Origin of the sequence: Micromonospora purpureochromogenes (genome assembly GCF_900091515.1) — a bacterium.
GTDB lineage: Bacteria > Actinomycetota > Actinomycetes > Mycobacteriales > Micromonosporaceae > Micromonospora > Micromonospora purpureochromogenes.
In genome coordinates this window covers 113,398-170,664 of the sequence record NZ_LT607410.1, presented here as the reverse complement: position 1 = coordinate 170,664, position 57,267 = coordinate 113,398, and the positions used below count along the sequence as shown (strand labels likewise).

Below are 57,267 nucleotides of genomic sequence, written 5' to 3'. Positions count from 1 at the left end.
AGCGGCGGACACTTCATGGACCAGTTCACCTACGCCGAGCGGGCCACCGACTGGCGGGGCAACAACAACATCGCCGAGTCGATCTACGCGCAGCTCTCGCTGGAGCGGCACCCGATCCCGGCCTGGGTCGTGGTGGGCGCCGGCACCGGCGGCACCAGCGCCACCATCGGCCGGTACGCCCGCTACCGGCGGCTGCCCACCAAGCTCTGCGTGGTCGACCCGGAGAACTCGGCGTTCTACCCGGCCTGGCAGGCCGCCGACTGGTCGGTGCGCACCGGTCGCGGCTCCCGGATCGAGGGGATCGGGCGGCCGACCGTCGAGGCGTCCTTCCTGCCCTCGGTGGTGGACCGGATGACCCAGGTCCCGGACGCCGCCTCGCTGGCCGCCATGCGCGCCGGCTCGGCCGTGCTCGGCCGCCGGGTCGGCGGCTCCACCGGCACCAACCTCTGGGGCGCCTTCGGGCTGATCGCCGAGATGCTCGCCGCCGGGCGGACCGGCTCGGTGGTCACCCTGATCTGCGATGCCGGCGACCGCTACGCCCACACCTACTACGACGACGACTGGGTGGCCGCGCAGGGGCTGGACCCGGCCCCGCACCTGGCCACGATCGAACGGTTCCTCGACAGCGGCGCCTGGCCGGCCTGAACCGGTCGGCTCAGCGGGCGGCGACCCGCTCGGCCAGCCCGGGATAGTGCAGCACCAGGCCGTCGGCGTCGAGGGTCAGCTCGGCGCGGAAGCCGTCGCTGGCGAACCGGACCCGTCCCGGCCCGAGCGGGGTGTAGACCTGCTCGGCGGGGACCACCTCCAGGCTGGGCGCCAGCACCCAGGCCACGGTGACCGTGTGCGGGAGGTCCGGCGTCGCCCCGGTCAGGCCCAGTCGCCGGACCGGCAGGGCGTTGAAGAACGGCGACCCGCTGAGGTCGACGTCGAGGGCGTCGTACAGCCGGTCGGGGTCGTCGGCGCCCGGCAGCCCGGCCGGTGGCTGCCCGGCGGCCCGCAGCGCCGCGTCGAGGTCGCCCTGCTCGGCGGTGGTCACCCGCCAGCCGTCCGCGCCGCGCTCCAGCCGCACCCGCCGCGACCAGCCCGCCCCCTCGGCCGTCACCTCCAGCGACCTGGTGGCCCCGTCCGCGCCGGCGCTCAGCTGGTAGCGGCACGTCCAGGGGATCGGGTCCACGGCGACCTGGGTGCCGTGGGCGACGAACCCGGGGCCGTCGTCCAGGACGGCGTGCTCGGCACCGGCGATGTCCGTCCGGCGCCAGAAGAGTGACCTCGGCATGATTCGGACGTTACGCCAGCCGGCCGACGCCGGCAGCGCATGCGGAAACGCCGCCGCGGAGCGCGAGCTCCGCGACGGCGTTCCGGGTGGTCGGACGGATCAGTGGGTACGCGCCGGCGGCCGGCCGCCGAAGCCACGCCGGTCGTCGCGCGGCCGGTCGTCGCCCCGTGCCTCGGGGCCGAACCCGCCCCGGCGCTCGGTGCCGCGCTGCTCGCCGCCGAAGCGACGCTCGCCCTGCGGCCGGTCGCCGTAGCGGTGCTCGCCGGCCGGACGGTCGGTGCGGTCGCCGAAGCCGCGCTGGCCCCGGTCGCCGAACGAGCGGTCGCCGGCCGGCCGGTCACCCCGGCCGTCGAAGCGCCGCTCGCCCCGGTCACCGAAGGAACGCTCGCCCGCCGGGCGGTCGCTCCGGCCGTCGAAGCGCCGCTCACCGAAGCGCTCGCCGCGCCCGTCCCGGTCGCCGTAGCGCCGCTCGCCCTGGGGGCGGTCGGCGTAACCCCGGTCGCCCCGGTCGCCGAAGGAACGCTCGCCGGCCGGGCGGTCGGTGCGATCGCCGAAGCCGCGCTGGCCCCGGTCGCCGAAGGAACGCTCGCCGGCGGGACGGTCGGTGCGATCGCCGAAGCCGCGCTGGCCCCGGTCGCCGAAGGAACGCTCGCCGGCCGGGCGGTCGGTGCGGTCGCCAAAGCCGCGCTGGGCCCGGTCGCCGAAGGAACGCTCGCCCGCCGGGCGGTCGAAGCGGCGCTCGCCGAAGCGCTCGCCGCGCCCGTCCCGGTCACCGAACCGGCGCTCGCCGGTCGGCCGGTCGCCGTAACGCCGCTCGCCCCGGTCCGGGCGGTCGCCGTAGCGGCGCTGCCCGGCGGCGCGGCGCGGCTCCGGCTCCTCGCGGACCGGGACGCCGCTCGGCTCGCGGGCACCGGTCAGCTCGGCCAGGGTCGGGTCGCCGACGCGGACCCGGGTCTCGGCCGGCGCGACGCCGGCCTTCTCCATCATCGCCAGCGTGGTGCGGCGCTGCTTGGGCAGCACCAGGGTCGCCACCGCGCCGGACTCGCCGGCCCGGGCGGTACGGCCCGCGCGGTGCAGGTAGTCCTTCGGGTCCTTCGGCGGGTCGATGTGCAGCACCAGGGAGACCCCGTCGACGTGGATGCCCCGGGCGGCCACGTCCGTGGCGACCAGGACGTTCATCCGGCCCTCGCGGAACTCGGCCAGCGTCTTGGTACGCATCCGCTGGGTCTTGCCACCGTGCAGGCCACCGGCCCGTACGCCCACCGCGGCGAGCTGCTCGACCAGCCGGTCCACCCCGAGCTGGGTACGCGCGAAGAGCATGGTCCGGCCGTCGCGGGCCGCGATGGACGCCGCCACCGCGAACTTGTCGTGCGGCGGGATCAGCAGCATGTGGTGGTCCATGGTGGACACCGAGGCGGTCGACGGTGCGGTCGAGTGGGTCACCGGGTCGGTCATGAACCGCTTGACCAGCGAGTCCACGTCACCGTCCAGGGTGGCCGAGAAGAGCAGCCGCTGGCCGCCCGCCGGCGTCTTCGCCAGCAGCTGGGTCACCTCGGGCAGGAAGCCCATGTCGGCCATCTGGTCGGCCTCATCGAGGACGGTCACCTCGACGTCGTCCAGGCGGCACACGCCCCGGTTGATCAGGTCACCGAGCCGGCCCGGGGTGGCCACGACGATCTCCACGCCACGGCGCAGCGCGTCGATCTGCCGGTCGTAGGGCACCCCGCCGACGGCGGTCTTGAGGAAGATGCCGACGGCCTTGCCGAGCGGCATCAGGGCGTCGTTGACCTGCATGGCGAGTTCCCGGGTGGGGACCAGCACCAGGGCCCGGGGGTGCAGCGGCCGGGCCCGGTTGCGGTCGGCGAGCCGGGCGATCAGCGGCAGCCCGAAGGCGAGGGTCTTGCCGGAGCCGGTCTGGCCCCGGCCGAGCACGTCCCGGCCGGCGAGCGCGTCGGGCATGGTGGCCCGCTGGATCTCGAACGGGGTGGTGATGCCCTGCCGGGCGAGCGCCTCGACCAGCGGCCGGGGCAGGCCGAGGTCGGCGAAGTCGACGTCGGCGGCGGGAGTGTCCCCGACGGTCGGGTCGAGGACGGACGGAGTGGTGCCGGGGTCAGCGAAGGTGGTCAAGAAATGCCTTTCGAGCGGGGCGCATCTTCGCGATGGCCCGCTGCGGCTGCACGCCGCCGAATCGCCCGCAAGATCGCCCATGGGCGCGCACCAGGCGCGCCGGGTCAGTGATCTCCACAAGTGTACGGCGGTCCGGCGACGCCGCCAGTCGATCGCGAGGGGGTAGTGGGCGGGCTCACCCTCGCCCCGCCTACGCGCGCAACCGGGACGGGGTGGCCCGAACCGCCCCCGTTCACTTGTTCAGGACGTTGCCCACCAGGCCGTCCATGGCGTCGTTGGCGAGCAGGACGACCAGCACGCTGATCGCCACCAGCAGCCCCAGCGAGGCCGCCAGGACGACCACCACCCGGGTGGTGCGGGACCGTTCGGCGGGCGTGTCGGCCCAGCCCTGGGCCAGGATGTGCCCGGTCAGCGAGCCGGAGTTCTCCAGCGGGTTGCCGGCCGGGAAGGACACCGTGGCGAAGCCGGGCCCCTCGGTGCCGCCGTAGACGGTGCTGGCCAGGTCCGGGCCGCCCCGGTAGGGCGTACCGGGCTGGCCGGGGCCGCCGGCGGACGGCGTACCCCAGGCGGGGCGCTCGACGGCCGGCGGGACCGACGCCGGCCGGACCGGCGCGGCCGGCGGGGCCGAGGCGGGCGCGGCGGCCCGGGCGGGTGGCGCGGAGACCTGGGCGGCGGCCCGGAACGGCGGCGCGGAGACCTGGGCGGCGGCCCGGAACGGCGGCGCGGCGGCGGGCGGGGCGGAGACCGGCGTGCCCGCACCCGGCATGGCCGGCGGCGGCGGGAACGGCGGGGCCGGCATCGGGCCCGGCGGGGGCGGCGGCGGGGGCACCGCCGGCCCGGGCGGGGGTACCGGCGGGCCGGGCACGGGCGGGACCGGCCCGGGCGGGGTCGGCCGCGGACCGGGCGGGGTCGGGCGCGGCAGCGGGGGCGCCGGCGGGGGGAACGGCCCGGGCGCCGGCGGTTCCGGGAGCGGCGTCGGGGCGGGCGGGGCGGGCGTGGGCGGGGGCGCCGGCCGGGGCGGCTTTGGGGCCGGTGCGGGCTCCGGCTCGGGCGTCGGCGGGGTGGGCGGCTGGGCCGGCTCCGGGGGCTGGGCGGGCTCGGGCGGTTCCGGGTTGACCGGCGTCGACCGGTAGACCGTGGCGGCTCCGCCACCGGCCCGGGCGACCGCGTCGGCCGCACCGGCGGTGGCCTCCTCGGCCGAGATCCGGCTCAGCCCCGGGACGGAGGCGCTGGCCCGGGTGCCCGGCGTCGAGCCACCGCCGCGCTGCCCGGGTACCGACGCGGCGCCCACGACGGGGGCGGAGCCGGTCGGGACGCGTGCCCAGCCGGCACCCTCGGCCCGATCGGCGCCGCTCGCCCCGCCGGCCCGGTCGCTCTCCGGCGCGCCGGCCCGGTAGGTGGTGCCGGCGGCGGGCGGCCCCGGCAGGCTGCCGTCCTGCGGTGGCGCGGTCACGGTGGCGACGCTGGCCCGGGCGCGGGCGGGCGCGGCGGACGGCGACGGCGGGGACCCGGCCGGCGGCGCGTCCGCGCTCGCGCTGCCTCCCGAGCGGTCCGCCGCCGGCCCGCCGTCGGACGCGGCCGGCGAGGCATCGGGTGCGGCCGGGGCGGTGCAGGGTGCGGCCGGGGCGGTGCCGGGCGCGCTCGACGGGATGTCCGCCCGCGGCCCGTCGACCCCGGAGCGTCCGGTCGGGGCGGGACCGGTCGTGGCGGCCGGTTCGGGCACGGATCCGCGGTCGACGGTCTCCGCCGGAATCTGTCGCTCGCCCATGCTCGCCCTCCGCGCCGCGCTCGCACCCGCAACCCGTGACACCGGGCCGGGTGTGCCTGGATGTCACGGTGCCACATTCCACCCCGCCGGCACAGCCGGAGCGCGTACCGGGCGGGTGTCGGCGGGGTCGCGCCGGGTCAGGCGCCGGTGCTCGCCGCGGCCGACGCCGAGGTCGACGCGGGGGCGCTGCTCTCCGGAGCCAGGCTGCTCGGTGCGGTGCTCGGCTCCGCGCTGCTGGTCGTCGGGCTCGGCGCGCCGGAGTCCGACGGGCTCGGCGACGGCGACGGGCTCTGCGACGGCGACGGGGAGGCCGGCGGCGTGGTGGGCGTGGTCGGCGGCCGGGTGGGCACCGTCGTGGAGGTGGGCGAGGGCTTCGGCGCCGGCGTGGTCGGCTTCGGCGACGTCGACCCCGTCGGCCGGGGGGCCGGCGTGGTGGGCGTGACGGGCGGCGGCGTGGTCGCCGGCGCGGGTACCGCCCCGACGACCCGGGTGGCGGCGTACAGGCCGGACCACCGGACCGTGGAGATCTTGACGACGTCGCCGGTGGACGGTGCCTGCACCATCTTGCCGCCGCCGATGTACATGCCGACGTGGTGGATGGTCGTCCAGCTGCTGCCCGAGGCGAAGAAGAGCAGGTCGCCGGGGAGCAGGGCGCTGCGGTCCACCGAGCGGGCCCGGGTGGCGTAGTACTGGTCCCGGGAGACGCGGGGCAGGTCGTAGTAGCCGGCCGAGCGGTACGCCGCCCACATCAGACCGGAGCAGTCGAACCGGTCCGGCCCCTCGGCCGACCAGAGGTACGGGTCGCCGAGCTGCGCCAGCGCGTACCGGACGGCGGCGAGGGCCTGCGGGCTGGCGATCAGGCCGGTGGTGCTCTGCCCCTCGACGTACGCGGCACCGAGCTTCTGCTCGGCGGCCTCCTGCTGCCGTTCCAGCTCGATCAGCTGGGCCTGGTTGTCCGCGCGGAGCTTGACCAGCTTCCGCTCGTTCTCCCGCAGCGCCTTCTCCACCGCGGTGAACTGCTCCTCCGCCCGGCGGACCCGGTCCTGCGCGGAGGCGACCGCCTGGGTGGCGACCTGCTCGGCGCTGCGGGTGCGGGACAGCTCGCCGGCGGCGGCGGTGGTGGTGTCCTCGGACTGCTCGCCGCGGGAGATCCGCGACAGGCGGCTCAGCCCCTCGAGGTCCTCGGCGATCTCGCCGGGCGGCAGGGCGGCGGCGGCCTTGAAGGCGTCGGCGGCCACGGAGTCGGCGCGCTGCTGGGCGGCGGCCAGGGCGTCGCGGGCCCGGGCCAGCTCACCCTCGGCGGCGGTGAGCTGCGTGCGGGCGTCGTCGCGTTGCTGGCGGATCCCGAGCAGCTGGTCGCCGAGCTGGCCGTTCTGCGTCTCGAGGGCGGTGATCTGGGCCAGCAGCGGGCTGGCGACGACCCCGCCGACCGGCAGGGTCGGCCCGCCGGTGGGCAGGCCGGTCACGCCGCCGGGCAGGCCCGGGGCGGCACCGGGCAGGCGCAGGCCGCCGGTGGCCACCGGGCGGGAGCCGGTGTCGGGAACGGCGTTGGGCAGCGCCGGTTCGGCGTACGCGGGGGTGGCCAGGGCCATCGCGGCGACGGCGCCGAGCAGGGCCGACCAGAGCGCGGGACGCAGCACCGGCGAGATCACCGGGCTCCTGCGTCGTCGCTGCCGTCGCCCGTGCCCGCTGTCGACCATTCCGCTCCCCGTCCGGCGCGCTCGTGCCGCGCACGGTGGGCGCGGCGACCGGGACGCTACCAGTGTGTGTCGCGCCCCACCCTGTCTTACCGCACCGAGGCAGGTATGTCGATGCGTCACCCGGTCACGGGTACCTGAGAGTCCGGTGAAGTATGTCGCTGGCGGTGCCCGTGCTGCCGGCTCGTCGGGGGACCGACGTAGGCTCGACGCGAACCGCAGGTGGAAGGGACGTGGCTTTCGATGGACGCCGGACTCAAGCGCGAGCTCGAAGCGAAGGTGTACGCCGGTGAGCGGCTGACCCGGGAGGACGGGATCGCGCTCTACGACAGCGACGACCTGGCCTGGCTGGGGCGGCTGGCCCACCACCGCCGTACCGAGCTCAACGGCGATCGGGTGATGTTCAACGTCAACCGGCACCTCAACCTGACCAACGTCTGCTCCGCCTCCTGCGCGTACTGCTCGTTCCAGCGCAAGCCGGGCGAGAAGGACGCGTACACGATGCGCATCGACGAGGCCGTCCGCAAGGCCAAGGAGATGGAGGACGAGCAGCTCACCGAGCTGCACATCGTCAACGGCCTGCACCCGACCCTGCCGTGGCGCTACTACCCCAAGGTGCTGCGCGAGCTGAAGGCGGCGCTGCCGAACGTCAAGCTCAAGTGCTTCACCGCCACCGAGGTGCAGTGGTTCGAGAAGATCAGCGGGCTGAGCGCCGACGAGATCCTCGACGAGCTGATGGACGCCGGCCTGGAGTCGCTGACCGGCGGTGGCGCCGAGATCTTCGACTGGGAGGTCCGGCAGCACATCGTGGACCACGAGTGCCACTGGGAGGACTGGTCGCGGATCCACCGACTGGCCCACTCGAAGGGCATGAAGACGCCGTCCACGATGCTCTACGGCCACATCGAGGAGCCCCGGCACCGGGTCGACCACGTGCTGCGGCTGCGTGAGCTGCAGGACGAGACGGGCGGCTTCGCGGTCTTCATCCCGCTGCGCTATCAGCACGACTTCGTCGACTCGGCGGACGGCAAGATCCGTAACCGGATCCAGGCCCGCACCACGATGGCGTCGCCGGCCGAGTCGCTGAAGACCTTCGCCGTCTCCCGGCTGCTCTTCGACAACATCCCGCACCTCAAGAACTTCTGGGTGATGCACGGTCTGTCGGTCGCGCAGCTCTCGCTGAACTTCGGCGTGGACGACCTGGACGGCTCGGTCGTGGAATACAAGATCACCCACGACGCCGACTCGTACGGCACCCCGAACACGATGCACCGGGACGACCTGCTGCACCTGATCTGGGACGCCGGCTTCCAGCCCGTCGAGCGGGACACCCGCTACAACGTGGTCCGGGAGTACGACAAGGCCCCGTCGCTGGCCGAGCGGCGTTCCGAGCCCCAGCAGGTCTGGGCCTGATCCGGCCGTATCCTCGTAGCACCATGACGGAACAGCGGAGCGGATTCCCCCGGCGGGACGCCGAGGGGCGCGTCCTCACCCTGGGCGACCTGCTCGGGGTCAGCCTCGCCGGGTGGATCATCGGGCTGCTGGCGCTGGTGCTGTTCGACTGGGCCTTCGCCTCGATCGGCGCGGGGGAGTTCGGCCGCACCAACGGCTGGCTGGCGGTGATCCTGCCGGCGTGGCTGTACTGGGACGACTTCCGGGCCTGGGAGTTCGGTGCGGCCCGGGTGGTGGCGGCGCTGGTCGCCGCCGTGGTCGCGGTGGTCGGCGGGCTGCTGGTCGCCGGGGTGGCGGCCGGCCTGGCGCCGCTGCTCACCGGCGGCCTGGCCGCCCTCGCGTTCACCCTGGTGTACGCGGTGCTCTGGTTCCATGGCGTGCACTGGCTGGCCCGACGCACGGGCTGAACCCGCCCCGGGTCACCCCGGCGGCGGAGAACGGAGTGGAAACGTGAGCGCGGCGGTCAAGTACACGCTGGGCCGGATCGGGCTGTTCGTGCTGATCGTGCTGGCCCTCTGGCCGGTGGACATGAACATCTTCCTCAAGCTGATGCTGGCGCTGGCGTTCTCCGCCGCCGCCTCGTTCTTCCTGCTGCGCGGCTGGCGGGACGAGATGGCCGAGGAGATGGCCGTCGCGGCCGAGCGGCGCCGCGCCGAGAAGGAGCGGCTCCGGTCGGCGCTGGCCGGCGACGACCAGCCGGACCAGCCCGACCAGGCCGACCCGCACCGCGAGGGTTAGGTCGCACCGGGGCAGCGGAATCGGAAGCGCCCCGCTAGGGTCTGCCGCCATGGAAAAGATCAACGGGTGGCGGACGAAGGTGTTCGTCTGGATCGGACTGCCGGTCATCGCCGCCATCGGACTCATGCTGGGCGCCACCGACCTCGCCCCGACCTGGGAGGCGAAGAACGGTGGCGGCACGCCGGGCACGTTCACCGCGGTGGCCGAGGAGTGCTCCCGGCGCAACTGCGAGTGGCACGGTGACTTCGTGGCCACCGAGGGCGGCGCCCGGCGCGCCGACGTCATCCTCTACGACGCGCCGGACGGGCTGACCCGGGGCGGCACGGCCGAGGCACGCGACACGGGCGCCCGCAAGGGCGTCTTCTCCACCACCGGCGGGTCGACCTGGCTGCTGGTCACCGGCCTCACCGTGGCCGGTCTGGCCGCGGCGGTGGCCTGGGTGGTCATCATGGTCCGCACGGTCCGTCGGCGGCGGACCGCCGACGAGACGTCCGCTCCGCCCACCACGTTCGCCCCGTCCCGCTGAGCCAGGGCCAGGAATCCTGACGGCCCGCCCTGACCGGCGAGCCCCTAGCGAAAGCCCCAACGACGAGCCCGGCACGGAACTCGTGCCGGGCTCGTCGCGTCGGTGCCGGCTGTCACCAGTTGGTGGACCCCGCGACAACGGGCCAGGGCACGTCGGTCGGCTTGATCAGGTAGGCGATGCCGCCGGAGCCGCTGCCGGTGCCGCCGCTGGCGGTGGTCCGCTTCGTCCGCAGCCAGATCTGCTCGAACTGCTCCCGCTGGTAGACGTTCCGGACCGCCTCGTTGCTGGACGAGGCGGGGTCGTTGGCGATGACGTCACCGTCGGCGGTGAAGCCGACCACCACCATCAGGTGGCCGGAGGTGCCGTAACCCGCGCCGTCCAGCTCGCTGGCGAGGAACGACTGGCTGGTCACCACGGGGATGCCGGCCGCGATGAAGCGTTCCAGCTCGTCCAGCGAGTGCAGCCGGGTCACCCGACCCTCCAGCCCCGCGAAGGTGGCCGCGTACGCGGTGTTGAACGGCCAGTTGCCGGCGCCGTCGTACTGGTAGTCGTAGGTCATCCGGGCAGCGTGGTTGACCGTCGGGTCCGGGTAGGTGGGGTCCACCCAGGACGTGTCGGCCGCCGAGGGCCTACGGCCCCAGTACTCGACGACCATCTCGGTCGAGGTGGGCGAGCACCAGGCCTCGCCGCCCCCGTCGTACTCCGGGTAGTGGCCGGAGTGGATGTTCTGCGAGTAGCGCGGCACGGCCAGCTCGGTGCCCCAGGCGATGCCGCCGGCGCTCGGCGTGACGGTGAACCGGTCGGGCACGTGCGAACTCATCGCGCCGACCGTGCGGACCACCGGCGACGCGGTGCCCGCCGGGTCCCGGTAGAGGGTCAGTCGCAGCTGGTACGCCCGCAGCAGCACCCCGGCCGCGGCGTCGTCGATGGCGAAGGTGTCGGTCCAGATGCTCGAGGTCTTGTCGCCCTGCTTGTCGACGGTGGTCCGCTTGATGTCGGCGTCACCGGAGGCCCAGCGCCCCATCACGTACCAGGGGGTCTGGGTGCCGGTGGTGTAGGTGCCCTGAAGCTCGACCTGGATCCAGGTGCCGGCCGGGGTGTCGGCGTTCCAGGAGGTGACAAGCTCGGTGGCGTCGAAGCCGACCTCGGTCACCGGTGACGTCCAGGTGCCGTACGCCCAGCTCCGCTTGCTCTTGCTGTGCGGGTCCTTGTAGACGGTGGTGCCGACCGGAGTGCCGAGGCTGAGCCCGGCGGCGGTGACCACCGTGCCGGCGGCGTCGCCGGTCGCCCAGTCGGTGTCGCTGGTCCAGTCCTGCCAGGTGATCTGCTCGTCGTGGACGAGGGTGGTGACCGGATCGGCCTGGGTCGGGACGGCGGTGCCGAGGAGGGTGAGCGCGGCGACGCCGGCGAGGGCGAGGGCGCGCAGGGATTTGCTGGCCATGGCAACTCCGCGAGGTGAGGAACCTTTGCCGTTCACTGTCCCGCTCGGAGGGAAGTTCCGCCAGATGTCTAGAGATAGAAAATTATTGCCGGCAGGAGGACCTGGCTGAGATGGACCGTGACAATGATGAATGTTGATATGACCATGTGACTCCTGGTGAAGTGTGCGGACAACGGGATCTCCCGTACCCCGAGGAGGTTGTCCATGGCCCTCCGCACGTCCCCACTCCGCCGCCGGCTGGCGCTGGCCGTCGCCGTCGGGCTCGGCCTCGTCACCGTCACCGCCGGGCCGGTCTCCGCCCGCCCGGCCCCCGATCCGGAACCGGCCGCCGCCGGCTACCGGGTGCTCGGACCACGCACCCTGGCCGACCGGAACGCCGTCGCCGGCACCGGCGCGGCGATCGACTACTCCGAGCACGGCGTCCTGCACGTCTCGGCCACCCGGGCCGAGGCGGCGGCGATCACCCGGCTCGGCTTCCGGCTGGAGTCCCAACCCGCGCCGGCCCCCGCCGGCGAGACCGGCACCCTCGCCTTCCCGCCGGCCGACTCCAACTACCACGACTACGCCGAGCTGACCGCCGTCGTGAACCAGGCGGTCGCGGACCACCCGGCCATCGCCCGCAAGATCAGCATCGGTACGTCGTACGAGGGTCGCGACCTGATGGCGGTGAAGATCTCCGACAACGTCGGCACCGACGAGAACGAACCGGAGATCCTCTTCAACGCCCAGCAGCACGCCCGGGAGCACCTGACCGTCGAGATGGCGATCTACCTGCTCAACCTCTTCACCGACAGCTACGGCAGCGACTCCCGGATCACCAACATCGTCAACTCCCGGGAGATCTGGATCGTCCCGACGGTCAACCCCGACGGCAGCGAGTACGACATCGCCACCGGTTCGTACCGCTCCTGGCGGAAGAACCGGCAGCCCAACAGCGGATCGACCTATGTCGGCACCGACCTGAACCGGAACTGGTCGTACCAGTGGGGCTGCTGCGGCGGCTCGTCCGGCACCACCTCGTCGGAGACGTACCGCGGCCCGTCCGCCTTCTCCGCCCCGGAGACCCAGGCGCTGCGCAACTTCGTCAACAGTCGGGTGGTCGGCGGGACGCAGCAGATCAAGGCGAACATCGACTTCCACACCTACTCGCAGCTGGTGCTCTGGCCGTTCGGCTACACCACCGCGAACACCCCCACCGGGATGAGCGCCGACCAGTACAGCACCTTCGCCACCATCGGCCAGCAGATGGCGAACACCAACGGCTACACCCCGGAGCAGTCCAGCGACCTCTACATCGCCGACGGCACCAGCATCGACTGGATGTGGGCCGCCCACGGCATCTGGGCGTACACCTTCGAGATGTACCCGGGCTCGGCCACCGGCGGCGGTTTCTACCCGCCGGACGAGGTGATCCCCGCGCAGACCTCCCGCAACCGGGAGGCGGTGCTGCTGCTCTCCGAGTACGCCGACTGCCCGTACCGGGCGATCGGCAAGCAGTCCCAGTACTGCGGCGGCGGTGGCGGCACCACGGTCTGGTCGGACACCTTCGAGACGGCCACCGGCTGGACCACCAACCCGGCCGGCACGGACACCGCCACCACCGGGCTCTGGGAGCGGGGCGCCGCCCAGGCGACCAACTCCTCCGGGGCCAAGCAGCTCGTCCCGTACGCCGGCGCCAACGACCTGGTCACCGGCCGGCTCGCCGGCACCGCGGCGGGTGACCACGACGTCGACGGCGGGGTGACCAGCGCCCGGTCCCCGGCGGTGACCCTCCCGGCCACCGGCACGCTCACCCTCTCGCTCGCCTGGTACCTGGCGCACGGGTCGAACGCCTCGTCGGCGGACTACCTGCGGGTCAGCGTGATCCACAACGGCGGCACCAGCACCCTGCTCAACCAGGCGGGCGCGGCCACCGACCGGGACGCCGCCTGGGCGGTGGCGAACCTCAACCTGACCCCGTACGCCGGGCAGTCGGTGCGGATCGTGGTGGAGGCGGCGGACGCCTCCGGCGCGAGCCTGGTCGAGGCGGCTGTGGACAACGTCACCATCACCAGCTCCTGATAGCCGGGTGGGGTCCCGTTCCGCCCCCGGCGGGACCCCACCCACCCCTCCCGTCCGGACGATCTCCGCTGGTCGTGCGCTACCGTGGCTCCGACCAACCCCGCAGCGAAGCCGGTGCGAAACCGGCGCTGTCCCGCAACTGTGATGCCCCGCCCCGCGGGGACGAGCCAGGTCGCCTGCGTAGGTGGTCGCGACACGCGCTCTCGAGGAAGGGCGCCTCGCGGACGGGTGCGCAGGTTCCTGTCGGCGAAGCACCACGCTCCTCGACCGACAGGAGGACAGATGTCCGGACGTACCCCCCGGCTGCTCGCCGCGACCCTCGCGGTGGCCGCACTGACCCTCGGCGCCTGCGCCGAGAAGACCTCGAACGACACCCCCGCCGCCGGCAGCAGCAGCGCGGCGGCCACCTTCCCCGTCACGGTCGGCAAGCTGACGCTGGAGAAGCGCCCCGAGAAGATCGTCTCGCTGTCGCCGAGCGCGACCGAGATGCTCTTCGCCATCGGCGCCGGCAAGCAGGTCACCGCCGTCGACGACAATTCGAACTACCCGCCGGAGGCGCCGAAGAGCGACCTGTCCGGCTTCCAGCCCAACGCCGAGGCGATCGCGGCCAAGACGCCCGACCTGGTGGTGCTCTCCAACGACACCAACAAGATCGTCGACCAGCTCACCACACTGAAGATCCCGGTGCTGCTCACCCCGGCGGCGGCCACCCTGGACGACTCCTACCGGCAGATCACCGACCTGGGCGCGCTGACCGGTCACCCGGCCGAGGCCGCCGACGTCACCAAGCGGATGAAGGACGACATCGCCAAGCTGGTCAAGGACCTGCCGCAGCGGTCGGAGAAGCTGACCTACTACCACGAGCTGGGCCCGGAGCTCTACACCGCGACCAGCAAGACCTTCATCGGCTCGCTCTACGCCCTCGCCGGCCTGGAGAACATCGCCGACGCCTCGGACGCCGACGGCAAGAACGGCGGCTACCCGCAGCTCTCCCAGGAAGTGATCGTCAAGGCCGACCCGGACTTCGTCTTCCTGGCCGACACCAAGTGCTGCCAGCAGACCCCGGAGACGGTCAAGGCGCGCAGCGGCTGGGCCGGCCTCACCGCCGTCAAGAACAACCAGGTGGTCGTCCTCGACGACGACATCGCCTCGCGCTGGGGTCCGCGGGTGGTCGACCAGCTCCGCACGGTCGTCGACGCGGTCGCCAAGGTGCCGGCGTGACCGTTCGTCGCCGGTGACCGTGCGACCCACGCAACCCCGATCGGCCGGGACGCCCGACGCGTCCCGGCCGATCGGCGTGCCCGCCGCCCGCGACCCCGCCGGGTCCGCTTCGGCTCCGGACCAGCCGGCTCCGGGCGGCCCGCCGGCGGTGCGGTCGGGGTCCGGCGGTACGGCCCGGCCGGCCGGGCTGCGCCGGCGCTGGCTGGCCGCCGGGCTGGGCGCGGTGCTGGTCGCCGTGGTCGCCGGGGTGTCGCTCGGCCCGGTCAGCCTGCCGCCCGGCAGCGTCGCCGCCGAACTGCTCAACCTGCTGCCCGGGGTGCACCTGGACAGCGGCCTGACCGCCGGTGAGACCGCCATCGTCACCGAGCTGCGGCTGCCCCGGGTGGTGCTCGGCCTGCTGGTCGGCGCGCTGCTCGCGCTGGCCGGCGGCGCGTACCAGGGGGTGTTCCGCAACCCGCTGGCCGATCCGTACCTGCTGGGCGTGGCGGCCGGCGCCGGGCTGGCGGTCACCGCGGTGATCTCCCTCGGCGCGGCTGGTGCGGCGCTGACCGGGCTGTCGCTGACCGTGCCGCTGGCCGCGTTCGTCGGTTCGCTCGGCGCGGTGGCGATGACGTACGTGCTCGGGGTGGCCGGCGCGCGCGGCCGCTCCCCGGCGACGCTGATCCTGGCCGGGGTGGCGGTCTCGGCGTTCCTCTCGGCCGGGCAGACGTACCTGTTGCAACGGCACTCGGACAGCATCCAGCTGGTCTACTCCTGGCTGCTCGGCCGGCTCGCCACCGCCGGCTGGCACGACGTGCTGCTGGTCCTGCCGTACTTCGCGCTCACCGCGGTCGTGGTGCTGCTGCACCGCCGCGAGCTGGACGTGCTGTCGCTCGGCGACGACGAGGCGGCCAGCCTCGGGCTGCACCCGCAGCGCTCCCGCTACCTGCTGATCGCCGCCGCCTCGCTCGGCACCGCGGCGGCGGTCTCCGCCTCCGGGCTGATCGGCTTCGTCGGGATCATCGTCCCGCACACCGTGCGGCTGCTCGCCGGCTCCAGCTACCGGGTCATCCTGCCGCTGTCGATGCTCTTCGGCGGCGCGTTCCTGGCGCTGACCGACGTGGTGGCCCGCACCGTCGCCGCTCCGGCCGAGATCCCGATCGGCGTGGTCACCGCGCTGCTCGGCGGCCCGTTCTTCGTCCTGGTGCTGCGCACCTCCCGGCGGGTGCTGTCGTGACGCCCGCCGTCGAGGTCCGCGACCTGCACGTGCGGCTGGGCGGTGCGCCCATCCTCGCCGGGGTCGACCTGACCGTCGCGGCCGGTGAGTGGGTCACCGTGATCGGCCCGAACGGCGCCGGCAAGTCGACCCTGCTGCGCGCCGTCGGCGGCCTGCTGCGCGCGCCGCACGCCGTCTCCCTCTTCGGTACGCCGCTGCGCGCGCTGCGCCCCCGGGAGCGGGCCCGGGTGGTGGCCACCGTCGCCCAGTCCCCGGTGGTGCCGGCCGGGATGTCGGTGCTCGACTACGTCCTGCTCGGCCGCACCCCGTACATCCCGCCGCTGGGGCGGGAGTCCGCCGCCGACCTGGCCGCCGTGCGGGAGGTGCTGGACCGGCTGGACCTGGCCGCCTTCCACGGCCGGGAGCTGGCCACCCTCTCCGGCGGCGAACGGCAGCGGGTCTTCCTGGCCCGGGCGCTCGCCCAGGGCGCCACCCTGCTGCTGCTGGACGAGCCGACCAGCGCACTGGACATCGGCCACCAGCAGGAGGTGCTGGAGCTGGTCGACCAGTTGCGGCGGGCGCACGGGCTGACCGTGTTCGCCACCATGCACGACCTCTCCGTCGCCGGCGAGTACGCCGACCGGCTGGTGCTGCTCGCCGACGGCCGGGTGGTCGCCGCCGGCCCGCCCCGCGAGGTCCTCACCCAGGAACTCCTCGCCACGTACTACCGTGCCCACGTGCGCGTCATCGACGGCGACCACGGCCCGCTGGTGGTGCCGATCCGCCCCCACTGACCCCCGCGCCGGTTTCGGACCGTCGACCAGGCGTGCCGGATCACCGACAGTGGGGTCAGGGAAGGGCGATGACGGAGAAGAGGGCGCCCTGCGGGTCGCGGAGGGCGGCCAGGCGGCCCTGGGGGATGTCCCGGGGCGGGACGAGGATGGTGCCGCCGATCGCGGCGGCCCGGGCGGCGGTCGCGTCGGTGTCCGCCACCGCGAAGTAGACCGACCAGTAGGCCGGCAGGTCGGCGGGGAAGTCGTCGCCGAGCGGCGGCATCATGCCGGCCACGATCCGCGCCCCGCACCGCCAGCCGGTGTAGGGGACCGGATCCATCGGCTCGTCCTCCGGGTGCCAGCCGAAGACCAGCTCGTAGAAGGCCTTCGCGCCCTCCGGGTCCGGGGTGACCAGCTCGTTCCAGCACATCGCGCCGGGGACGTTGAACAGCTCCGCACCCCTCATCGCCATCGGCTGCCAGACGCTGAACACCGCGCCGGCCGGGTCCGCGAAGACTCCCATCCGGCCCTGGTCGAAGACGTCGAACGGGGCGACCAGCACCTGCCCGCCCGCCGACTCGACCCGGGTGGCGGCCAGGTCGGCGTCGTCGGTGGCCACGTACGTGGACCAGATCGGCACCTGGTCCGGGGTGGCCGGCGGTCCGGCGCCCGCCACCGCCTGGCCGTCCTTGAGGAAAACCGTGTAGCCGCCCGCCTCCGGCTGCGGCGAGACCCGGCCGGTCCAGCCGAACAGCTCCGGGTAGAAGCGCTTCGCGTCCTCCAGGTCGGGAGTGGCCAGGTCGGCCCAGCAGGGCGTGCCGGGCTCGACGCCGCTCACGATGGCCCCTCTCCGCCGGTGGCGGCCGTCGACGGCACGCCCTGCCGGCATCCTGGCACCGTCGCGCCGTCGGGTGTGGCGGAAACGGACGAAAGGTCAGCCGTACCGGCGACCCTCGTCCCGCCGGTACGCCCAGCCGGCCCCGCCGCCCCGTGCGCCCGCGCCGAGCCCTCAGCCGGCCGGGTCGGCGAGCGGGGCGGGCAGCGGCGCGGTGTGCAGCACGGCCAGCCGGGACACCGCCCGGGTCAGCACCACGTAGAGGCGGTGCAGGCCACGCGGTTCGGCGGCGACGATCGCGGCCGGCTCGACGACCACGACGTGGTCGTACTCCAGGCCCTTGACCAGCGTCGCGGGGACCACGGTGACCCGCGCCGCGGTCTCGACGTCGTCGGCGGTGGCGGTCGGGACACCGGCGGCGGCCAGCGCCGCGCGGAGCCGGTCCACCGCGTCGTCGGCGGCGATCACGCCGACGGAACCGTCGTGCGCGAGCGCCGCCCGCACCTCGGCCACGGTCGCCGCGTCCAGGTCGGTCACGGTACGCACGTCCAGCCCGCCGTCGCGGCGCAGCGACCGCGCCGGGGGTACGTCGACGGCGAGCGCGGGCAGCAGTCGGTTGGCGAACGCGACCACCGCCGCCGGCACCCGGAAGCCGACGCTCAGCGGCACCACCACCGCGTCCGGCTTGCCCAGGTGGGTTAGGGACTCCCGCCAGTCGGTGGCCGCCCACGGGGCGGTGCCCTGGGCCAGGTCGCCGAGGAGGGTGATCGAGCCGTGCTCGCTGCGCCGGGCGATGGCCCGGCACTGCATGGGGGAGAGGTCCTGCGCCTCGTCGACCACCACGTGCCCGAAGCCGGCGGGCCGTTCGATCAGGCCGGCGGCCTCGTCGATCAGCACCGCGTCGGCGGCGGTCCACTTCGTCGTCCTCGGGGTGCGGCCGAGCTTCGTCCCGGTCCGCGCGGTGGTGTCGCTGCCGCCGCCCAGCAGCGCCTGCTCCTGGGCCGTGAGCAGCCCGTCGGCAGCGGCCGCGAGCGCCTGCGGATCGCCGAGCAGCGTGTGCACCAGCCCCTCCGGGGTGAGCGCCGGCCAGACCGCGTCCAGGAAGGCGGTGACCGGTCGGGTCTTGGCCATCCGGCGCAGCCAGGCGTCGCTGGGCGACTCGGCCCGGCGCGCCTCGGCCTGTCGTTGCAGCAGCCCCACCACCCGGGCCCGGACGCGATCGCGGCCGGTGGCGTACGGCAGGGCCTCCCGGCGGATCTCCTCGACCACCCGGTGCAGCGGGTCGAGACTGATCCGCCAGCGGAACGAGCCGTCGGAGACCATGATTGGCTCGGTCGGCGCGCCGATGTAAGCGTCGACGGCCCGGCGCAGCACCGCGGCCATCCGGGCGTCGTGTTTCAGCGTGGCCACGGCGGGGTGGTCGACCGCGCCCACCGGCACCCGGGTGACCAGGTCCTCGACCGTGGCCTGCTCGACCTCGACCTCGCCGAGCGCCGGCAGCACCGCCGCGATGTACGACAGGAACGCCCGGTTCGGCCCGACGATCAGCACTCCCGAGCGGCGCAGCCGCTCCCGGTGCAGGTAGAGCAGGTACGCGGCCCGGTGCAGCCCGACCGCCGTCTTGCCGGTGCCCGGCGCGCCCTGCACGCAGATCGAGTCGGCCAGGTCGGCCCGGACCAGTTCGTCCTGCTCGGGCTGGATGGTGGCGACGATGTCGCGCATCGGGCCGACGCGCGGGCGCTCGATCTCGGCGGTGAGGATCCTACTGGCCGTGCCCAGTTCCTCGCCCCGGTCGAGGCGTTCGTCCTCGAAACTGGTCAGCGCGCCGCCGCTGAATCCGAACCGCCGCCGGACGGCGACACCCTGCGGTTCCCGGGCGCTGGCCCGGTAGAACGACCGGGAGACCGGGGCGCGCCAGTCCAGCACCAGCGGCTCGCCCCGCTCGTCGGTGACGTGCCGCCGGCCGACGTGGTACTCGCGTCCGGCATGGTCGGGATCCGTGTGGCCGAAGTCGAGCCGGCCGAAGAAGAGCGGGGTGGTCGGGTCGTCGGCCAGCTCCTTGACCCGCCGGGCCATGTGCCGGCCGAGCTGCTCGGCGGTGTAGGCGTCCCCGGCGACCTTGTCGCCGGTGGAGAAGAGGGCTTCGGCGCGTTCCCGCATCCGGCGCAGCGCGGCGCGGGAGGTGTCCAGGTGGGCTCGTTCGGCGGCGAGCTGGGCGTCCAGGGTGTCGGCCGGGTCGGTCTCGGCGGCTGTCGAGGGCCGGTCTGGGTCGGTGGTGGGCGTGGCGGCACGGGTCATCCGAGGCGACCTTCCGGTGGCGTTCGTGTGATCGGTTGACCTGGGCCGCCCGGCGCTCCGTCAGACGCGGTACCGGCTGTGCCCGGTGAGGAGAGACGCGCGGTCCGCGCGCGGCGCTCCACGTTACGCCTCGCCGTCGGCGGCGGCCACGCATTTACGCCGGCCCTCGGTCGCACATGCCGCGCCCGCCGGTCCGGCGCCTGCGCCCGAGCTACTGGCCGGCGTCCGAAGCCGGGCGGCAGCCGGCCGTCGGGAGGTTGCGGTGCTTTACACGTCGCTTTGGAGCTGATGTCGCAAACGATTCGGCGCCGGCTCGGCACGACCTTGGCATCGCACAGCGCGGGCGACGGTCGTGACGGCTTCCGGTCCGGTGAGTCGTTTACGTCATCAGGTCCACAGGGTGCTGCCAGGACCCAGCCGGTGGGTGCGGGCAGTCGGCGGGGGCGTTGAGCGGCCTGCCGTGTCGGGCGGGACGGACCGGTGCTGGTCCCGCCGGGGCGCGGGGCGGGATCATGGGGGGATGACGGAGGCGCGGCCCGAGCAGCGCCGGATGACGATCAGCGACCCGCAGGTGATGCGGGCGCTGGCCCATCCGGCCCGAATCGCGATCATGGAGCACCTGAGCACCCGGGAGGGTGGCGCGACCGCCACCGAGTGCGCCGAGGTCGTCGGCATGTCGCCGAGCGCGACCAGCTACCACCTGCGGGCGCTGGCGAAGTTCGGCCTGGTGGAGCAGGCGCCCAGCCGGGGCGACGCGCGGGAGCGGGTCTGGCGCACGTTCAGCCACCACTGGTTCGTCGACGCGGGCCGGGACGCGGGCCCCGAGGCCCGCGCCGCCGAGCAGGCGCTGGTGGAGGCGCACGCCGCCCGGGACATGGAGCGGACCCGGGACTGGTTGCGGCGCGCCGGGGACGAGCCTCCCGAGTGGTACGACGTGGCCCTGTTCAACGACAGCATGCTCCTGCTCACCGCCGCCGAGTTGGCCGAGCTGAACGAGGCGGTGCTGGCCCTGTTGCGGCCGTACCGGCAACGGAACCGGCAGACCGACCGGCCCGCCGGGGCGCGGTCGGTGGCGGTGCAGTACAAGGCGGTGCCGCTGGCGTAAGGGGGTTGATTGGATCAGGTGTGAAGGATTATTTTCGAAGCATGTCCTTCACACCTGGCGGTTCCCGCTGGCCCGACGTCTGGCTGGCCGCCACCGCGCGCGGCACCACCATCTGCGGCGACTTCCTCGCCGCCACCGCGCTCGCGCTCGCGCTCCAGGCCGCCGGCGCCAGCGGGCTCGCCGTCTCCGGGCTGCTGCTGGCCGCGACCCTGCCGCTGGTGGTGCTCGCCCCACTCGCCGGGCGGCTCGCCGACCGGGTGGACAGCCGCCGGCTGCTGGTCAGCGTCGGGCTGGTGCAGGCCGCGCTCTGCGCCCTGCTCGCCTTCGCCGAGCAGCCGGTCCTGGTCATCGGGCTGGTCGCGCTGCTCGCCTGCGGGCTCGCGGTCACCCAGCCCTGCCTGGCCGCGCTGCTGCCCGCGATGGTGCGCCCCGACGACCTGCCCCGGGCCAGCGCGGTCAACCAGACCGCCGTTTCCCTCGGCGCGCTCGCCGGCCCGGTGCTCGCCGGGCTGCTGGTCGGGCAGTTCGGCACCCGCGTGCCGCTGCTGCTGGACGCCGTCAGCTACCTCGCGCTGGTGGTCGCCGGCCTGCTGCTGCGTACCCGCCGGGGTGGCCGGCGGACCGCGACCGCCACGGCCGCGACCAGCACCGGACCGGCGCCGGCCTGGCGGCTGCGCCGCGACCCGCTGCTGCTGGCCATGGTCGTCACCACGGCCGCCGTGATCGCCGCGATCGGCGGCATCAACGTGATCGAGGTGTTCTTCATCCGCGACACGCTGGACAGCTCGGCCACCGTCTACGGGCTGGTCGGCGCGGCCTGGATGGCCGGCATGCTGCCGGGCAGCTGGCTCGCCGCGCGGCTGGCCCGCCGGCTCACCGACGACGGCGCCCTGGTCTACGGGGTGCTGGTCACCCTCGGCGGCTGCTGCCTGGTGGTGGTCCTCGCCTCCGCCGTGCCGGCGGCCGGACTGCTGGTCCCGCTCTGGCTGGTGGGCGGCGCGGCGAACGGCGGGGAGAACGTCTTCGCCAACGTGCTGACCGCCCGGCGGGCCCCCGAGGCGCTGCGGGCCCGGGCCTACGCCACCTACGGCGCGGCCGTCCAGGGCGGTTCGATGGCCGGGTACCTGGCCGGCGGCGCGCTGCTGGCGGTGCTGCCGCCGCGCCCGTTGATCGCGGTGGCCGGGGTCGCCGGCCTGCTGGTCGTGCTCGCGTTCGTGCCCGTGGTCGTCCGCGCCGTCCGGCGCGCGGGATCGGCCGTCGGCCCGGTCGCGCCGGCAGCGGCGGTCGAGCCCGGTGGGCGGGTGGTGAATGCGGAGTTGGCCACTCCGGTGCCGGGCCGCTGAGCAGGCCGACGAGCACGGGGATACGGTCGGGTCATGGTTGAACGCGTGGCGCGCCCCCGGGTCGGGCACATCCAGTTTCTGAACTGTCTGCCCATCTACTGGGGGCTGATGCGCTCCGGCGCGCTGCTCGACGTCGACCTGCACAAGGACTCGCCGGACCGGCTGAGCGCCGCGCTGGTCGCCGGTGACCTGGACATCGGGCCGATCTCGCAGGTGGAGTACCTGCGAAACGCCGACGAGCTGCTGCTCCTGCCCGACCTGGCGGTCGGCAGCGACGGGCCGGTGCTCTCGGTCAACGTGGTCTCCACGAAGCCGCTCACCGAGCTGGACGGCGGCCGGGTCGCGCTCGGCTCCACCTCGCGTACCGGGGTGCTCCTCGCCCAGCTCCTGCTCGGCGAGCGGTACGGCGTCCGCCCCGACTACTTCCGCTGCCCGCCGGACCTGACCCAGATGCTGCTGGAGGCCGACGCGGGCGTGCTCATCGGCGACGTGGCGCTGCGCGCGCTCTACGAGGCCCCGCGCCGGGGGCTGGAGGTCACCGACCTCGGGCAGGCCTGGCGGGAGTGGACCGGACTGCCGATGGTCTTCGCCGTCTGGGCGGTACGCCGCGACTTCGCCGCCGCCCACCCGGGCATGGTCAAGGAGGTGCACGAGGCGTTCCTGCGCTCCCGTGACCTCTGCCTGGCCGAGCTGGACCAGGTGGCCGAGTCGGCCGCCCGCTGGGAGCCGTTCGACGCGGCGACCCTCGCCACGTACTTCCGTACCCTCGACTTCTCCCTCGGCGAGCGGCAGGTGGCCGGGCTGCGCGAGTTCGCCCGGCGGGCAGCGGCGATCGGCGAGGCCCCGGCGCTGCCGGACGGCGGTCCCGAGTTCTTCGCCGGCTGACCGCGCCGACGGGCTGATCGACACCAGAACGCCGATGTGGCGGTGCCCCGGCTGAGGGGACACCGCCACATCGGCGACACGGCGGGCAACCGGCTCAGGTGTCCGACCGGAGCACCGCCTCGGTGATCTTCTGGCAGTTCTTCATGCCGTACTCGTAGCCCATGCCGATCGGGTAGCGGACCATCACGCCCATCGTCCAGTTGTCGCCGATGGCCAGGCAGTTGATGTGCATCTCCTGCTCCCTGGTCCGGTCGACCCAGCCGTTCTTGATGGCGATGGTCTTCTGCTCCGCGGCCGGGAACGCCTTGCGGATCCCGAAGTCACCCTCGCCGCGCACCTGCCGCATCTCGTTCAGCAGCCAGTTCGTCCACTTCGGGCCGGCGGCGCGACCGTCCTTGATGCACGCACCGAGCCGGGCGGTGTCCCGGGGGGAGAGGTTCGTCCGACTCCAGCCGCCGTCGGCGGCCGGGCTGCTGTCGGTGGTCTTGCAGATGGAGACCATCCGCTTGATCGAGGGGGACCGCCCGACGCTGTTGTAGAACTTCTCGGCGAGGGTGTTGTCACTGTCCCGGATGATCCGGGTGGCCTCGGCGAGCTTGGCCCCGCTCGGCTGCTGGCCGGCGTCATCGGCCCGGCGCAGGTAGTCGGCGACGATCCAGGACTTGATCAGCGACGCGGTGGTGCTGGTCTCGTCCATGTTCTCCGAGCCGATGATCTTCCCGGTCCGGGTGTCCAGCACGCTCCAGGCGTACCAGCCCTTGAGGTCGAGGTCGATCTGTTCGTCGGAGAACGGCAGCGGCTCCAGCGACGGGGTCGGGGACGGGGCCGGCTTCGCGCGGTTGCTGCGATCGGTGGGCTCGCCGGTGGAGCGGTCCGGGGTCGGCTCGCCCCAGTGCGAGGCGGCGGTTGACTGCAGCGGTGAGCCGGGCAGCAGTCGCAGCGACACCAGCACCAGGCCGATCAGGATGGCGGCGACGGCGGCCAGTTTCAGCGGCGTGTTCCGCCGGTCACCGCGGCGGCTGCCGGCCATCAGAGCTTCCCGACCGGCTGCTGCGGCACCTTCAGCGCCGCACCGGGCTGCGGCGTGACCAGCTGGGTCGCGACGCTGGCGCAGACCTTCGCGCCGTACTCCGGATTCTTCGGGTTGCTGCCCTGCGGGTAGCGCAGCATCACCGCGAGGCTCCACTTGTCGGTCACCGCGAGGCAGCTGACGTGCCAGTTGCCGTCGGAGTTGATGGGGGTCCAGCCGTTCTTGATGCTCACCGGGCCCTGGGCCTTGATCTCGGCGGGCAGGCCGTCGACGATGCCCCACTTCCCGCCGCCGGAGCGCTCCTGCTGCTGCCTCACGCTGCCGCGGACGTTGGCCATCTCGTTCAGCACCCACTTGGTCCACTTGCGGCCGGCGGCCTTGCCGTCGGCGATGCAGTCGCCGAGCCTGACCGCGTCCCGGGGGGACATCCGGGTGAAGCTCCACCAGCCCTGGTAGCCGGGGGCGGTGCCGCGCGTGGTGTCGGTGAGGCCGCAGATACTGATCGCCCGCTTGACCACCGGGCCCGGCTGCCCACCCGCCGGCACCTTGTACGAGCCGCCGGCGGCCTTGTAGACCCGGTTCGCCGCGTCGTCGTTGCTGTCCCGGATCGCGAGGCTCGCGTCCCTCTTCAGCGAGGCCGTCGGCTCCTTGTCGCCGAGCTGGCGCAGGTAGTCGGAGACGATCCAGGCCTTGAGCATCGACTCGGTCGAGCTGGTCGAGGCCATGTTCTTCGAGCCGGAGATCTTTCCGGTCTGCCGGTCCATCAGGGCCCAGCCGAAGAACTCGCCCCTGAAGTTCACCGAGACCGGGCCGGCGGCCAGGGTCGGCGGCGGGGGTGGGGTGGGCGTCGGGGCGGGGACCTGCTCCGCCGAGCCGCCACCGATGCCGCCGAGGGCGCTGCCGTCGCCGGCCAGCTTCGCGTACGCGGTGGGCACCAGCAGGCCGGCGCCGAGCAGGACCGCCAGGACGGCGAGCACCATGGTCACGCGAGATCGCATGAGTGGGTGAACTCCAGATGTCAGGGCCGGGGGGGACCGGCTGTTTCCGCATGGGTCGGCTCGACCGCTGAGGCCGGGGGATGGCCGTCGTCGTGGGGCGATCGTCAGCAGCCGATCGGTGATGACCGGGGGAAGTCTACGTCCGGACGGGCGACTCGCCAGAACTCGACGCACGGCAACTTGCCGTGAACCCGGGACAAACAGCAGGTATGCCGGCCTTAGGGGGATTCATCTCCGGCAAGTGATGCATGTCACACCCTGGAGCTGGTGCAGGTGTCCACCCGGGGCGGCTGTCCGGTGACGCAGAGGCTTCTCCCAATCCTGTTACACCCTCTGGTGTCATCCGGGATGAGCTGTAACACTTGGGCCATGTATGGCAACGACTTCGCCGCCGAGGGGGACGCTCCCGGTGGTGACCTGCTCGGTCAGGTCGAGGCGGCCGAGGCGGCGCTGCGCGAGGCGGCGGCGCGCGGTCGGCGCGGTGCCCCGGAGCCCGGTGCGGACCTGGCGGCCTACTTCGCCGACGTCATCGACGCGGACCAGAAGATCGAGCCGCGCGACTGGATGCCCGAGGCGTACCGCCGGACGCTGATCCGGCAGATCGCCCAGCACGCGCACTCCGAGATCATCGGCATGCAGCCCGAGGGAAACTGGATCAGCCGGGCCCCCTCGCTCAAGCGCAAGGCGATCCTGCTGGCCAAGGTGCAGGACGAGGCCGGCCACGGGCTCTACCTCTACGCGGCGGCCGAGACCCTCGGCATCAGTCGGGACGAACTGGTCGAGATGCTGCTCAACGGGCGGCAGAAGTACAGCTCGATCTTCAACTACCCGACGCTGACCTGGGCCGACGTCGGCGCCATCGGCTGGCTGGTGGACGGTGCCGCGATTGTCAACCAGGTGCCCCTGTGCCGCTGCTCGTACGGCCCGTACGCGCGGGCGATGATCCGGGTCTGCAAGGAGGAGTCGTTCCACCAGCGGCAGGGCTACGAGATCCTGCACACGCTGGCGCACGGCACCCCCGCGCAGAAGGCGATGGCCCAGGACGCCGTCGACCGCTGGTGGTACCCGTCACTGGCGATGTTCGGCCCACCGGACGGCGACTCGACCCACTCCGCGCAGTCGATGGCCTGGAAGATCAAGCGCTTCTCCAACGACGAGCTGCGCCAGCGCTTCGTGGACATGTGCGTGCAGCAGGCCGAGATCCTCGGCCTCACCCTGCCCGACCCCGACCTGCGCTGGAACGACGAGCGCCAGGCCTACGACTACACCCAGCCGGACTACGACGAGCTGCTGCGGGTGATCAAGGGCGAGGGCCCGTGCAACCGGCAGCGGATGGAACACCGCCGCCGCGCCCACACCGAGGGCGCCTGGGTACGTGAGGCCGCCGCGGCGTACGCCGCCAAGCGGACGCAGCAGAGGCAGAAGGTGGCCGCATGAGCAAGGAGTCCTCGCCGCTGTGGGAGGTGTTCGTCCGGGCCCGGCGCGGGCTGTCGCACACCCACGTCGGCAGTCTGCACGCCCCCGACGCCGAGCTGGCCCTGCGGAACGCCCGCGACCTCTACACCCGCCGCCAGGAGGGGGTGTCGATCTGGGTGGTGCCGGCGAGCGCCATCACCGCGTCCAGCCCGGACGAGAAGGACGCCTTCTTCGACCCGGCCGCCGACAAGGTCTACCGCCACCCCACCTTCTACGAGGTGCCGGACGGGGTGGCGCACCTGTGAACGGCCCCTTCGGCTTCACCCTCGCGCTCGCCGACGACGCGCTGGTCGCCGCGCAGCGGCTCGGCGAGTGGGCCACCCGCGCGCCGGAGATGGAGGAGGACATCGCGCTGGCCAACATCGCCCTCGACCAGCTCGGCGCGGCCCGCCTGCTGCTGTCGTACGCGGGTGAGCTGGAGGGCGCCGGCCGGGACGAGGACGCGCTGGCGTACCTGCGTGACGACCGGGAGTTCCGCAACTGCCTGCTGGTGGAGCTGCCCAACGGCGACTTCGCGGTGAGCATGGTGAAGCTGCTGCTGCTCTCGGCGTACCAGCTGCCGCTCTACACCGCGCTGGCCGGGTGCGCCGACGAGCGGCTGGCCGCGATCGGCGCCAAGGCGCGCAAGGAGTCCGCCTACCACCTGGACCACGGCTCGCTGTGGGTGAAGCGGCTCGGCGACGGCACCGAGGAGTCGCACCGCCGGGCCCAGGCCGCGCTGGACCTTCTCTGGCCGTACCACCACGAGCTGTTCACGGCGGACCCGGCGGCGCCGGTCGACCCGGCCACCCTGCGGGCCGACTTCGACGCCGTCGTGTCCGCCGTGCTCGACGAGGCGACGCTGACCCGCCCGGAGACCGGCTGGGCGCCGGCCGGCGGGCGCGCCGGCGTGCACACCGAGCACCTGTCGTACCTGCTCGCCGAGATGCAGGTGCTGCACCGCGCGCATCCCGGGGCGAAATGGTGAGCGCGAGGAGTGCAGCGGAGCGGAGCCCCGCAGCCGCGAACGGAAGGCGGCACTGGTGACCGACCCCAGGGCGGCCGTGGCGGCGGTGGTGGATCCGGAGATCCGGGTCATCACCATCGACGAGCTCGGCATCCTGCGGGCGGTCGACGAGGACCCGGCCACCGGCCGGGTCGTCGTGACCATCACCCCCACCTACACCGGCTGCCCGGCGATGGACGTGATCCGCGCGGACATCCGCCGGGCGCTGGCCGCCTCCGGTCACCCGGACGCCGAGGTGCGCACGGTCTACAGCCCGGCCTGGAGCACCGACTGGATCTCCGACAGCGGGCGGGCCAAGCTGGCCGCCGCCGGCATCGCCCCGCCCGCTCCGGCCCGGACCGCGACCGTGGTGCCGCTGACCCTGGCCGTCCGCTGCCCGCGCTGCGGCTCCCCGGAGACCGAGCAGGTCAGCCGCTTCGGCTCCACCGCGTGCAAGGCCCTCTGGCGCTGCCGCTCCTGCTCCGAACCCTTCGACCACCTGAAGGCGCTGTGACTGTCACCATCACCCGACCGGTCCGCCGCCGGCCGGCCTTCCACCCGCTGGCCGTCGCCGCCGTCGACCGGCTCACCGACGACGCCGTGGCGATCACCTTCGCCGTGCCCGAGGAGCTGCGGGAGACCTTCGCGTTCTCCCCCGGCCAGCACCTCACCGTGCGCCGCGAGGGCGCGGACGGCGCGGACGTGCGGCGGTCGTACTCGATCTGCTCGACCCCGGACGAGCTGGCGCGGCACGGCCGGCTGCGGATCGGCGTGCGGGAGATCCCCGGCGGCGCGTTCTCCGCGTTCGCCTGCGGGGCGCTGCGCGGCGGCGACACCGTCGAGGTGCTGCCCCCGCTGGGGCACTTCACCACGGCGTTCGCGCCGGAGCGGGTCCGGCACTATGGCGCGGTCGTCGCCGGTTCCGGCATCACCCCGGTGCTCTCGCTGGTCGCGACCGCCCTGGCCGTCGAGCCGGCCAGCACCTTCACCCTGGTGTACGGCAACCGCACGGCCAACACGGTGATGTTCGCCGAGGAGTTGGCCGACCTGAAGGACCGCTACCCGACCCGGCTGCACCTGGTGCACGTGCTCTCCCGCGAGCAGGGCGAGTCGCCGCTGCTGTCGGGGCGGATCGACGCCGAGCGGCTGGGCCGGCTGCTGGAGACCATCGTGCCGGGCGACGTCATCGAGGAGTGGTTCCTCTGCGGCCCGTTCGGCATGGTGGTGGCCGCCCGGGAGCTGCTGACCGGGCGCGGCCTGCCCGAGTCGGCGGTGCACACCGAGCTGTTCCACGTCGACGCCCCGCCGGAGCCGGTGCGCCGCCCGAGCGACGAACCCGGCGCCGGGGCGGAGGTGACGATCCTGCTCGACGGCCGGTCGTCGAGCTTCACCATGGGGCGTGACGAGCGGGTGCTGGACGCGGCGCTCAAGGTCCGCGGCGAGCTGCCGTACGCCTGCAAGGGCGGCGTCTGTTCCACCTGCAAGGCGAAGGTCGTGGACGGGGCGGTGACGATGGCCCGCAACTACGCCCTGGAGTCCGACGAGGTGGCCGCCGGGTACGTCCTGACCTGCCAGTCCAGCCCGACCACCGATCGGCTCACGGTCGACTACGACGCCTGACCGCTGCCGGTTTCCGCCGGGTAAACAATCGATGACGGTAACTGGGTCGGGTCTGCCTCGCGTGCCATGATGGCCCATGGCCCGTCCGCCCGGATCGACCGTCGTCGCGGTGGCCCTGGTCGTGGTCGCCACCGTGCTGGCCGTGCTGGTCGTGGTCAACCTGCCGACCGGTGCCGGGTCGCCCGAGGCCCGTCCGACGGGTACCGGGCCGGTCGCGGACACCGGCTGGGTGGCGGTGCGCGGCGGTGAGCGGCTGACCCTCGCCGACGGGCAGAGCTTCGACCTGGCCCGCGGGGTCGCGGGCGGCGAGCTGGCACCCGGCGCCGACCTCCTGCTCACCCAGCGGGCCGACCGGCTGGGCGTCCGCGAGCCCGGCGGGCTGGCCGTCGTCAGCCCCGGCGCCGACCACGAGGTGCGGCGGTGCCTGGAGGCCGGCAGCTGGGACGGGACGCTCGACGGCGTGCACGAGCTGGCGGCCGGGACGGACGTCTGCGTACGGACCGCGGACGGCCGCTGCGCGCTGCTCACCGTCGAGAGCCCGCCGGACGTCGTGACGCGCGTCCTCATCTTCCGTTACACGCTGTGGGAACGCCGGTGAGCCCAGCGTGCCGGCCCGGTCCCCGCTCGTGGGGCGCGGGTCACCGGTGGCGGTGCCCGGTGCGGTGCCGCCGGGGGCCGACGTAGGCTCGGAGGCGTGACGGTGAGCCGGGAGATCGACGACATCCTGCAGCGCGGCGCGGACGGCGGGCGGATCACGCCCGAGGAGGCCCTGCTGCTCTACACCGAGGCGCCCTTCCACGCGCTGGGCGAGGCGGCGGACGCGGTACGCCGCCGGCGCTACCCGGACAACATCGTCACGTACCTGATCGACCGCAACATCAACTACACCAACGTCTGCGTGACGGCGTGCAAGTTCTGCGCGTTCTACCGGGCCCCCAAGCACAAGGAGGGCTGGACCCACCCGACCGAGGAGATCCTGCGCCGGTGCGGCGAGGCGGTCGAGCTGGGCGCCACCCAGGTGATGCTCCAGGGCGGCCACCACCCGGACTACGGCGTCGAGTACTACGAGGAGCTCTTCTCCTCGGTCAAGCAGGCGTACCCGCAGCTCGCCATCCACTCGATCGGGCCGAGCGAGATCCTGCACATGGCCAAGGTCTCCGGCGTGAGCCTGGACGAGGCGATCGCCCGGATCAAGGCGGCCGGGCTGGACTCGATCGCCGGCGCGGGCGCCGAGATGCTGCCCGACCGGCCGCGCAAGGCCATCGCCCCGCTCAAGGAGTCCGGCGCGCGCTGGCTGGAGGTCATGGAGCTGGCCCACCGCCAGGGCATCGAGTCGACCGCGACGATGATGATGGGCACCGGCGAGACCAACGCCGAGCGGATCGAGCACCTCCGGATGATCCGCGACGTGCAGGACCGCACCCAGGGCTTCCGGGCGTTCATCCCGTGGACGTACCAGCCGGAGAACAACCACCTCAAGGGCCGCACCCAGGCGACCACGCTGGAGTACCTGCGGCTGGTCGCGGTGGCCCGGCTCTTCTTCGAGACCGTGCCGCACCTGCAGGCGTCCTGGCTGACCACCGGCAAGGACGTCGGCCAGCTCTCGCTGCACATGGGCGTGGACGACCTGGGCTCGATCATGCTGGAGGAGAACGTCATCTCCTCGGCCGGCGCGCGGCACCGCTCCAACCTGCACGAGCTGATCGCCATGATCCGCTCGGCCGGCCGGATCCCGGCCCAGCGCGACACCCTCTACCGCCGCCTCGCGGTGCACCACACCCCGGCCGACGACCCGACCGACGAGCGGGTGGTCTCGCACTTCTCCTCGATCGCCATGCCCGGCGGCGGCGCCGGGAAGTCGCTGCCGCTGGTGGACGCCCGCTGACCGGCGGCGGTCGCCGGGTGGCGCGTTCCCGGTGACCGTTCGGGCGAGAGGCCGGCCGCGGCGGTCCCCACAAGCTGTGGCAATCCGGGCGCTCCGGTGGATGGTGCCCGGCCGGACGGCCCGGCACGGGGTGGCGGGACCGGTCGACGGCCGCTAGCGTGCGGCGGCGTACCCTGCCGATCTTCCCACGGGGGGGAAACTTCATGATCTTCCGCCATCGACCGCTGGCGCGGCTCAGCGCCGCCGCGCTGCTCGCCGCCGGTGCGTTCACCGCCCTCGGCACCCCGGCCCACGCCGAGGGGGCCGGCACCGACCTGTCGCTCGACGTCGTCGGCACCCGGGTCGCCGCGAACGTCGAGGGCAAGGCCGCCTTCATCAAGATCAGCAACAACGGTACGAACGAGGCGTCCAGCGCCAAGGTGAACGTGGACGTCACCGAGTTGGACTCGAGCAAGGCCGAGGCGATCCCGTTGGGCGACGAGTGCGAGGAGATCACCCTCGACGGCCGCCGCATCTGGCAGTGCACGCTCTACGACTACAGCCTGCCGACGCCGGGTCGCACCGCCGAGGTGCCGCTGCTGGTGTTCAAGGACAATGTGGAGGGCGCCTACTCGGCGCCGGTCACCTTCACCCTCGTCTCGCCGGACGACACCACGCCGGACAACAACACCAAGACCCTGCAGGTGGAGTTCACCGAGGAGAGCGGCGTCGACCTGGGAGCGCGCGTCCCCGACGTGACCAAGCACATCGGGCCGGACGAGTACGACCCCGACACCGAGGGCCTCCCGCCGCTGCGTCCCGGCGACACCACCGTGCTCGTCGGTGACATCTTCAACCAGGGTGACCTCGCCACCGACGGCCTCCGGGTGACCCTGGAGCTGCCGACCGGTGTCACCTTCGCCAGCACCTTCACCGACTGCGAGCACTCCGCCGGCAACCGGAAGGCGACCTGCGAGATCGAGGGCCTCGCGCTCACCGGCGACGGCGACGACCTGCACATCTTCGTGCCGATCACCGTCTCCGCCGACGTGGAGGCGCCGGTCGCCCTCAAGCCCGGCACGGTGACCGCGGCCGCCCTGGGCCAGGCGCCGGCGGACCAGCCGTCGCTCAAGGCCGGCACTCCGAAGCTGCCGTCCATCATGAAGCTGGTCCCGGCGCACGAGGTCGACCCGAGCGACAACAGCGACGACTTCGCGGTGATCGTGGCGGCGAAGACCGGCGGCGGTGGCGGCGGCGCCGGTGGCGACGGCGGCCTGCCGGTGACCGGTCCGCAGGCCGGCCTGATCGGTGGCGTCGGTGCGGCGGTGCTGGCCGCCGGTGGCGCGATGTTCGTGCTGGCACGGCGTCGGCGGGTGGTCCTGGTGACCCCGGGCGACGAGAAGCCGACCGCCTGACCGGCGGGAGTGGATCGACCGGCCGGACGCCGGTGGACGCGGGGTGGGACGGGTTGCCGTCCCACCCCGCGCCGCGTCCCAGGTCCGTCCCGCCGCGATCGGCCGGAAGTCGTGCCCGCGGGGGTCGGACGGGCATTCATGGCGGCCGTTCGGACGACGGTTGGCGGTTGGGATCCGGTGCAAGGCCGGTGATCCGGACAATCGCCTGGCGGCGGCTGGGGCACAGCTCGGAAACGATCGACGCGCAGGGATGGCGGGGCCCCGCCGGCGACGGCTAACGTGCGGCCGGCGTACCTGCTTTTTCCCGGGATTCGCCGGCGGCGGGAAGCGGGCAGCCCGGGGGCACGTCCTCCATCGGCCCATGAGGGCCGTTCACATATAACGCACGGCAGTGGGGGCGGGATGGGTGACCATCCCGCCCCCACTGTTTTCTCCGTACGGGGCACCGATGGGCGCGAATCGCGCGGCGGCGCTGGCGTACGCGCGTCGATGTCCGATACCGTCCGCTCGGTCCGCAACCCATTCCACTGTCCCTAACCCCGGGGGATCGATGACACTGTTCCACCGCTCGGCCCTGGCGCGCGCCGGTGCCGTCGCCCTGCTCGCCGCCGGTGGTCTCGCCACCGTGGCCGCCCCGGCGCACGCCGCCGACCAGGCGGACCTCGAGCTGATCCCGATCAGCAAGGAGTTGGCCAAGGGCGTCAAGGAGGCCAAGGCCAAGCCGTTCAAGTTCCAGGTCGACAACACGCGCGGCACCGTCGACGCCAAGGACGTCGCGGTCACCGTCGAGACCAAGGGCCTCAAGGCCGGCAAGGTCGGCGTGGTCGTCCCGGACGGCTGCGAGGTCGAGGACAACCGCTTCACCTGCCTGCTCGGCGACCTGACCGCCGGCACCACTGAGAACTTCGGCATCCCGCTCTTCTCCACCGGCGGCCGCGGCGACGCCGGCACGCTGACGGTCACCATCAGCGCGGCCACCGCCGACCCCGACCTGGAGAACAACACCGTCGAGCACGACATCACCGTCGCCCGACCCGGCTACGACCTCACCACCTGGGTGCAGGACGTGTACGCCGACGTGACGGTCGACGGCGACGAGGCCGGCGAGTCCGGCCGCAAGCCGGTCAAGCCCGGCGACACCGCCCCGCTGGACTGGGCGATCTACAACGACGGTAGCCGGAAGGCGACCGGCGTCGCGTACGGCATCACGCTGCCGGCCGGCGTCACCTTCGCCGAGGTGCCCGAGGGCTGCGTCGAGCAGGAGCTGGGCGGGCTCGCCCAGGCGTACTGCGAGGACGCCGGCGCGGTGCTGCGGCCGGGCCAGTTCTACACCTCGGACGTACGGGTGAAGGTCGGCGCGGACGTCACCGAGAAGGTGCTCCGGCCGGGCTTCGTCTTCGCCGCCGGTCTCGACGCCGCCCAGGGGCAGCCCGAGGAGGAGCCGCAGGTCGCCAGCCTCGGCCAGCGCCGGGCGTTCACCGAGACCGACGACCTGGACAACACCGCCCAGTTCGACGTTTTCGTCGACCTGAGCACCGGGCCGTCGCCGAGCCCGAGCCCGACCGGCCAGCCCACCGCCACGCCGAGCGGCCAACCGACCGCGACCCCGACCTCGGGCGGCGGCAACGGTGGCGGTGACGGCGGTCTGCCGGTGACCGGCGTGCAGGTCGGCCTGATCGGTGGCATCGGCGGCGCCGTGCTGCTCGCGGGCGGGGCGCTGCTGGTGCTCTCCCGCCGGCGCAAGGTGGTGCTGGTGACCCCGGGCGACGAGAAGTCCGAGGACTGATCCGACTGGACGACGCGAGGGCGGGGTGGGGGACCATCCCGCCCTTTCGCGTACCCGCCGGCCGGCCGACCCAGCGACCGCCGGGCGCACCCGGGCTGGCAGAGTGGAGGGGTGAGCCGTACCCCGCAGGGCCAGCGCGCCAGCCTGGACAAGCAGCCGCACGAGGTCGCCGCGATGTTCGACGGCGTGGCGGCCCGCTACGACCTGACCAACACCGTCCTCTCCTTCGGGCAGGACCGGTCCTGGCGGCGGGCCACCCGGGCCGCGCTCGACCTGGGGCCGGGGGAGCGGGTGCTGGACGTGGGCGCGGGCACGGGCGTCTCGACCGAGGAGCTGGCCCAGTCCGGGGCGTACGCGATCGGCGCCGACCTGTCGCTGGGGATGCTGCACGCCGGCAAACGGACCCGGCCGCAGGTGCCGCTGCTGGCCGGCGACGCGCTGAAGCTGCCCTTCGCCGACGCCAGCTTCGACGCGGTGACCATCTCCTTCGCGCTGCGCAACGTCAACGACACCGACGCGGCGCTGGGCGAGCTGGCCCGGGTGACGAAGCCGGGTGGCCGCCTGGTGATCTGCGAGTTCAGCACCCCGGTCAACCCCGCCTTCCGGACGGTCTACCTGTCGTACCTGATGCGGTCGCTGCCGGCGGTGGCGCGCGCGGTGTCCAGCAATCCCGACGCGTACGTCTACCTGGCGGAGTCGATCCGGGCCTGGCCGGACCAGGCGGCGCTCGCCGCCCGGGTCGGCGCGGCCGGCTGGGGACGGGTGGCCTGGCGCAACCTGACCGGCGGCGTGGTGGCGCTGCACCGGGCGATCCGCGACTGACGACGCCGGGGCGGCAGCGATCCGGTCAGACCGCCTTCTTTCGTGAATATCCGGTTTTGGTCCACTTTGCCCCGTAGGCTCGCCCCCATGACGGGACCAGAGCAGGTGGGTGGGGCCACCGACGACGACGCCGCCGAACTCATCGCCCAGCTCAAGGAGCTGGCCGGCGCGGATCCCGCGGACGTCCGTCAGGTCGTCGCCGAGGTGCTCGCCGCGCTGGACCGCGCCGCCGGCGGGGCGCTGCGCGAGCACCTGCCCGAGACGATCCGGGTCGACGCCGGCCTGGACACCGCCGCGCCGGCCCGCCCCTGACCTCGGCTTCGGCGCCGAACGGCGGATTTCCGGCGAGTTAGGTACCCCTCATCCGGCAGTGGTGTAACGCCGGTCATAGACTCCAACCCGATCGGCTTGTGAAGCATTTCACGAGCATGCGGGAGGAGGCGCAGATGACCGCGGTGGAGAACGACGCCGACGTGATCGTCGTGGGCGCCGGTCCCGGAGGATCGGCTACCGCGTACCACCTGGCGCGGCACGGCGTGCGTGTGCTGCTGCTGGAGAAGACCGAGTTCCCTCGGGAGAAGGTCTGCGGCGACGGGCTCACCCCGCGCGCCGTACGGCAGCTCGTCCGGATGGGTGTGGACACCTCACCCGAGGCGGGTTGGCTGCACAACAAGGGCCTGCGGGTGATCGGCGGCGGGGTGCGCCTCGAACTGGACTGGCCCGACCTGGCCAGCTTCCCCAACTACGGCCTGGTCCGCACCCGGCTGGACTTCGACGACCTGCTCGCCCAGCGCGCGGTCGCCGCCGGTGCCAAGCTGCGCACCAGCGTGAACGTGGTCGGTCCGGTGCTCGGCGCCGACGACCGGGTGATCGGCGTGCAGGCCGAGGTCGGCCCGGAGAAGGAGCCGGCCACCTTCCACGCGCCGCTGGTGGTCGCCGCCGACGGCGTCTCCGGCCGCTTCCCGCTCGCCCTCGGGCTGGCCAAGCGCGAGGACCGGCCGATCGGCGTGGCCGTCCGGCGCTACTACCGCTCGCCGGCCAAGCACGACGACAACTACCTGGAGTCCTGGCTGGAGCTGCGCAGCAAGGACAGCGGCGACAACCTGCTGCCCGGCTACGGCTGGATCTTCGGCCTCGGTGACGGCCGGGTCAACGTCGGCCTGGGCGTGCTCAACTCCTCCTCGGCCTTCGGCAAGACCAACTACCGCCGGCTGCTCACCGACTGGCTGGCCAACACCCCCGAGGACTGGGGGATGACCGACGAGGCGAACGCCGAGGGTCCGGTCCTCGGCGCGGCGCTGCCGATGGGCTTCAACCGGGTTCCGCACTACACCCGGGGCGTGCTGCTGGTCGGCGACTCCGGCGGCATGGTCAACCCGTTCAACGGCGAGGGCATCGCGTACGCGATGGAGTCCGGTGAGCTGGCCGCCGAGGTGATGGTGCAGGCGCTGGCCCGGCCCGCCGGCCCGGAGCGGGAGCGCGCGCTGGCGGCGTACCCGACGGAGCTGAAGGCGCGGTTCGGCGGCTACTACCGGCTCGGCGGGATCTTCGTGAAGCTGATCGGCCGTCCGGAGGTCATGCGCATGGCCACCAAGCACGGCATGCCGCACCCGACGCTGATGCGCTTCGTGCTCAAGCTGCTGGCCAACCTGACCGACCCCCGTGGCGGGGACGCGATGGACCGGGTCATCAACGCGATGACGAAGGCGGCGCCAGCCGTCTGAACGACCACGTCCGGGCCGGTGCCGGCCCGGGCGGGGAGAGAGATCGACCCCCGCTGGAGGACCCGGCGAGGGACGTGAATAGTGTGATTTTTGTCAAGCACCAGGGGCAGGGGAAGGACGAGCAGGAGAAAAGATGTCGCTCTCGCCTTACGCACCGATCATCGGGCTGTTCGCCCTCGCCGCGGGGTTCTCGCTGTTCTCCGTGGCCGCCGCCCGCTTCGCCGGTCCCCGGCGCTTCAACAAGGCCAAGCTCGAGGCGTACGAGTGTGGCATCGAGCCGAGCCCGCAGCCGGTCGGCGGCGGCCGGTTCCCGATCAAGTTCTACCTGACGGCGATGCTCTTCATCGTCTTCGACATCGAGATCATCTTCCTCTACCCCTGGGCGGTCTCGTTCGACGCCCTGCCGATCTTCGGCTTCGTGGAGATGGTCATGTTCATCGTCGCGGTCTTCGTCGCATACGCCTACGTGTGGCGGCGCGGCGGCCTGGACTGGGACTGAGGGAGGTACGTCAGATGGGCATCGAGGAGAAGCTCCCGGCCGGCGTCCTGCTCACCTCCGTGGAGAAGCTGGTCAACTGGTCGCGGAAGTCGTCCGTCTGGGGCGCCACCTTCGGCCTGGCCTGCTGCGCCATCGAGATGATGGCCGCCGGTGGCCCGCACTACGACATGGGCCGCTGGGGCATGGAGGTCTTCCGGGCCTCGCCGCGTCAGGCCGACCTGATGATCGTGGCCGGCCGGGTGAGCCAGAAGATGGCTCCGGTCCTGCGCCAGATCTACGACCAGATGGCGGAGCCCCGCTGGGTGCTCTCCATGGGCGTCTGCGCCAGCAGCGGCGGCATGTTCAACAACTACGCGATCGTCCAGGGCGTCGACCACGTGGTGCCGGTGGACATGTACCTCCCCGGCTGCCCGCCGCGGCCCGAGATGCTCATCGACGCGATCCTCAAGCTCCGCGAGAAGATCATGTACGAGCCGCTGGGCGCGAACGGCCGCAAGATGCTCCAGGCCCGCCAGGAGCGCGGCGACGTCCCGGTCGTGCCGTACGGCTCGATGCCGTCCTCGTACCGCAACGACAAGGCCCGGCGTGCCGAGTGGACGAAGGCCGTCCGCGAGGGGCGCGAGGAGCAGCTGCGGATCGAGAACTGGATGAACGCCCAGAACCACCTCCACGCGCACGGGGGCCCGAAGTGACCGCACCGAACGACAGGACCAACGACGGCGGGGTGCCGGTACCGGTCACCCCGGCGGGGGCCAGCAGTGGCGCCCCCGCCGAGCACCCGCCGTCCAGCCCCGCCGGCCGAGGCATGTTCGGCAACCAGGGCAGCGGTGACGTCTCCGGCTACGGCGGCCTGGTCCGCCAGCGCCGGCCGATCGAGGAGACCCCCCGGCCGTACGGCGGGTACTTCGACGAGGTCCGCGACGCGCTGGAGGAGGCGTACCCGGCCTTCGGCGACGCGATCGAGAAGGTCGTCGTCGACCGCGGCGAGCTGACCCTGCACGTCCGCCCGGAGCGGATCGCCGAGGTCTGCCAGGTGATGCGGGACGACCTGGCGCTGCGCTTCGAGCTCTGCTCCTCGGTCTCTGGCGTGGACTACCTCGGCGCCGACGGCCGGCGGCTGCACGCCGTCTACCAGCTCACCTCGATGACCTACCGGCGTCGGGTCCGGCTGGAGGCCGCGGTCTCCGCCGAGCAGCCGCACCTGCCGAGCGTCACCGCCGTCTACCCGACCGCCGACTGGCAGGAGCGGGAGGCGTACGACATGTTCGGCATCGTCTTCGACGGCCACCCCAACCTCACCCGGATCCTGATGCCGGACGACTGGGAGGGGCACCCGCAGCGCAAGGACTACCCGCTCGGCGGCGTGCCCGTCGAGTACAAGGGCGCGGAAATTCCACCGCCGGACCGTAGGAGGTCCTACCAGTGACCACGTCCAACTACGCGACCGAGCGCGAGACCACCGAGGGCAGGGTCTTCACCGTCACCGGTGGGGACTGGGACCAGGTCGTCTCCGGCACCGACCCGATCAACGACGAGCGGATCGTCGTCAACATGGGTCCGCAGCACCCGTCGACGCACGGCGTGCTCCGGCTGGTCCTGGAGCTGGAGGGCGAGACGGTCCGCGAGGCCCGCTCGGTCGTCGGCTACCTGCACACCGGCATCGAGAAGAACCTCGAATACCGCAACTGGGTCCAGGGCTCGACCTTCGTGACCCGGATGGACTACCTCGCCCCGCTGTTCAACGAGACGGCGTACGCGCTGGCGGTGGAGAAGCTGCTCGGCATCACCGACGAGGTGACCGAGCGGGCCACCACCATCCGGGTCCTGATGATGGAGCTCAACCGGATCTCCTCGCACCTGGTCTGGCTGGCCACCACCGGCATGGAGCTGGGCGCGATCTCGATCATGCTCTACGGCTTCCGGGAGCGGGAGTACATCCTCGACATCTTCGAGACCATCACCGGCCTGCGGATGAACCACGCGTACGTCCGGCCGGGCGGCGTCGCGCAGGACGTGCCGGACGAGGCGGTCGCCAAGATCCGCGACTTCCTGAAGATGATGCCGAAGAAGCTCAAGGAGTACGAGGACCTCCTCTCCGGCCAGCCGATCTGGACCGAGCGGACCAAGGGCGTGGCGGTCCTCGACGTGACCGGCTGCGTCGCGCTCGGCGTGACCGGCCCGGTGCTCCGCTCCGCCGGCCTGGCCTGGGACCTGCGCAAGACCATGCCGTACTGCGGGTACGAGACGTACGAGTTCGACGTCCCGACCCACCCCGACGGCGACGTCTGGGGTCGCTACCAGGTCCGGCTCGCCGAGATCCGCGAGTCGCTGAAGCTGGTCGAGCAGGCGCTGGACCGGTTGAAGCCGGGCCCGGTGATGGTCGCCGACCGCAAGATCGCCTGGCCGGCGCAGCTGGCCATCGGCGTGGACGGCATGGGCAACTCGCTGGAGCACGTCGCCAAGATCATGGGTCAGTCGATGGAGTCGCTGATCCACCACTTCAAGCTGGTCACCGAGGGCTTCCGGGTTCCTCCGGGCCAGGTGTACGTCGGCATCGAGTCGCCCCGCGGCGAGCTGGGCGTGCACGCGGTCTCCGACGGTGGCACCCGGCCCTACCGGGTGCACTACCGGGAGCCGAGCTTCGTCAACCTCCAGGCCCTTCCGGCGATGGCCGAGGGCGGCCTGATCGCCGACGTGATCGCCGGTGGCGCCTCGCTGGACCCCGTCATGGGGGGGTGTGACAGGTGAGCGCGAGGAGTGAGCTTGCGAGCCCCGCAGTCGCGAACGGAAGGCGGCTCTGATGACGACGACTTTTACTGAGCAGACCCGGGAGCGGGCGCGGGAGATCATCGCCCGGTACCCGGCCGACCGGTCCCGGTCGGCGCTGCTGCCGCTGCTGCACCTGGTGCAGTCCGAGGAGGGCTACGTCTCCCCAGCCGGCGTCGAGTTCTGCGCCGAGGTGCTCGGGCTGAACAAGGCCCAGGTCGGCGCCGTGGCGACCTTCTACACCATGTACAAGCGCAAGCCGACCGGCGACTTCCTGGTCAGCGTCTGCACCAACACCATGTGCAACGTGCTCGGCGGCCAGGAGGTCTACGACACCCTCGCCGAGCACCTGGGCGTGGGGCACGACGAGACCACCGCCGACGGCAAGATCACCCTGGAGCACGCCGAGTGCCTCGCGGCCTGCGACTACGGCCCGGTGATGACCGTCAACTACGACTTCTTCGACGGCGTCGACCCGCAGGGCGCGCTCGGGGTGGTCGAGGAGCTGCGCGCCGGCGGCCGGCCGATGCCGACCCGGGGCGCCCGGCTCTGCACGCTCAAGGAGATGGCGGTGCAGCTCGCCGGTTTCGCCGACGAGCGCGAGGGCGCGGTCGCCGACGGCGGGCCGGGCGAGCCGACCCTGCGCGGTCTGCGCCTGGCCGAGCAGCACGGGATCTCGGTGCCCGGCTTCGACCCGAACACCCCGATCCGGAGCAAGGCCGAGGCCGACCAGGCCGCCGCGCAGGCGAAGGCCGCGGAAGCCGTCAAGGCCGAGCCCGCCACGGCCCCGCCGGCGAGCGGCAACGGCGCCAAGCCGGGTACGCCCGGCAACGCCGGCGCCGGCGAGCCGGCTCCCGCCGCCGCGGCGAGCGGCAGCACGGCCCCGGACGTGAAGGCGCCCGACGACAAGTCGCCGCAGGTGCGTACCGCCGAGACCCGGCAGCCCGACGCGCAGACCGCCGTGCCGGACGCCCCGGGCACCAAGGTCCCGACGGACAGCGCCGCGCCGGCGCCGCGCGACGCGCAGAAGGCGGAGGCCGCCGGCGTGGCGGCCAACCCGCCGGCCGGCGACGGCAAGCCCGCCGGCGACGAGGCCGGTGCGCAGCAGCGCAACCTCAAGGAAGCGGAGGCGGGAGCCAACACCGGCCCCGCCGTCGCGAGCGAAACGGGGGGCCAGAAGTGACCACGCCTCGGCCGCAGACGCTGGCCAAGCTCACGCCGGTGCTCACCAAGCGCTGGCTGTCGCCGGACGCCTGGCGGATCGGCACCTACGAGAAGCTCGACGGCTACGCGGCGCTGCGCAAGGCGCTCAAGGCGCACCCGGACGACCTGATCCAGCTGATCAAGGACTCCGGCCTGCGCGGCCGGGGCGGCGCCGGCTTCCCCACCGGTCTCAAGTGGGGCTTCATCCCGCAGGGCGACGGCAAGCCGCACTACCTGGTGGTCAACGCCGACGAGGGCGAGCCGGGCACCTGCAAGGACCTGCCGCTGATGACGCACGACCCGCACTCGCTGGTCGAAGGCGTGATCATCGCGTCGTACGCGATCCGGGCCAACCGGGCCTACATCTACATCCGCGGCGAGGCGGTGCACGCCGCGCGCCGGCTGCGCAACGCCGTGCAGGAGGCGTACGCCAAGGGCTACCTCGGGCGCGACATCCAGGGCACCGGCTTCGACCTCGACCTGGTGGTGCACTCCGGCGCCGGGGCGTACATCTGCGGTGAGGAGACCGCGCTGCTGGACTCGCTGGAGGGCTTCCGGGGCCAGCCGCGGCTGCGCCCGCCGTTCCCGGCGACCCACGGCCTGTACGCCAGCCCGACCGTGGTCAACAACGTCGGCACCATCGCCAGCGTGCCGTACATCGTGCTGGGCGGCGCGGACTGGTGGAAGACCATGGGCACGGAGAAGTCCTCCGGGCCGATGATCTACTCGCTTTCCGGCCGGATCGCCAACCCGGGCCAGTTCGAGTGCTCGATGGGGATCACCCTGCGCGAGCTGATCGAGCTGGCCGGCGGCATGCAGCCCGGGCACAACCTGCGGTTCTGGACGCCGGGTGGCTCGTCGACGCCGCTGCTGACCGCCGAGCACCTGGACGTGCCGCTGGACTTCGAGGGGGTGGCGGCGGCCGGCTCGATCCTGGGCACCACGGCCACCCAGATCTTCTCCGACCAGGACTGCCCGGTCTACGCGACCTACCGGTGGCTGGAGTTCTACCACCACGAGTCGTGCGGCAAGTGCACCCCGTGCCGCGAGGGCAACTACTGGATGGTCCGGGTCTACCGGCGGATCCTCGCCGGTCAGGGCACCCACGAGGACCTGGACACCCTGCTCGACACCTGCGACAACATCCTGGGCCGTTCGTTCTGCGGCCTCGGTGACGGTGCGACCAGCCCGGTGACCTCGTCGCTGAAGTACTTCAAGCAGGACTACCTCGACTACATCGAGGGACGTACCGCGCCGAAGCTGTCGGACAAGCAGTTGGTGGGAGCGCACTGATGACTGACGTCGTAAAGGCCCCCGAGACCGTCACGCTCACCATCGACGGCGTCGAGGTCACCGCCCCCAAGGGGGCGCTGCTGATCCGGGTCGCCGAGCAGTTGGGCACCGAGATCCCGCGCTTCTGCGACCACCCGCTGCTGGCTCCGGCCGGCGCCTGCCGGCAGTGCCTGGTCGAGGTGGAGGGGCAGCGCAAGCCGGTCGCCTCCTGCACCCAGACCGTCGCCGACGGCATGGTGGTACGCACCCAGCTCACCTCACCGGTCGCCAAGAAGGCGCAGGAGGGGGTCATGGAGCTGCTGCTGCTCAACCACCCCCTCGACTGCCCGATGTGTGACAAGGGCGGCGAGTGCCCGCTGCAGAACCAGGCCATGTCCACCGGCCGCACCGACTCCCGGTTCCACGAGCACAAGCGGGAGTACGAGAAGCCGATGGCGATCAGCACCCAGGTGCTGCTCGACCGCGAGCGCTGCGTGCTCTGCCAGCGCTGCACCCGGTTCTCAGAGGAGATCGCCGGCGACAAGTTCATCGACCTGATGGGCCGGTCGTCCGCCGAGGAGATCAACATCTACCGGGACGACGCGTACGGCGTGGAGACCGGGGACGACAGCGGCGACGTGCCGTTCAACTCCTACTTCTCCGGCAACACCGTGCAGATCTGCCCGGTGGGCGCACTGACCGGCGCGCAGTACCGGTTCCGGGCCCGCCCGTTCGACCTGGTCTCCAGCCCGAGCGTCTGCGAGCACTGCTCGGCCGGCTGCGCCCAGCGCACCGACTGGCGGCGCGGCAAGGTGCTGCGCCGGCTGGCCGGCGACGACCCGGCGGTGAACGAGGAGTGGAACTGCGACAAGGGCCGGTGGGGCTTCCAGTACACCCGCGCCTTCGACCGGCTCAGCACCCCGCTGGTCCGCGACGAGCGCACCGGTGAGCTGCGCGAGGCGTCCTGGAGCGAGGCACTGACCCGGGCCGCCGAGGGGCTGCGCGACGCCCGGGACTCCGGCCGGGGCACCGCGGTGCTGACCGGCGGCCGGCTGACCGCCGAGGACGCCTACGCGTACGCGAAGTTCGCCCGGGTCGCGCTGCAGACCAACGACATCGACTTCCGGGCCCGGCCGGTCTCCCGTGAGGAGGCCGACTTCCTGGCCAGCACCGTCGCCGGGGCCACCGAGGTGACCTACGCCGACGTGGAGAAGGCGCCCGCGGTGGTGCTGGTCGGCCTGGAGCCGGAGGAGGAGTGCCCGATCCTCTTCCTGCGGCTGCGCAAGGCGTACCTGAAGAAGAAGCTGACGGTCTACGCGATCGCCCCGTTCGCCACCCCCGGCCTGGAGAAGCTCGGCGCCAAGCTGGCCCGGGTGGTGCCGGGCGAGGAGGCCAGCGTGCTCGCCGAGCACGACACGGTGGCCGAGGCGCTCAGCGCCGAGGGCGCCATCCTCTTCGTCGGCGAGCGACTGGCCACCGTGCCGGGCGCGCTCTCCGCCGCGGCGGACGTCGCCCGGCGTACCGGGGCGAAGCTGGCCTGGGTGCCGCGGCGCGCGGGTGACCGCGGTGCGGTCGACGCGGGCTGCCTGCCCAACCTGCTGCCCGGCGGGCGTCCGGTCACCGAGCCGGCCGCCCGCGCCGAGCTCGGCGAGGCCTGGGACATCCCGGCCGGGGTGATCCCCAGCCAGGCCGGGCGGGACACCGACCAGATCCTCGGGGCGGCCGCCAACGGCCAGCTGGGCGCCCTGGTGGTGGCCGGAGTGGACCCGGCCGACCTGGCCGACCCGCGCCTGGCCGAGCAGGCCCTGGACGCGGTGCCGTTCCTGGTCAGCCTGGAGCTGCGCAACTCGGCGGTGGCCCGCCGGGCGGACGTGGTCTTCCCGGTCGCCCCGGTGGTCGAGAAGGCCGGCAGCTTCCTGGACTGGGAGGGCCGGCTGCGTACCTTCGAGGCGGTGCTGAACACCGCCGCGATGACCGACGGCCGGGTGCTGGACGCCCTCGCCGCACAGCTCGACGTTCGGCTGGGCACCGGTGACGTGCCGAGCGTCCGCCGCGAGCTGGGCGGCCTGCCGCCGACCCGGGTGGAGCGTCCGGCCGCGCCGTCCGTCGCGCCGGCCACGGTGCCGCAGCCGGGCGCCGGCGAGGCCGTGCTGGCCACCTGGCACCAGCTGATCGACCTGGGCAGCCTGACCGACGGCGACGAGCACCTCGCCGGCACCGCCCGCCCGCCGGTGGTCCGGCTGGGCAAGGGCACCGCCGAGACGCTCGGCGTCGCCGACGGCGACCCGGTGACGGTGGGCACCGACCGGGGGGCGCTGACCCTGCCGGCGGAGATCACCGAGATGCCGGACGGTGTCGTCTGGCTGCCGACCAACTCACCCGGTTCGACCGTCCGGCGCAGCCTCGGCGTGACGTCCGGCGCGGTCGTACGGATCTCCGTCCCCGCCGCCACCGGCACGGCCATCCCGGCCGGGCGGGTCGCGGCGGACGAGACCGACCGTCCGGGTCCACTCCTCAACGCTGGGGGTAACCAGTGAGCGCGCTCTACCTCGCTCAGGACCCGACGCTGGCCGACTTCGGCAAGGACCCGTGGTGGCTGGTCCTCGGCAAGATCGTCTTCGCGTTCGCCTTCGGCCTGCTGGCCACGCTGCTCGGCGTCTGGTTCGAGCGGCGGGTCGTCGGCTACATGCAGGTGCGGCCCGGCCCCAACCAGGTCGGCCCGTTCGGTCTGCTGCAGACGCTCGCCGACGGCCTGAAGATGGCCTTCAAGGAGGACATCCTCCCGCGGGCCGCCGACAAGGTCGTCTACTTCTTCGCGCCGACCATCTCGGTGATCTGCGCGGTCACCGCCCTGTCGGTGGTGCCGTTCGGCCCGATGGTGAGCATCTTCGGCCACTGGACGCCGTTGCAGGTCACCGACGTGCCGGTGGCGGTGCTGGTGCTGCTGGCCTGCTCCTCGATGGGCATCTACGGCATCGTGCTCGGCGGCTGGGCCTCCGGCTCGACGTACCCGCTGCTGGGCGGCCTGCGGTCCAGCGCCCAGATGATCTCGTACGAGGTCGCGATGGGGCTGAGCATCGTGGCGGTGTTCATGACCGCCGGCACGATGTCGACCAGCGGGATCGTCGCCGCCCAGGCGAACGGCACCCAGCTCAGCATCGGCGGCGCCAACATCCCGGCCCCCGGCTGGTACGCGATCCTGCTGCTGCCCAGCTTCATCATCTTCTTCATCTCCACCGTCGGTGAGACCAACCGGGCACCGTTCGACCTGCCCGAGGCGGAGTCCGAGCTGGTCGCGGGCTTCATGACCGAGTACAGCTCGCTGAAGTTCGCGCTCTTCATGCTCTCCGAGTACGTCTCGATGGTGACCATGTCCGCGGTCACCACGACGCTCTTCCTCGGCGGCTGGCGGGCACCCGCGCCGATCACCACCTTCTGGGCCGGGGCCAACTCCGGTTGGTGGCCGATGCTCTGGTTCTTCGGCAAGGTGCTGATCCTGGTCTTCGTCTTCGTCTGGCTCCGGGGCACGCTGCCCCGGCTCCGCTACGACCAGTTCATGCGCTTCGGCTGGAAGGTCCTGCTCCCGATCAACCTGGTCTGGATCCTGGTCCTGTCCGGGCTGCGCTCGATCGAGGACTGGCAGTCCCGGGACCGGCTGCTCGCCACCGCCATCGGCGCGGGCGTGCTGCTGCTGGTGACGCTCTTCTGGCCGAGCCGCCGGCAGGAGCGGAAGCCGACCGTGCAGGAACAGGTCAACAGTCGGCCGCACGGCAGCTTCCCGCTGCCTCCGATGGACCTTCAGGTACCACCGAGCCCGCGCACCAAGCGCGTGGTCGCCGAGCGGGAGCCGGCCAACATCGCCGGCTCGGACTCCAGGGAGGTGTGACGTGGGCGCGATCACCGGAACGTTCAAGGGCTTCGGTGTCACCTTCTCGCACATGTTCAGGAAGGTCGTCACCACCGACTACCCGTTCAAGCCGCCGGTGTCGGCGCCGCGCTACCACGGGCGGCACATCCTCAACCGGCACCCGGACGGCCTGGAGAAGTGCATCGGCTGCGAGCTGTGCGCCTGGGCCTGCCCGGCGGACGCGATCTACGTCGAGGGTGGCGACAACACCGACGAGCAGCGCTTCTCGCCGGGTGAGCGGTACGCCAGCGTCTACCAGATCAACTACGCCCGGTGCATCTTCTGCGGGCTCTGCATCGAGGCCTGCCCGACCCGTTCGCTCACCATGAGCAACGAGTACGAGCTGGCCCGGGACAACCGGCAGGATCTGATCTTCACCAAGGAGCAGCTGCTCGCGCCGCTGCTGCCGGGGATGGAGCAGCCGCCGCACCCGATGCGGCTGGGTGACAGCGAGAAGGACTACTACGTCGGCGCGCTGACGAACCCCGGCACCTCGGCCGGTGCCGAGCACGCGGCCAACAGCCCGGGCCGGTACCAGGTCGAGGAGCACCCCGGGGTGACCTTCCCCGGCGCCGAGCAGCACGCCCAGCGGGCCGCCGCCAACGGGTCCGCGGCAGGCAAGGGAGCGGGAGCATGACCACGCAGACGGTGCTCGCCGCGGCGGGCCAGGTGTCCGGCGGCGAGGAGGTCACCTTCTGGATCCTCGCCCCGCTCGCGCTGATCGGCGCGATCGGCATGGTCTGGGCCCGCAACGCCGTGCACTCGGCGCTCTGGCTGGTGCTGACCATGCTCTGCCTGGGCGTGTTCTACGTGCTCCAGGCGGGTCCGTTCATCGGCATGGTGCAGATCATCGTCTACACCGGCGCGATCATGATGCTCTTCCTCTTCGTGCTGATGCTGGTCGGCCGGGACGCCTCCGACTCGCTGATCGAGACCCTGCGCGGCCAGCGGGTCGCCGCGGTGCTGCTCGGTCTCGGCTTCGCCGGCCTGGTCGGCACCGGCCTCTACCGGGCGCTCAACGGGGTCACCGCGGTCGGCCTGGAGCAGGCCAACGCCGAGGGGAACGTCCAGGGCATCGCGCGGCTGCTCTTCACCAAGTACGTCTTCGCCTTCGAGCTGACCTCCGCGCTGCTGATCACGGCGGCCGTGGGTGCGATGGTGCTGGCGCACATCGAGCGGCGTCGGGAGGACAAGATGGACCAGGTCGCCACCATGCGGTCCCGGTTCCGCCCCGGCAACTACCCCGGCCCGAAGCCCGGGCCCGGCGTCTTCGCCACCTCCTCCTCGGTGGCCACCCCGGCCCGCCTGCCCGACGGCCGGCTGACCGACCGCAGCACCCCGGCGATCCTTCCGCAGCGGGAGCTGACCGCCGAGGAGACCACGCTGAAGGGGACGGACAAATGACGCCGGACTACTACCTGATCCTCGCCGCCGTGCTCTTCACCATCGGCGCCGTCGGGGTGCTCGTGCGACGCAACGCGATCGTGCTGTTCATGTGCGTCGAGCTGATGCTCAACGCGGCCAACCTGACGCTGGTCACCTTCAGCCGGATCAACGGTGACCTCAACGGCCAGATCATGGCGTTCTTCGTGATGGTGGTGGCCGCGGCCGAGGTCGTGGTCGGGCTCGCGATCATCATGTCGATCTTCCGGACCCGGCGCTCCGCGAGCGTCGACGACGCCAACCTGCTGAAGTACTGAGGGGCCCTGCGGTGGATGAGATTCTGACGTACGCCCAGGCAGAGCCAACCGGCGCCGTCGCCTACGCTCCGGCTGGTGGCCTGCTGAGCAGCGTCTGGCTGCTGGTGGCGATCCCGCTGGTCAGCGCGGCGATCCTGCTGCTGCTCGGCCGGCGGGCCGACCGCTGGGGGCACTGGCTCGGCGTGGCTTCCATCGGCGCCGCGTTCGTGCTCGGGCTCAGCTACTTCTTCCAGCTCCGCGGCCTGGACAACAAGTCCGTCGAGCTGAGCCTGTGGGACTTCATCACGGTCGGCAACCTGAAGGTGGACTTCGGTCTGCTCTTCGACCCGCTGGCCGCGGTCTTCGTCCTGCTGATCACCGGGGTGGGTTTCCTGATCCACCTCTACGCGGTCGAGTACATGGCGCACGACGAGGGCCGCCGACGGTTCTTCGGGTACTTCAACCTCTTCGTCGCCGCGATGCTGCTGCTGGTGCTCGGCAACAACTACGTGATGCTCTACTTCGGCTGGGAGGGCGTCGGCCTGGCGTCGTACCTGCTGATCTCCTTCTGGTACGGGCGGCCGAGCGCGGCCACCGCCGGCAAGAAGGCGTTCCTGATGAACCGGGTCGGCGACGCCGGCCTGGCGATCGGCATCTTCATCCTGTTCGCCACCCTCGGCACCACCCAGTACGACGAGGTCTTCAACGGCGTCGGCGCCCTGGCCAGCGGCACCGTGCTGGCGCTGGGCCTGCTGCTGCTGCTCGGCGCGGCCGGCAAGTCCGGCCAGTTCCCGCTCCAGGCCTGGCTGCCGGACGCGATGGAGGGCCCGACCCCGGTGTCGGCGCTCATCCACGCCGCCACCATGGTCACCGCGGGCGTCTACCTGATCGCCCGGTCCAACCCGATCTTCACCGCGAACGCCACGCTCCAGCTGGTCGTGGTGAGCGTCGGCGCGCTGACCCTGCTGATGGGCTGCGTCATCGGCGCCGCCAAGGACGACATCAAGCGGGTGCTGGCCTGGTCGACGGTGAGCCAGATCGGCTACATGTTCCTCGGCGTCGGGCTGGGCGGCGCGGCGTACGCGCTGGCCATCGTGCACCTGCTGGCGCACGGCTTCTTCAAGGCCAACATGTTCCTCGGCGCCGGCTCGGTCATGCACGGCATGAACGACCAGGTGGACATCCGTCGCTTCGGCGGCCTGTCGAAGTACATGAAGGTCACCTGGATCACCTTCATGATGGGCTGGCTCGCCATCATCGGCATGTTCCCGTTCTCCGGCTTCTTCTCCAAGGAGCCGATCATCGTGGCCGCCTTCGAGCGGGAGGGCTGGACGGCCTGGCTCTTCGGCGGCGCTGCGCTGCTCGGCGCCGGGCTGACCGCGTTCTACATGACGCGGCTGTTCGTGCTCACCTTCCACGGGCCGAAGCGGTGGACCGAGGACATCGAGCACCCGCACGAGTCGCCGAAGCTGATGACCATCCCGCTGATCCTGCTGGCGATCGGCTCGGTCGGCGCCGGCTTCCTGCTCTCCACGTCCGTGCCGGACTGGCTGACCGCCACCGCCGGCCTCGGCGAGCAGGAGAAGGGGCACGAGGCGGTGCTCGCGCACGGGGTGATCACCGCGCTCTCGCTGCTGGTCACCGTGCTCGGCGCCGGGCTCGCCTGGATGCTGTTCCGCAACGGCACGGCCACCGCGCCGCAGCCGGCCGGCGTGCTGGTCACCGCGGCCCGGCGCAACCTCTACACCGACGCCTTCAACGAGGCGGTCTTCGAGAAGCCGGGCATCTTCCTCACCCGGGCGCTGGTCTTCCTCGACAACCGGGGCGTCGACGGGCTGGTCAACGGCCTCGCCGCGGCGGTCGGCGGTGGCTCGGGTCGGCTCCGGCGGCTGCAGACCGGCTTCGTCCGGTCGTACGCGACGTCCATCCTCACCGGCGCGCTGCTCGTGGTGGCGGCGTTCCTGGCCGTGCAGGCGGGGTGGCTGGCGTGACCGACCTCAACACGCCCGCCCCCACCGGCGGACCACGCAGTGACGACGGAGGTAAGGCCGAATAATGTCCAACTTCCCGTTCCTCTCGGTGCTGACCGTGGCACCGCTGGTCGGCGCCCTGGTGGTGGCCTTCCTGCCGCGCCGCCGGCCGGAGCTGGCCAAGCAGGTGGCGTTCGGCTGGTCGCTGCTGGTGCTGGTGCTCTCCGTGGTCATGTGGGTGTCGTTCCAGGCCGACGGCGACCGGCTCCAGTTCCGTGAGTCGTACGCCTGGATCCCGACCTGGGGCGTCAACTTCACCTTCGCCGCCGACGGCATCGCGCTGGTCATGCTGATGCTGATCGCGGTGCTGGTGCCGCTGGTGATCCTGGCCTCCTGGCACGACGCCGAGTCGTCGAAGCGGTCGGTGCCGGTCTACTTCGCCCTGCTGCTGATCCTCGAGTGCACGATGATCGGCGTCTTCGCCGCCGCCGACGTCTTCCTGTTCTACGTGTTCTTCGAGGTCATGCTGGTGCCGATGTACTTCCTGATCGGCAGCTACGGCGGCCACCAGCGGCAGTACGCGGCGGTGAAGTTCTTCCTCTACTCGCTCGTCGGCGGGCTGTTCATGCTCGCCGCGGTGATCGGCCTCTGGGTGGTCGGCGGGAAGACCTTCGACTGGCAGGCGCTGACCCAGGTGGACATCTCCACCGGCACCGAGCGCTGGCTGTTCCTCGGCTTCTTCCTCGCCTTCGCGATCAAGGCGCCGTTCTTCCCGTTCCACACCTGGCTGCCGGACGCCGGTGGCGCCGCCCCGGCCGGGGCGGCCGCCCTGCTGGTCGGCGTGCTCGACAAGGTCGGCACCTTCGGCATCCTGCGCTACTGCCTGCCGCTGTTCCCCGAGGCTTCGAAGTGGTTCGCCCCGTGGGCGCTGGCGCTGGGCCTGATCGGCATCATCTACGCGGCGCTGCTCGCGGTCGGCCAGTCCGACCTGAAGCGGCTGGTGTCGTACACGTCGATCGCGCACTTCGGCTTCATCGGCGTCGGGATCTTCGCCTTCACCACCCAGGCCGGCACCGGGGCGGTGCTCTACATGCTCAACCACGGGCTCGCCACCGGCCTGCTCTTCCTGGTGGTGGGCATGCTGATCGCCCGCCGCGGCTCCGCCCTGATCAAGGACTTCGGCGGGGCGGGCAAGCTGATGCCGCTGCTGGCCGGGGTGCTCTTCTTCGCCGGTCTGGCCTCGCTGGCCCTGCCCGGCACCGCGCCGTTCGTCTCCGAGTTCCTGGTGCTGATCGGCACCTTCACGGTGAACAAGCCGGTCGCGGTGATCGCCACGCTCGGCATCATCCTGGCCGCCGCGTACGTGCTCTGGATGGTGCAGCGCACCACGCAGGGCACGCTCAACCCGGAGTTGACCGAGGTCGAGGCCATGCGCCGTGACCTCAGCCTGCGCGAGAAGGTCGTGGTCGCACCGCTGATCGCCCTGATCGTGCTGCTCGGCTTCTATCCCAAGCCGGTCATCGACGTCATCAACCCCGCCGTCCAGGCGACCATGAACGACGTCGGCCGGACCGATCCCGCCCCGACGGTCGGCAGCGTCCAGGAGGCCGCAAAATGACCGAGCTGAAGTTGCCGTCGATCGACTACGCGGCGCTCGCTCCGATCCTGATCATGCTGGGCGTCGCCCTGCTCGGCGTGCTGGTGGAGGCCTTCGTGCCGCGCCGCCGGCGGCACGTCGTGCAGCTGTCGCTCGCCCTGCTGGCGGTGCTCGCCGCGCTGGTGATGACGGTGCTGAACGCCGACGCCCGGCTGCTCACCGCCGGTGGGGCGATCGCGGTGGACGGACCCACGCTCTTCCTCCAGGGCGCCATCCTGGTGCTCGCCGCGATGGCGCTGCTGCTGATCGGTGACCGCACGGTGGAGCGGGGCGGGGCGTTCGTCGCCCAGGCCGCGGTCACCGCCGAGTCGGCCGACGACCGGCGGCAGGCCGAGGGAAGCAACGGCGCGACCGAGGTCTACCCGCTGACCACCTTCGCGATCGGCGGCATGCTGATCTTCGTGGCGGCGAACGACCTGCTGACCATGTTCATCGCGCTGGAGGTCTTCTCGCTCCCGCTCTACCTGCTCTGCGCGCTGGCCCGTCGCCGGCGGCTGCTGAGCCAGGAGGCGGCGATGAAGTACTTCCTGCTCGGGGCGTACGCGTCGGCGTTCTTCCTGTTCGGCGTGGCGCTGGTCTACGGCTTCACCGCCGGGATCCCGGGCCGGTCGGCCGGCGTCGACTTCGCCACCGTGCACGCCGCGGTGAAGGAGTCGCCCGCCAGCCAGGTGCTGCTCTTCGCCGGGATGGCGCTGCTCGCCATCGGCCTGCTCTTCAAGGCCGCCGCCGCGCCGTTCCACGTCTGGACCCCGGACGTCTACCAGGGCGCCCCGACGCCGGTCACCGGCTTCATGGCGGCCTGCACCAAGGTGGCCGCCTTCGGCGCCCTGCTGCGGGTGTTCCACGTGGCGTTCGCCGACGCGGCCTGGGACTTCACCCCGGTCCTCGGGGTGGTCGCGGTGCTCACCATGCTGGTCGGCGCGGTGCTGGCGGTCACCCAGACCGACATCAAGCGGCTGCTGGCGTACTCCTCGATCGCCAATGCCGGCTACCTGCTGGTCGGTGTGCTCGCGCCGACCGGCGAGGGCGTCTCCGGCACGATGTTCTACCTGGCCGCGTACGGCTTCTCGGTGCTCGCCGCGTTCGCCGTGGTGACCCTGGTCCGGGACGCGGACGGCGAGGCCACCCACCTGTCCCGCTGGGCCGGGCTGGGCCGCCGGTCGCCGTTCTACGCCGGGATCTTCACCTTCATCCTGCTGGCCTTCGCCGGTATCCCGCTGACCAGCGGCTTCACCAGCAAGTTCGCGGTCTTCGGCCCGGCGCTGGAGAGCGGCCACGCCTGGCTGGTGGTGGCCGGCGTGCTGACCAGCATGGTGCTGGCCTTCCCGTACCTGCGGGTCGTGGTGATGATGTGGCTCTCCGAGCCGGGCGAGAGCACCCCGACCGTCACCGTGCCGGGCGGGTTGACCGCGACCGCGCTCATGATCGGCGTGGCGGCCACCCTGGTCCTGGGCGTGGCCCCGGCTCCGCTGCTCGACCTGGCCACGGACGCCGCAGCGTTCGTACGGTGACACGTCTGCTTGAGGATGCGGGGCCGGTGCGCGGTGGCGCGCCGGCCCCGCGCCTGTATCCCCGCTCCGGAGCAGGTCGAACGGGTGTGGCATGGTGGAAGGCGTGGTGATTCCGGCTGGCGAGCGTTCAGGCGTCGTCGGCTCCGGCGGTCGTCGGAGCCGGGCGGGCACGAGTCAGGTCGGCGCGCTCGGGGTGCATCTCACCGATCCGCGCGTCGAGGCCTCGGTGCTGGGCGTGCTCGACGGCGTCGAGGCCGAGCTGCGGGCCAGTGTGGCCAGCGCCGACCCGTTCGTCACCGAGGCCGCCCGGCACCTGGTGGAGGCCGGCGGCAAGCGGTTCCGACCGCTGCTGGTGGCGCTGGGGGCGCAGTTCGGTGACCCGACGGACGCGCAGGTCGTCCCGGCCGCCGTGGTGATGGAGCTCACCCACCTGGCGACGCTGTACCACGACGACGTGATGGACGAGGCCGCCGTGCGGCGGGGCGCCCCGAGCGCCAACTCCCGCTGGACCAACTCGGTGGCGATCCTGGTCGGCGACTACCTCTTCGCCCGCGCCGCGGATCTCGCCGCCGACCTGGGCACCGAGGCCGTCCGCCTCCAGGCGCGCACCTTCGCCCGCCTGGTGCACGGCCAGATCGCCGAGACCGTCGGCCCCCGGGCCGGCGAGGACCCGGTGGCGCACTACCTGCACGTGATCGCCGAGAAGACCGGCTCGCTGATCGCCACCTCGGCCCGCTTCGGCGGCATGTTCGGGGGGGCGTCCGCGGAGCACACCGAGGCCCTCGCGGGCTACGGCGAGACCATCGGGGTCGCCTTCCAGCTCTCCGACGACCTGCTCGACATCGCCAGCGAGTCGGTGCAGTCGGGCAAGACGCCCGGCACCGACCTGCGCGAGGGCGTGCCGACGCTGCCGGTGCTCTACGCCCGGGCGGCCGACGACTCCGACGCCGCCTCGGTGCGGCTGCGGGAGATCCTGGCCACCGGCCCGCTGGTCGACGACGCCCTGCACGCCGAGGCGCTCGGCCTGCTCCGCGAGTCCCCGGCGCTCAAGCGGGCCCGGGAGACCGTCCGCAGCTACGCCGAGGACGCCCGCTCCCAACTCGCCCCGCTCCCGCAGGGCCCCGCCCGCGGCGCCCTCGAATCACTCTGCGACTACATCGCCGACCGCACCAGCTGACCGCTCCCGCCCGGGAGTCGCCCCCACCCCGGATCGCTCCCGAGGTGGACCGCACCGGCCGCAGGTCAGGGCGTGCGGGTCAGCATCCGGCTGCCGAGCAGCATGAAGGCGGCGGCGGCCAGCATCGCGACGGCGGCGGTGAGCCACATCGCCGGATAGCCGGCCGCGCTGGCGGTGGCGCCCAGGGCGAGCGGGCCGAGACAACCGCCCGCGTACACCCCGGTCTGGGTGATCGAGGTGGCGGCGGCCGGGGCCTGCGGGTGCAGCCTGACCACCGCGAAGTTCATCAGCCCCGGCCACGCCCAGCCCAGGCCGAAGCCGAGCACCACGCCGACCACCAGCGGCACCGCGCCGGCCAGGGCGAGCAGCCCCAGCCCGGCCGCGCCCACCACCAGCATCCCGGCGATCACCGCCACGTGCCCCTCGGCCCGCCGGTCGGCGAGCCAGCCGGCGCCGATCCGGGCGGTGATGCAGACCGCGCTGCCCAGGGTGAGGGTCAGTCCGGCCAGCCCCGGCGCGAGGCCGCGCGCCACCGACGAGTCCACCACGAAGGTGCCCAGCGCGTTGGCGGCCGCCGCGGCGAGGGTCGCCGCCACGCCGACCACCACCAGGGCCGCGGTGGCCCGCCCGCCGCGCGCCCCGGCGGCCTTCCCGGCCGGTCCGGCCTGTCCCGCGGGTACGGCGGGCAGGGCTGCCAGTGCGGCCCCGGCGGCCGCCACGAACGCCCAGCGCCAGCCGGCGGTGAGCGCGATGGTGGGCACCGCCACGCCGGCCAGCAGGGTGGAGACCGGAATGGCCGCCTGCTTCACCCCGAAGGAGAGGCCCTGCCGCCGGGCCGGCACGTGCCGGGCCAGCGCCGCGTTGCTGGCGAGCTGCCCGAGCGCGTTCGCCGCGGCGCTCAGCCCGAGCAGGGCCACCAGCACCGGGTACGACCGGGCCAGCACCGCGATGGCGAACAGGCAGCCGGCGGCCAGCAGGATGCCGGCCCGGGCCACCACCGCCGGGCCGTACCGCTCGACCAGCCGGCCGGACGGCACCGAGGCCAGCGCGCTGATGCCGAAGTAGACCGAGACGGCCAGTCCGAGCCCGGCGGGGCTGAAGCCGAGATCGTCACCCATCTGCACGGCCAGGCCGCCGACGAGGAACACCGGCAGGACCGAGGCGACGGTGGTGGCGATGGCGCCGGCGCCGGCCCGCAGCGGGGGTACGGCCGGCGGGCTGGGCGAGGGGGTGAGCGCGGTGTCGGTCATTGTCTGGCCAACCTACGTGAGCCCAGCTCACGAGGGCTCGGCGTGTCGCAGCGATACACGCCACTTGCGGTCTGATCTGGAATCCTCGACCCGTACGGGCGTTCCGTCCCCGGGCGGTTTTTCATATGGTGTAAGTCCCCGGCTGCGGAGGTGGTTGTGCGCGACCCCCTGGCGGAGCCTTCGGATCTCATCCGGAGCGTCTCCCGCGCGCTACGCGTGCTCGAGTCGGTCGGTCGCGCCCCCAAGGGGCTGACCGTCAAACAGATCGCCCGGCGGTGCGAGCTGACCGTCGCGACGACCTACCACCTGGTCCGCACCCTCGCCTACGAGGGCTACGTGATCCGGCGGGAGGACGGCACCTACATCGTGGGGCTGGAGGTCGCCGACCGGTACCGGGAGCTGGTGACCGCGTTCCGGGGGCCGCCCGCGGTCGGGGAGACGCTGCGCCGGGCCGCCGCCGACACCGGCTGGAGCCACTACCTGGGCCGGTTCGTCGGCGGTCAGGTGGCGGTCACGGCGGTCGCCGAGGGGGCGCGCTCGCCGTACCTGGAGGACCTGGTCCCCGGCTTCGACGAGGGGGCGCACGCCACCGCGCTCGGCAAGTGCCTGCTGGCCACCCTCACCGCCGAGCAGCGCTTCCGCTACCTGCGCGAGTACGGCATGCGCCCGTTCACCACGGCCACCCTGACCACCGTCGAGGCGTTCGAGGCGGACCTGGCCGCCGGGGACCGGCGCGGCATGCAGTTGGAGCTGGGGCAGTTCCGGCAGGGAGTGGCCTGCGCGGCGGTGCTGGTCACCCCGGACAAGGACATGGAACGCCGGGTCGTGCTGGCCTGCGCCCTGCCGGCCAGCGAGATGATGACCTCGGCCCGGGTGGTCCGGGCCAAACTGCTCACCGTCGCCCGCGCCGTCGCCGACGGCATCGCCGCCGACACCTGACCGCCCCGGACCGCTCGTCCCCGCCCGAACGTCGGAAGGGCCCCGTCCCTGGCGGGGAGCGGGGCCCTTCGACCGGTGGCCCGGCGCCGGGCCACCGAGGGGAACGTCAACTGCCGATCGGGCCACCGTCCAGCCGCCAGGTGACCACCACGCCCGGCTTGGCGTAGTCGCCGTCCGGCCAGGTGGACGCCGGCTTCTCCACGGAGGCGCCGGTGATCTCACCGGGGTGCTGCACGGCCACGAAGACCGAGCGGTTGTCGCCGGTGATGAACGGCCCGCAGGTCTCCGCCCCGACCGGCACGGTGAGGAACTGCTTGAGGTGCCCGCGCTCCGGACCCTCGACCGCGGTGGCGAAGAGGCCGTCGTTGCTGCCCAGCGCGTTGCCGTCGGTGGAGATCCAGAGGTTGCCGGCGGCGTCGAAGGCGACGTTGTCCGGGCAGGAGATCGGCGAGACCCTGGTCTTGTCGTACCCGGCGAAGTAGGTCGACGGGTCGGTCGGGTCGCCGGCGACGATCGGCAGCGACCAGGCGAAGCTCTCCGCGGTGCTGTCGCCCCGGTCCTCGACCAGCTCCAGGATCTGGCCGTGCTTGTTGAGGTTGCGCGGGTTGACCTCGTCGGCCGGTGCCTTGCCGGGCTTGCCCCGGTCGGTGTTGTTGGTCAGCGCCACGTACACCTTGCCGGTGAGCAGGCTCGGCTCAACGTCCTCCGGCCGATCCATCTTGGTCGCGCCGACCTTGTCTCCGGCGAGCCGGGTGAAGGTGAGCACGTCCGCGGCGGTCATCCCGTCGACGTACGAGCGGTTGCCGCTGACCAGCTTGATCCACCGGCCCCGGCCGTTGAACGCGCCGTCGGCCGGGAGCCTGCCCGAGCCGTCGATCTCGGCGGCGCTGGTCTGCTCGAACTGCGCCACGTACAGCGTGCCCGACTCCAGCAGGGTCAGGTTGTGCTTGCGGGCCACCCACGAGTCGCCCGGCAG

The 57,267-nt window shown here is 72.8% G+C and carries 50 protein-coding genes, 1 pseudogene and 1 riboswitch (2 of these 52 cut by a window edge); of the genes and pseudogenes, 40 read left to right on the top strand and 11 right to left on the bottom strand.

Annotated elements, in window-relative coordinates; translation table 11 throughout:
• On the top strand, positions 1–645 hold the 3' portion of the coding sequence (gene cds1 / locus GA0074696_RS00780; RefSeq protein ID WP_088959309.1) for an L-cysteine desulfhydrase Cds1. 447 nt of this gene lie to the left of the window's left edge; 645 of the gene's 1,092 nt are visible here — the last part of the coding sequence; its start codon lies beyond the left edge, outside the window; its stop codon occupies positions 643–645.
• 10 nt (positions 646–655) lie between these two features.
• Here the strand turns inward: cds1 and GA0074696_RS00775 are convergent, their stop codons facing one another.
• From GA0074696_RS00775 to GA0074696_RS00760, 4 genes are all read right to left on the bottom strand, one after another.
• Positions 656–1,276 (bottom strand): putative glycolipid-binding domain-containing protein, encoded by a 621-nt coding sequence (locus GA0074696_RS00775; RefSeq protein WP_088959308.1) that lies wholly within the window; start codon positions 1,274–1,276, stop codon positions 656–658.
• A 99-nt stretch (positions 1,277–1,375) separates the two neighbouring features.
• A complete protein-coding gene (locus tag GA0074696_RS00770) occupies positions 1,376–3,403 on the bottom strand; it encodes a DEAD/DEAH box helicase (protein WP_088959307.1) in 2,028 nt (675 codons plus the stop codon).
• Between the two features lie 232 nt (positions 3,404–3,635).
• Positions 3,636–5,171, bottom strand: coding sequence for a hypothetical protein (locus GA0074696_RS32185; RefSeq protein ID WP_269458701.1), 1,536 nt, complete (start codon positions 5,169–5,171; stop codon positions 3,636–3,638).
• Between the two features lie 137 nt (positions 5,172–5,308).
• On the bottom strand, positions 5,309–6,871 hold the full coding sequence (locus GA0074696_RS00760; RefSeq protein ID WP_088959306.1) for a C40 family peptidase: 1,563 nt from the start codon (positions 6,869–6,871) through the stop codon (positions 5,309–5,311).
• Positions 6,872–7,111: 240 nt separating this feature from the next.
• On the opposite strand from GA0074696_RS00760, the gene mqnE reads away from it, so the two are divergent.
• The 4 genes from mqnE to GA0074696_RS00740 are packed head-to-tail and all read left to right on the top strand — an operon-like array spanning position 7,112 to position 9,584.
• Positions 7,112–8,281 (top strand): aminofutalosine synthase MqnE, encoded by a 1,170-nt coding sequence (gene mqnE, locus GA0074696_RS00755; protein WP_088959305.1) that lies wholly within the window; start codon positions 7,112–7,114, stop codon positions 8,279–8,281.
• A 23-nt stretch (positions 8,282–8,304) separates the two neighbouring features.
• Positions 8,305–8,727 carry a hypothetical protein gene (locus GA0074696_RS00750; protein ID WP_088959304.1) on the top strand — a complete coding sequence of 141 codons (423 nt, stop codon included), beginning with the start codon at positions 8,305–8,307 and terminating at the stop codon, positions 8,725–8,727.
• Between the two features lie 43 nt (positions 8,728–8,770).
• The gene (locus GA0074696_RS00745; protein ID WP_088959303.1) at positions 8,771–9,058 is read left to right on the top strand and encodes a DUF4229 domain-containing protein; all 288 of its coding nucleotides are present in this window, start codon (positions 8,771–8,773) and stop codon (positions 9,056–9,058) included.
• A 49-nt stretch (positions 9,059–9,107) separates the two neighbouring features.
• Entirely contained in the window at positions 9,108–9,584 is a 477-nt protein-coding gene (locus tag GA0074696_RS00740) for a hypothetical protein (RefSeq protein ID WP_088959302.1), read from the top strand.
• A 112-nt stretch (positions 9,585–9,696) separates the two neighbouring features.
• Here the strand turns inward: GA0074696_RS00740 and GA0074696_RS00735 are convergent, their stop codons facing one another.
• Positions 9,697–11,025 (bottom strand): peptidase C39 family protein, encoded by a 1,329-nt coding sequence (locus GA0074696_RS00735; RefSeq protein WP_088959301.1) that lies wholly within the window; start codon positions 11,023–11,025, stop codon positions 9,697–9,699.
• A gap of 204 nt (positions 11,026–11,229) precedes the next feature.
• On the opposite strand from GA0074696_RS00735, the gene GA0074696_RS00730 reads away from it, so the two are divergent.
• From GA0074696_RS00730 to GA0074696_RS00715, 4 genes are all read left to right on the top strand, one after another.
• Positions 11,230–13,086, top strand: coding sequence for a M14 family metallopeptidase (locus GA0074696_RS00730; protein ID WP_088959300.1), 1,857 nt, complete (start codon positions 11,230–11,232; stop codon positions 13,084–13,086).
• Positions 13,087–13,196: 110 nt separating this feature from the next.
• A riboswitch (cobalamin riboswitch) is annotated at positions 13,197–13,258 on the top strand.
• A 110-nt stretch (positions 13,259–13,368) separates the two neighbouring features.
• A complete protein-coding gene (locus GA0074696_RS00725; RefSeq protein ID WP_088959299.1) occupies positions 13,369–14,307 on the top strand; it encodes an ABC transporter substrate-binding protein in 939 nt (312 codons plus the stop codon).
• Between the two features lie 148 nt (positions 14,308–14,455).
• Complete coding sequence (locus tag GA0074696_RS00720) at positions 14,456–15,523, top strand: FecCD family ABC transporter permease (protein WP_088964278.1); 1,068 nt, start codon at positions 14,456–14,458, stop codon at positions 15,521–15,523.
• Positions 15,520–16,296 carry an ABC transporter ATP-binding protein gene (locus GA0074696_RS00715; RefSeq protein ID WP_088959298.1) on the top strand — a complete coding sequence of 259 codons (777 nt, stop codon included), beginning with the start codon at positions 15,520–15,522 and terminating at the stop codon, positions 16,294–16,296. Before GA0074696_RS00720 ends, GA0074696_RS00715 begins: the two co-directional genes overlap by 4 nt.
• Positions 16,297–16,351: 55 nt before the next feature.
• On the opposite strand, the gene GA0074696_RS00710 is transcribed toward GA0074696_RS00715, so the two are convergent.
• Positions 16,352–17,113, bottom strand: a complete 762-nt coding sequence (locus GA0074696_RS00710) for a VOC family protein (RefSeq protein WP_088959297.1) — start codon at positions 17,111–17,113, stop codon at positions 16,352–16,354.
• Between the two features lie 171 nt (positions 17,114–17,284).
• Complete coding sequence (locus GA0074696_RS00705; protein ID WP_088959296.1) at positions 17,285–19,408, bottom strand: HelD family protein; 2,124 nt, start codon at positions 19,406–19,408, stop codon at positions 17,285–17,287.
• A gap of 520 nt (positions 19,409–19,928) precedes the next feature.
• Between GA0074696_RS00705 and GA0074696_RS00700 the strand changes: the two genes are divergently transcribed.
• From GA0074696_RS00700 to GA0074696_RS00690, 3 genes are read left to right on the top strand one after another with little or no spacing between them, the layout of a single operon-like run.
• Entirely contained in the window at positions 19,929–20,513 is a 585-nt protein-coding gene (locus GA0074696_RS00700; protein ID WP_088959295.1) for an ArsR/SmtB family transcription factor, read from the top strand.
• A gap of 41 nt (positions 20,514–20,554) precedes the next feature.
• Entirely contained in the window at positions 20,555–21,856 is a 1,302-nt protein-coding gene (locus tag GA0074696_RS00695; RefSeq protein ID WP_088959294.1) for an MFS transporter, read from the top strand.
• A gap of 33 nt (positions 21,857–21,889) precedes the next feature.
• Positions 21,890–22,741, top strand: a complete 852-nt coding sequence (locus GA0074696_RS00690; RefSeq protein ID WP_088959293.1) for a menaquinone biosynthetic enzyme MqnA/MqnD family protein — start codon at positions 21,890–21,892, stop codon at positions 22,739–22,741.
• A gap of 94 nt (positions 22,742–22,835) precedes the next feature.
• On the opposite strand, the gene GA0074696_RS00685 is transcribed toward GA0074696_RS00690, so the two are convergent.
• Together GA0074696_RS00685 and GA0074696_RS00680 are read right to left on the bottom strand one after the other, a co-directional pair.
• On the bottom strand, positions 22,836–23,771 hold the full coding sequence (locus GA0074696_RS00685; protein ID WP_088959292.1) for a serine hydrolase: 936 nt from the start codon (positions 23,769–23,771) through the stop codon (positions 22,836–22,838).
• A complete protein-coding gene (locus tag GA0074696_RS00680) occupies positions 23,771–24,769 on the bottom strand; it encodes a hypothetical protein (RefSeq protein ID WP_088959291.1) in 999 nt (332 codons plus the stop codon). The genes GA0074696_RS00685 and GA0074696_RS00680 overlap by 1 nt, the downstream gene beginning before the upstream one ends.
• Positions 24,770–25,138: 369 nt before the next feature.
• On the opposite strand from GA0074696_RS00680, the gene paaA reads away from it, so the two are divergent.
• From paaA to GA0074696_RS00545, 27 genes and pseudogenes are all read left to right on the top strand, one after another.
• On the top strand, positions 25,139–26,206 hold the full coding sequence (paaA, locus tag GA0074696_RS00675; RefSeq protein ID WP_088959290.1) for a 1,2-phenylacetyl-CoA epoxidase subunit PaaA: 1,068 nt from the start codon (positions 25,139–25,141) through the stop codon (positions 26,204–26,206).
• Complete coding sequence (gene paaB / locus GA0074696_RS00670; RefSeq protein WP_088959289.1) at positions 26,203–26,490, top strand: 1,2-phenylacetyl-CoA epoxidase subunit PaaB; 288 nt, start codon at positions 26,203–26,205, stop codon at positions 26,488–26,490. Before paaA ends, paaB begins: the two co-directional genes overlap by 4 nt.
• Complete coding sequence (paaC, locus tag GA0074696_RS00665; protein ID WP_088959288.1) at positions 26,487–27,212, top strand: 1,2-phenylacetyl-CoA epoxidase subunit PaaC; 726 nt, start codon at positions 26,487–26,489, stop codon at positions 27,210–27,212. The genes paaB and paaC overlap by 4 nt, the downstream gene beginning before the upstream one ends.
• 55 nt (positions 27,213–27,267) lie before the next feature.
• A complete protein-coding gene (paaD, locus tag GA0074696_RS00660; RefSeq protein ID WP_088959287.1) occupies positions 27,268–27,744 on the top strand; it encodes a 1,2-phenylacetyl-CoA epoxidase subunit PaaD in 477 nt (158 codons plus the stop codon).
• A complete protein-coding gene (gene paaE, locus GA0074696_RS00655; protein WP_088959286.1) occupies positions 27,741–28,850 on the top strand; it encodes a 1,2-phenylacetyl-CoA epoxidase subunit PaaE in 1,110 nt (369 codons plus the stop codon). Before paaD ends, paaE begins: the two co-directional genes overlap by 4 nt.
• A gap of 76 nt (positions 28,851–28,926) precedes the next feature.
• A complete protein-coding gene (locus GA0074696_RS00650) occupies positions 28,927–29,448 on the top strand; it encodes a hypothetical protein (protein WP_088959285.1) in 522 nt (173 codons plus the stop codon).
• 96 nt (positions 29,449–29,544) lie between these two features.
• Positions 29,545–30,735, top strand: a complete 1,191-nt coding sequence (gene mqnC / locus GA0074696_RS00645; protein WP_088959284.1) for a cyclic dehypoxanthinyl futalosine synthase — start codon at positions 29,545–29,547, stop codon at positions 30,733–30,735.
• Positions 30,736–30,938: 203 nt separating this feature from the next.
• Complete coding sequence (locus tag GA0074696_RS00640; protein ID WP_088959283.1) at positions 30,939–32,129, top strand: hypothetical protein; 1,191 nt, start codon at positions 30,939–30,941, stop codon at positions 32,127–32,129.
• Positions 32,130–32,679: 550 nt separating this feature from the next.
• Positions 32,680–33,915 carry an LPXTG cell wall anchor domain-containing protein gene (locus GA0074696_RS00635; RefSeq protein WP_088959282.1) on the top strand — a complete coding sequence of 412 codons (1,236 nt, stop codon included), beginning with the start codon at positions 32,680–32,682 and terminating at the stop codon, positions 33,913–33,915.
• Positions 33,916–34,026: 111 nt separating this feature from the next.
• On the top strand, positions 34,027–34,737 hold the full coding sequence (locus GA0074696_RS00630) for a demethylmenaquinone methyltransferase (protein WP_088959281.1): 711 nt from the start codon (positions 34,027–34,029) through the stop codon (positions 34,735–34,737).
• Between the two features lie 87 nt (positions 34,738–34,824).
• Entirely contained in the window at positions 34,825–35,049 is a 225-nt protein-coding gene (locus GA0074696_RS00625; RefSeq protein WP_088959280.1) for a hypothetical protein, read from the top strand.
• Positions 35,050–35,183: 134 nt separating this feature from the next.
• The gene (locus GA0074696_RS00620; RefSeq protein WP_088964277.1) at positions 35,184–36,461 is read left to right on the top strand and encodes a geranylgeranyl reductase family protein; all 1,278 of its coding nucleotides are present in this window, start codon (positions 35,184–35,186) and stop codon (positions 36,459–36,461) included.
• A gap of 133 nt (positions 36,462–36,594) precedes the next feature.
• A complete protein-coding gene (locus GA0074696_RS00615; protein WP_088959279.1) occupies positions 36,595–36,960 on the top strand; it encodes an NADH-quinone oxidoreductase subunit A in 366 nt (121 codons plus the stop codon).
• A gap of 14 nt (positions 36,961–36,974) precedes the next feature.
• Positions 36,975–37,652 carry a NuoB/complex I 20 kDa subunit family protein gene (locus GA0074696_RS00610; protein ID WP_088959278.1) on the top strand — a complete coding sequence of 226 codons (678 nt, stop codon included), beginning with the start codon at positions 36,975–36,977 and terminating at the stop codon, positions 37,650–37,652.
• On the top strand, positions 37,649–38,386 hold the full coding sequence (locus tag GA0074696_RS00605) for an NADH-quinone oxidoreductase subunit C (RefSeq protein ID WP_088959277.1): 738 nt from the start codon (positions 37,649–37,651) through the stop codon (positions 38,384–38,386). Before GA0074696_RS00610 ends, GA0074696_RS00605 begins: the two co-directional genes overlap by 4 nt.
• Entirely contained in the window at positions 38,383–39,708 is a 1,326-nt protein-coding gene (locus GA0074696_RS00600; protein WP_088959276.1) for an NADH-quinone oxidoreductase subunit D, read from the top strand. The genes GA0074696_RS00605 and GA0074696_RS00600 overlap by 4 nt, the downstream gene beginning before the upstream one ends.
• Positions 39,705–40,909, top strand: a pseudogene (nuoE, locus tag GA0074696_RS00595) (NADH-quinone oxidoreductase subunit NuoE). The gene GA0074696_RS00600 and the pseudogene nuoE overlap by 4 nt, the downstream one beginning before the upstream one ends.
• On the top strand, positions 40,906–42,222 hold the full coding sequence (nuoF, locus tag GA0074696_RS00590; protein WP_088959274.1) for an NADH-quinone oxidoreductase subunit NuoF: 1,317 nt from the start codon (positions 40,906–40,908) through the stop codon (positions 42,220–42,222). The pseudogene nuoE and the gene nuoF overlap by 4 nt, the downstream one beginning before the upstream one ends.
• A complete protein-coding gene (locus GA0074696_RS00585; protein ID WP_088959273.1) occupies positions 42,222–44,738 on the top strand; it encodes an NADH-quinone oxidoreductase subunit G in 2,517 nt (838 codons plus the stop codon). The genes nuoF and GA0074696_RS00585 overlap by 1 nt, the downstream gene beginning before the upstream one ends.
• A complete protein-coding gene (gene nuoH / locus GA0074696_RS00580) occupies positions 44,735–46,087 on the top strand; it encodes an NADH-quinone oxidoreductase subunit NuoH (RefSeq protein ID WP_088959272.1) in 1,353 nt (450 codons plus the stop codon). The genes GA0074696_RS00585 and nuoH overlap by 4 nt, the downstream gene beginning before the upstream one ends.
• 1 nt (position 46,088) lies before the next feature.
• Complete coding sequence (nuoI, locus tag GA0074696_RS00575) at positions 46,089–46,745, top strand: NADH-quinone oxidoreductase subunit NuoI (RefSeq protein WP_088959271.1); 657 nt, start codon at positions 46,089–46,091, stop codon at positions 46,743–46,745.
• The gene (locus GA0074696_RS00570; RefSeq protein ID WP_088959270.1) at positions 46,742–47,512 is read left to right on the top strand and encodes an NADH-quinone oxidoreductase subunit J; all 771 of its coding nucleotides are present in this window, start codon (positions 46,742–46,744) and stop codon (positions 47,510–47,512) included. Before nuoI ends, GA0074696_RS00570 begins: the two co-directional genes overlap by 4 nt.
• Complete coding sequence (gene nuoK / locus GA0074696_RS00565) at positions 47,509–47,808, top strand: NADH-quinone oxidoreductase subunit NuoK (protein WP_088959269.1); 300 nt, start codon at positions 47,509–47,511, stop codon at positions 47,806–47,808. The genes GA0074696_RS00570 and nuoK overlap by 4 nt, the downstream gene beginning before the upstream one ends.
• Before the next feature lie 11 nt (positions 47,809–47,819).
• Entirely contained in the window at positions 47,820–49,778 is a 1,959-nt protein-coding gene (gene nuoL, locus GA0074696_RS00560) for an NADH-quinone oxidoreductase subunit L (RefSeq protein WP_088959268.1), read from the top strand.
• Between the two features lie 64 nt (positions 49,779–49,842).
• A complete protein-coding gene (locus GA0074696_RS00555; RefSeq protein WP_088959267.1) occupies positions 49,843–51,375 on the top strand; it encodes an NADH-quinone oxidoreductase subunit M in 1,533 nt (510 codons plus the stop codon).
• Positions 51,372–52,925, top strand: coding sequence for an NADH-quinone oxidoreductase subunit NuoN (nuoN, locus tag GA0074696_RS00550; protein WP_088959266.1), 1,554 nt, complete (start codon positions 51,372–51,374; stop codon positions 52,923–52,925). Before GA0074696_RS00555 ends, nuoN begins: the two co-directional genes overlap by 4 nt.
• Before the next feature lie 91 nt (positions 52,926–53,016).
• On the top strand, positions 53,017–54,102 hold the full coding sequence (locus GA0074696_RS00545; protein ID WP_088959265.1) for a polyprenyl synthetase family protein: 1,086 nt from the start codon (positions 53,017–53,019) through the stop codon (positions 54,100–54,102).
• A 65-nt stretch (positions 54,103–54,167) separates the two neighbouring features.
• Here GA0074696_RS00545 and GA0074696_RS00540 read toward each other — a convergent pair whose 3' ends face one another.
• Positions 54,168–55,352: an MFS transporter gene (locus GA0074696_RS00540; protein ID WP_088959264.1), complete on the bottom strand. Its 1,185-nt coding sequence runs from the start codon at positions 55,350–55,352 to the stop codon at positions 54,168–54,170.
• Between the two features lie 156 nt (positions 55,353–55,508).
• On the opposite strand from GA0074696_RS00540, the gene GA0074696_RS00535 reads away from it, so the two are divergent.
• Positions 55,509–56,291, top strand: coding sequence for an IclR family transcriptional regulator (locus GA0074696_RS00535; RefSeq protein ID WP_088959263.1), 783 nt, complete (start codon positions 55,509–55,511; stop codon positions 56,289–56,291).
• A gap of 106 nt (positions 56,292–56,397) precedes the next feature.
• On the opposite strand, the gene GA0074696_RS00530 is transcribed toward GA0074696_RS00535, so the two are convergent.
• Positions 56,398–57,267 carry the final stretch of a PhoX family protein gene (locus GA0074696_RS00530; protein ID WP_088959262.1) on the bottom strand. 1,251 nt of this gene lie beyond the right edge of the window, so the window shows 870 of its 2,121 coding nt (coding positions 1,252–2,121); the start codon falls outside the window, past its right edge — the gene reads right to left on this strand; its stop codon occupies positions 56,398–56,400.

Bases quoted from the DNA above. Each gene is read 5' to 3' on its own strand.
- GA0074696_RS00775 (WP_088959308.1), bottom strand. From the start codon at position 1,276: ATGCCGAGGTCACTCTTCTGGCGCCGGACGGACATCGCCGGTGCCGAG.
- GA0074696_RS32185 (WP_269458701.1), bottom strand. From the start codon at position 5,171: ATGGGCGAGCGACAGATTCCGGCGGAGACCGTCGACCGCGGATCCGTG.
- GA0074696_RS00760 (WP_088959306.1), bottom strand. From the start codon at position 6,871: ATGGTCGACAGCGGGCACGGGCGACGGCAGCGACGACGCAGGAGCCCG.
- mqnE (WP_088959305.1), top strand. From the start codon at position 7,112: ATGGACGCCGGACTCAAGCGCGAGCTCGAAGCGAAGGTGTACGCCGGT.
- GA0074696_RS00750 (WP_088959304.1), top strand. From the start codon at position 8,305: ATGACGGAACAGCGGAGCGGATTCCCCCGGCGGGACGCCGAGGGGCGC.
- GA0074696_RS00740 (WP_088959302.1), top strand. From the start codon at position 9,108: ATGGAAAAGATCAACGGGTGGCGGACGAAGGTGTTCGTCTGGATCGGA.
- GA0074696_RS00735 (WP_088959301.1), bottom strand. From the start codon at position 11,025: ATGGCCAGCAAATCCCTGCGCGCCCTCGCCCTCGCCGGCGTCGCCGCG.
- GA0074696_RS00730 (WP_088959300.1), top strand. From the start codon at position 11,230: ATGGCCCTCCGCACGTCCCCACTCCGCCGCCGGCTGGCGCTGGCCGTC.
- GA0074696_RS00725 (WP_088959299.1), top strand. From the start codon at position 13,369: ATGTCCGGACGTACCCCCCGGCTGCTCGCCGCGACCCTCGCGGTGGCC.
- GA0074696_RS00705 (WP_088959296.1), bottom strand. From the start codon at position 19,408: ATGACCCGTGCCGCCACGCCCACCACCGACCCAGACCGGCCCTCGACA.
- GA0074696_RS00700 (WP_088959295.1), top strand. From the start codon at position 19,929: ATGACGGAGGCGCGGCCCGAGCAGCGCCGGATGACGATCAGCGACCCG.
- GA0074696_RS00695 (WP_088959294.1), top strand. From the start codon at position 20,555: ATGTCCTTCACACCTGGCGGTTCCCGCTGGCCCGACGTCTGGCTGGCC.
- GA0074696_RS00690 (WP_088959293.1), top strand. From the start codon at position 21,890: ATGGTTGAACGCGTGGCGCGCCCCCGGGTCGGGCACATCCAGTTTCTG.
- GA0074696_RS00685 (WP_088959292.1), bottom strand. From the start codon at position 23,771: ATGGCCGGCAGCCGCCGCGGTGACCGGCGGAACACGCCGCTGAAACTG.
- GA0074696_RS00680 (WP_088959291.1), bottom strand. From the start codon at position 24,769: ATGCGATCTCGCGTGACCATGGTGCTCGCCGTCCTGGCGGTCCTGCTC.
- paaA (WP_088959290.1), top strand. From the start codon at position 25,139: ATGTATGGCAACGACTTCGCCGCCGAGGGGGACGCTCCCGGTGGTGAC.
- paaB (WP_088959289.1), top strand. From the start codon at position 26,203: ATGAGCAAGGAGTCCTCGCCGCTGTGGGAGGTGTTCGTCCGGGCCCGG.
- GA0074696_RS00650 (WP_088959285.1), top strand. From the start codon at position 28,927: ATGGCCCGTCCGCCCGGATCGACCGTCGTCGCGGTGGCCCTGGTCGTG.
- GA0074696_RS00640 (WP_088959283.1), top strand. From the start codon at position 30,939: ATGATCTTCCGCCATCGACCGCTGGCGCGGCTCAGCGCCGCCGCGCTG.
- GA0074696_RS00635 (WP_088959282.1), top strand. From the start codon at position 32,680: ATGACACTGTTCCACCGCTCGGCCCTGGCGCGCGCCGGTGCCGTCGCC.
- GA0074696_RS00625 (WP_088959280.1), top strand. From the start codon at position 34,825: ATGACGGGACCAGAGCAGGTGGGTGGGGCCACCGACGACGACGCCGCC.
- GA0074696_RS00620 (WP_088964277.1), top strand. From the start codon at position 35,184: ATGACCGCGGTGGAGAACGACGCCGACGTGATCGTCGTGGGCGCCGGT.
- GA0074696_RS00615 (WP_088959279.1), top strand. From the start codon at position 36,595: ATGTCGCTCTCGCCTTACGCACCGATCATCGGGCTGTTCGCCCTCGCC.
- GA0074696_RS00610 (WP_088959278.1), top strand. From the start codon at position 36,975: ATGGGCATCGAGGAGAAGCTCCCGGCCGGCGTCCTGCTCACCTCCGTG.
- GA0074696_RS00585 (WP_088959273.1), top strand. From the start codon at position 42,222: ATGACTGACGTCGTAAAGGCCCCCGAGACCGTCACGCTCACCATCGAC.
- GA0074696_RS00570 (WP_088959270.1), top strand. From the start codon at position 46,742: ATGACCACGCAGACGGTGCTCGCCGCGGCGGGCCAGGTGTCCGGCGGC.
- nuoK (WP_088959269.1), top strand. From the start codon at position 47,509: ATGACGCCGGACTACTACCTGATCCTCGCCGCCGTGCTCTTCACCATC.
- GA0074696_RS00555 (WP_088959267.1), top strand. From the start codon at position 49,843: ATGTCCAACTTCCCGTTCCTCTCGGTGCTGACCGTGGCACCGCTGGTC.
- nuoN (WP_088959266.1), top strand. From the start codon at position 51,372: ATGACCGAGCTGAAGTTGCCGTCGATCGACTACGCGGCGCTCGCTCCG.
- GA0074696_RS00545 (WP_088959265.1), top strand. From the start codon at position 53,017: ATGGTGGAAGGCGTGGTGATTCCGGCTGGCGAGCGTTCAGGCGTCGTC.
- GA0074696_RS00540 (WP_088959264.1), bottom strand. From the start codon at position 55,352: ATGACCGACACCGCGCTCACCCCCTCGCCCAGCCCGCCGGCCGTACCC.